Origin of the sequence: Bacteroides clarus YIT 12056 (assembly GCF_900129655.1) — a bacterium.
GTDB classification, from domain to species: domain Bacteria; phylum Bacteroidota; class Bacteroidia; order Bacteroidales; family Bacteroidaceae; genus Bacteroides; species Bacteroides clarus.
In genome coordinates, this window is sequence record NZ_FQWK01000007.1 from 115,344 (window position 1) to 173,014 (window position 57,671).

The 57,671-nt window shown below is 46.7% G+C and carries 33 protein-coding genes and 1 tRNA gene (2 of these 34 cut by a window edge); 27 read left to right on the forward strand and 7 right to left on the reverse strand.

Features of this window, described 5'->3' with window-relative positions; all coding sequences use genetic code 11:
- From BUB52_RS13700 to BUB52_RS13710, 3 genes are all read right to left on the reverse strand, one after another.
- Positions 1 to 1,537: the 5' portion of a SusD/RagB family nutrient-binding outer membrane lipoprotein gene (locus BUB52_RS13700; protein ID WP_009121814.1), read on the reverse strand. The gene continues 116 nt to the left of window position 1, outside the view; the window shows 1,537 of its 1,653 coding nt (coding positions 1-1,537); its start codon is at positions 1,535 to 1,537; its stop codon lies beyond the left edge, outside the window.
- A 19-nt stretch (positions 1,538 to 1,556) separates the two neighbouring features.
- On the reverse strand, positions 1,557 to 4,763 hold the full coding sequence (locus BUB52_RS13705; RefSeq protein WP_009121813.1) for a SusC/RagA family TonB-linked outer membrane protein: 3,207 nt from the start codon (positions 4,761 to 4,763) through the stop codon (positions 1,557 to 1,559).
- A 420-nt stretch (positions 4,764 to 5,183) separates the two neighbouring features.
- Positions 5,184 to 6,032 carry a hypothetical protein gene (locus tag BUB52_RS13710; protein ID WP_009121812.1) on the reverse strand — a complete coding sequence of 283 codons (849 nt, stop codon included), beginning with the start codon at positions 6,030 to 6,032 and terminating at the stop codon, positions 5,184 to 5,186.
- A 578-nt stretch (positions 6,033 to 6,610) separates the two neighbouring features.
- Here BUB52_RS13710 and BUB52_RS13715 point away from each other — a divergent pair.
- Positions 6,611 to 10,099, forward strand: a complete 3,489-nt coding sequence (locus tag BUB52_RS13715) for a SusC/RagA family TonB-linked outer membrane protein (RefSeq protein WP_009121811.1) — start codon at positions 6,611 to 6,613, stop codon at positions 10,097 to 10,099.
- Positions 10,100 to 10,112: 13 nt separating this feature from the next.
- Positions 10,113 to 11,981 carry a RagB/SusD family nutrient uptake outer membrane protein gene (locus tag BUB52_RS13720; protein ID WP_009121810.1) on the forward strand — a complete coding sequence of 623 codons (1,869 nt, stop codon included), beginning with the start codon at positions 10,113 to 10,115 and terminating at the stop codon, positions 11,979 to 11,981.
- 93 nt (positions 11,982 to 12,074) lie between these two features.
- On the opposite strand, the gene BUB52_RS13725 is transcribed toward BUB52_RS13720, so the two are convergent.
- Positions 12,075 to 13,181, reverse strand: coding sequence for a putative glycoside hydrolase (locus BUB52_RS13725; protein WP_009121809.1), 1,107 nt, complete (start codon positions 13,179 to 13,181; stop codon positions 12,075 to 12,077).
- Between the two features lie 199 nt (positions 13,182 to 13,380).
- Between BUB52_RS13725 and BUB52_RS13730 the strand changes: the two genes are divergently transcribed.
- The 14 genes from BUB52_RS13730 to BUB52_RS13795 are packed head-to-tail and all read left to right on the forward strand — an operon-like array spanning position 13,381 to position 35,237.
- Positions 13,381 to 14,547 (forward strand): exo-beta-N-acetylmuramidase NamZ family protein, encoded by a 1,167-nt coding sequence (locus BUB52_RS13730; protein ID WP_009121808.1) that lies wholly within the window; start codon positions 13,381 to 13,383, stop codon positions 14,545 to 14,547.
- Between the two features lie 57 nt (positions 14,548 to 14,604).
- Complete coding sequence (locus BUB52_RS13735) at positions 14,605 to 16,050, forward strand: sodium:solute symporter (RefSeq protein WP_009121807.1); 1,446 nt, start codon at positions 14,605 to 14,607, stop codon at positions 16,048 to 16,050.
- A 23-nt stretch (positions 16,051 to 16,073) separates the two neighbouring features.
- Entirely contained in the window at positions 16,074 to 19,163 is a 3,090-nt protein-coding gene (locus BUB52_RS13740) for a golvesin C-terminal-like domain-containing protein (protein WP_039950696.1), read from the forward strand.
- A gap of 29 nt (positions 19,164 to 19,192) precedes the next feature.
- Positions 19,193 to 21,067 (forward strand): outer membrane protein assembly factor BamB family protein, encoded by a 1,875-nt coding sequence (locus BUB52_RS13745; RefSeq protein WP_009121805.1) that lies wholly within the window; start codon positions 19,193 to 19,195, stop codon positions 21,065 to 21,067.
- A gap of 33 nt (positions 21,068 to 21,100) precedes the next feature.
- Positions 21,101 to 22,567, forward strand: coding sequence for a glycosyltransferase family 2 protein (locus tag BUB52_RS13750; protein ID WP_009121804.1), 1,467 nt, complete (start codon positions 21,101 to 21,103; stop codon positions 22,565 to 22,567).
- Between the two features lie 3 nt (positions 22,568 to 22,570).
- Positions 22,571 to 23,503 (forward strand): DUF4922 domain-containing protein, encoded by a 933-nt coding sequence (locus BUB52_RS13755; protein WP_009121803.1) that lies wholly within the window; start codon positions 22,571 to 22,573, stop codon positions 23,501 to 23,503.
- 27 nt (positions 23,504 to 23,530) lie between these two features.
- Positions 23,531 to 24,853: a SpoIID/LytB domain-containing protein gene (locus BUB52_RS13760; RefSeq protein WP_039950714.1), complete on the forward strand. Its 1,323-nt coding sequence runs from the start codon at positions 23,531 to 23,533 to the stop codon at positions 24,851 to 24,853.
- A 27-nt stretch (positions 24,854 to 24,880) separates the two neighbouring features.
- Positions 24,881 to 26,203 (forward strand): MFS transporter, encoded by a 1,323-nt coding sequence (locus BUB52_RS13765; RefSeq protein WP_009121801.1) that lies wholly within the window; start codon positions 24,881 to 24,883, stop codon positions 26,201 to 26,203.
- Positions 26,204 to 26,230: 27 nt separating this feature from the next.
- Positions 26,231 to 27,472, forward strand: coding sequence for an exo-beta-N-acetylmuramidase NamZ family protein (locus tag BUB52_RS13770; protein WP_039950713.1), 1,242 nt, complete (start codon positions 26,231 to 26,233; stop codon positions 27,470 to 27,472).
- Position 27,473: 1 nt separating this feature from the next.
- Entirely contained in the window at positions 27,474 to 30,395 is a 2,922-nt protein-coding gene (locus BUB52_RS13775) for an FAD-binding and (Fe-S)-binding domain-containing protein (protein ID WP_009121799.1), read from the forward strand.
- Positions 30,396 to 30,408: 13 nt separating this feature from the next.
- Entirely contained in the window at positions 30,409 to 31,599 is a 1,191-nt protein-coding gene (locus BUB52_RS13780; RefSeq protein WP_009121798.1) for an acyltransferase family protein, read from the forward strand.
- A gap of 25 nt (positions 31,600 to 31,624) precedes the next feature.
- A complete protein-coding gene (locus BUB52_RS13785; RefSeq protein ID WP_009121797.1) occupies positions 31,625 to 32,464 on the forward strand; it encodes a BadF/BadG/BcrA/BcrD ATPase family protein in 840 nt (279 codons plus the stop codon).
- Positions 32,465 to 32,516: 52 nt separating this feature from the next.
- Positions 32,517 to 33,332, forward strand: a complete 816-nt coding sequence (gene murQ, locus BUB52_RS13790) for an N-acetylmuramic acid 6-phosphate etherase (protein WP_009121796.1) — start codon at positions 32,517 to 32,519, stop codon at positions 33,330 to 33,332.
- A gap of 48 nt (positions 33,333 to 33,380) precedes the next feature.
- Positions 33,381 to 35,237 carry a serine hydrolase gene (locus BUB52_RS13795; RefSeq protein ID WP_009121795.1) on the forward strand — a complete coding sequence of 619 codons (1,857 nt, stop codon included), beginning with the start codon at positions 33,381 to 33,383 and terminating at the stop codon, positions 35,235 to 35,237.
- 88 nt (positions 35,238 to 35,325) lie between these two features.
- Here the strand turns inward: BUB52_RS13795 and BUB52_RS13800 are convergent, their stop codons facing one another.
- Complete coding sequence (locus BUB52_RS13800) at positions 35,326 to 35,973, reverse strand: BamJ family beta-barrel-assembly machinery protein (protein WP_009121794.1); 648 nt, start codon at positions 35,971 to 35,973, stop codon at positions 35,326 to 35,328.
- Between the two features lie 137 nt (positions 35,974 to 36,110).
- A complete protein-coding gene (locus BUB52_RS13805; protein ID WP_009121793.1) occupies positions 36,111 to 37,652 on the reverse strand; it encodes a glycine--tRNA ligase in 1,542 nt (513 codons plus the stop codon).
- A gap of 404 nt (positions 37,653 to 38,056) precedes the next feature.
- On the opposite strand from BUB52_RS13805, the gene BUB52_RS13810 reads away from it, so the two are divergent.
- The 11 genes from BUB52_RS13810 (at position 38,057) to BUB52_RS13860 (ending at position 56,768) form a co-directional block, all read left to right on the forward strand.
- On the forward strand, positions 38,057 to 39,130 hold the full coding sequence (locus tag BUB52_RS13810; protein ID WP_009121792.1) for an SMP-30/gluconolactonase/LRE family protein: 1,074 nt from the start codon (positions 38,057 to 38,059) through the stop codon (positions 39,128 to 39,130).
- A gap of 61 nt (positions 39,131 to 39,191) precedes the next feature.
- A complete protein-coding gene (locus BUB52_RS13815; RefSeq protein WP_009121791.1) occupies positions 39,192 to 40,586 on the forward strand; it encodes a polysaccharide lyase 6 family protein in 1,395 nt (464 codons plus the stop codon).
- 221 nt (positions 40,587 to 40,807) lie between these two features.
- Positions 40,808 to 43,522: a DNA gyrase/topoisomerase IV subunit A gene (locus BUB52_RS13820; protein ID WP_009121790.1), complete on the forward strand. Its 2,715-nt coding sequence runs from the start codon at positions 40,808 to 40,810 to the stop codon at positions 43,520 to 43,522.
- Positions 43,509 to 44,354, forward strand: coding sequence for a DUF3316 domain-containing protein (locus tag BUB52_RS13825; protein WP_009121789.1), 846 nt, complete (start codon positions 43,509 to 43,511; stop codon positions 44,352 to 44,354). Before BUB52_RS13820 ends, BUB52_RS13825 begins: the two co-directional genes overlap by 14 nt.
- A 58-nt stretch (positions 44,355 to 44,412) precedes the next feature.
- On the forward strand, positions 44,413 to 45,444 hold the full coding sequence (locus tag BUB52_RS13830) for a S41 family peptidase (protein ID WP_009121788.1): 1,032 nt from the start codon (positions 44,413 to 44,415) through the stop codon (positions 45,442 to 45,444).
- Between the two features lie 80 nt (positions 45,445 to 45,524).
- Positions 45,525 to 45,606 (forward strand) — tRNA-Leu (locus BUB52_RS13835).
- Between the two features lie 187 nt (positions 45,607 to 45,793).
- A complete protein-coding gene (locus BUB52_RS13840) occupies positions 45,794 to 48,832 on the forward strand; it encodes a SusC/RagA family TonB-linked outer membrane protein (protein WP_009121786.1) in 3,039 nt (1,012 codons plus the stop codon).
- A gap of 70 nt (positions 48,833 to 48,902) precedes the next feature.
- Complete coding sequence (locus BUB52_RS13845; RefSeq protein WP_009121785.1) at positions 48,903 to 50,426, forward strand: RagB/SusD family nutrient uptake outer membrane protein; 1,524 nt, start codon at positions 48,903 to 48,905, stop codon at positions 50,424 to 50,426.
- Between the two features lie 509 nt (positions 50,427 to 50,935).
- On the forward strand, positions 50,936 to 53,269 hold the full coding sequence (bglX, locus tag BUB52_RS13850) for a beta-glucosidase BglX (protein ID WP_009121783.1): 2,334 nt from the start codon (positions 50,936 to 50,938) through the stop codon (positions 53,267 to 53,269).
- 174 nt (positions 53,270 to 53,443) lie between these two features.
- Positions 53,444 to 54,799 carry a glucoamylase family protein gene (locus tag BUB52_RS13855; protein ID WP_009121782.1) on the forward strand — a complete coding sequence of 452 codons (1,356 nt, stop codon included), beginning with the start codon at positions 53,444 to 53,446 and terminating at the stop codon, positions 54,797 to 54,799.
- A gap of 136 nt (positions 54,800 to 54,935) precedes the next feature.
- The gene (locus BUB52_RS13860; RefSeq protein WP_009121781.1) at positions 54,936 to 56,768 is read left to right on the forward strand and encodes an outer membrane protein assembly factor BamB family protein; all 1,833 of its coding nucleotides are present in this window, start codon (positions 54,936 to 54,938) and stop codon (positions 56,766 to 56,768) included.
- A 5-nt stretch (positions 56,769 to 56,773) separates the two neighbouring features.
- Here BUB52_RS13860 and BUB52_RS13865 read toward each other — a convergent pair whose 3' ends face one another.
- Positions 56,774 to 57,671: the 3' end of a TonB-dependent receptor domain-containing protein gene (locus tag BUB52_RS13865; protein ID WP_009121780.1), read on the reverse strand. It continues 1,631 nt past the right edge of the window; only the last 898 of its 2,529 coding nucleotides appear in the window; its start codon lies beyond the right edge, outside the window — the gene reads right to left on this strand; the stop codon is at positions 56,774 to 56,776.

Genomic DNA, 57,671 nt, shown 5'->3' on the forward strand with positions numbered 1-57,671 from the left:
GCTTAACATACGCGTTCGGAGTATTGTTGGCCTGGTCGGCAGGATTCATAGTGAACACACTTGAACTTACACTTGCAAACGGCATGAGCGTAGGCTTATGGAACTGGCGATGATCGGCCCAAGTTTCAAAAGAACATTCCTGGAATTGAGCAATATATTTTTGGGTAAGAATCTTATCCATATGCGTATTGCAATCGCCTGTTGTATCATCATATTTGGCGGTAGTCCCATAATAATTAGGAGCGGTAGAGGCCAGATAGTCCGTAATCACCGCTTCCGGAATATCAAACTCAGCCATATTTGAGCGTACGCCTGCTTCATAGGCATCCTTGGCATTACCGGCGATAAGGCCGCGCTCAATGGCAATCGCTTTCAGGAAGCACAATTCACTATATTTGAATAATTGATATTTTCTGTCGATCGTACCATAGTACCAAGGACCGATTTTTGCAAAGTTGCTGACGAACTGTCCGTTATCCATCGCAGCACCCACTGCGGATGTTACGTGTCCCGGGTCTGTTCCGTCCCAATTGCCTTTCATTGCCGGGTCCTGAGGATCGTCAATCATACCGGCAGGCTCAAACTGAATCGGAGCGCGGGGGTCAACCGTAGCAGGAGCATTTTTGGCAGCGATAATCGCTTCGGTTATATTTGCATTGCTGACACGGTCGGCAGCCGTAGGCCACGCTTGTCCGCCGATACCCGTTACAAGACGCTTGTAGGCAGTCGACATGTGCATTACGGCAGAGCCCTTATGATAGTAAATAGGATTCTGCGAGAACTTATCTTCGCCTTGTTTCATATAAGCGGCATCATCTTCACCGGCAAATACTCCGGCCGTAATGGCGGCTTCCGCTTCCGTTTTCGCCTTAGCGGCATCCACATCGGAGATACGGACGGCCATACGCAAACGGATAGAATTGGCAAACTTTTTCCATTTTGCGGCATCACCGCCATAAATAAGGTCATAAGAACCTACATTGTTAGCGGCCGATTCGTCCAGTTTACTTACCGCATCTTTCAATTCATCGAATATCGTGTAGTAGATATCTTTTTGCGTATCATATTTAGGCTGGTCTATATCATCGGCAGCTTCCGAATAAGGAACATCACCGATACAATTGGTCAGACGCAACATTACATAAGCCTTCCAGATGCGTGCCATCTGAACCACATTATTATAAATAGGTTTGTCCTCATTGGCGCTAATCAGAGAGTTGGCGTTCGTGAGTACCGTATAGCTCAAATTCCACAAATCGTCAATGTATCGGGAGTCAATGTTATAGTCGGAGGCCGACAGACCGTCGTTTGCCGAATATTCGCAGAGCGTACTGATCATCAGCTGGTCTATCTGCTGCCACTGATTGGCATACGGAATACCGCGTCCCTGGATAAATATCAACTGGAACTTAGGATCGACCGAACCCGGAGTAGGATTGTTAGGGTCGGTATTCATGTTGTCGAAATCGCCGGTACAACCCGCGAAGGCCATTGAGATACCAACGATGCTTATAATTGTTTTAAATAACTTATTCATATTATTATCCTTTTATGGGTTAGAATGTAACATTAAGATTGAAACCAAATGAACGGGTAGAAGGCAGAGATGCCGTTTCTATACCCTGTCCGTTGCCAGTAGAGTATGTACATTCAGGGTCAAATCCCGGAAGATTATTGTACAGGAAGCATACATTGTTAGCCACGGCACTGAGCTTGAGACCTCTGATAATGGTTTTTGCAAACCATTTGTCGGGTAATGTCCAAGTCAGATTCAGCTCGCGCAAACGTACGTTCGTTGTATCATAGATATAATTCCCGATATTGCCGTAGAACTGTCCCCAATAAGTAGTAGGGTCAAGTTCAACCGTATTCGGCAGTCCGGTATTTACATTCACGCCTTGGGAAATAAGTCCCTTACCGGTAGTATAGTATTCCTCACGTCCGGCAACCGTTTCTTTGGTCTGACCGTTGGATTGCAAACGCATCATGGATTGCAGATATACATCGCCGCCGTAACGCACATCAATCAAGAAACCGAATGACAAGTTTTTCCAGCGTAATGTAGAACCGATACCGGCCGTCCAATCCGGATTCATATTACCCGATACGCGTAATGTGTTATCAACGATATACTTACCGTCGTCACCTACCAAACGGTTTCCGTTATCGTCATACTTAAATCCGTTCGTATAAATCTGTCCGTAAGGTTCGCCAACCGTAGCTCTTACATAACAGTTCTGTCCCATAGGTTGAGCCAAAGTGATAGACTCTACCCCTTCGGTAAGCTCAACAATCTTGGAAGAGTTCTTTGCGAAATTCACCCATACGTTCCAATCCCAGTCCTTCGTACGGACAGGTACGGCATTCACCTGAAGTTCCCAGCCCCAGTTGTCTACGCGTCCGGCATTGATATACTTAGCGCTGTATCCGGATGTAATGGACGAAGGCATGGAGATGATTTGATTGTATGCGCGTTTGTCATAATAAGTAACGTCAAAGCCCAAACGGTTATCAAAGAAACGGACATCGGCACCGAATTCCATGGATTTGATAATCTCCGGTTTCAAATTAGCATTGGTCTTTGTCGAAGGTTCCGCTACACCCATCTGCCCGCCTGCCATGTTGGAAACGGTAGACAGTACAGACAATAACTGATAAGGATCCGTATCATTTCCGGCTTCGGCATAAGATGCACGTAACTTACCGAAAGAAATCCATTCGGGAACATTCACCTTGAACTTAGTCAGCATGTCGGTTACAGCCCAACCCAAAGAGAATGACGGATATAAGAACGAGCGGTTATTCTTCGGAAGAGTGGAAGACCAGTCGTTACGTACCGTCACATCGAAGAACAAATAATTATCCCAAGACAACTGTCCCAATGCATACAGGGATTGAACTTCCTTCTGTGAATTATAAGTCGACGTTGTTTGCGATATGCCATTCTGGATAGTATAGAGCTCCGGAATATTCAAGCCTTCGGCCGTAGCGACAAAAGTATTGTATTTACGGTTCATCTTATTACCGCCTACCGAAAGAGAACCGGAGAATTTAGAATCGGCGATATTGTCTTTCTGGGCCGTTACCAGGAAATCCACATTATATTCGGTCATATTATATTGTCCCGTAGAGAAACGGCCATCGCTATAACCGGAACTTGAAATCAATCCGTGACGTATCCATTTTTCTGTTTTCTTGCCATAAGTATCGCCACCGAAACGTACCATAGCCTTTAACCAACTGCTGATATCATACGTCAAGGAAGCAAAACCGTTGACGCGGTTCGTAACATCCTGGTTACCGGTAAGTGAAGTAGCGGCATACGGGTTATTTACGACTGTAAGCGGCTTGGAATACCAATCCAGAATATTGCCCTCTTCATCGAAAATATTTTTCATCTCGTGCAGATTAATGCTGCGGGGAGTATAAATCAATGCAAAAATAGGGTTAAAACCGGATGCGGAGAATTCCGGTCTTCCTTTACCTTTTTGATAAGTATAGTTCACCTTGGCATCAAGAGTAAGGTTCTTGATAATTTCACCGCCGGCACGAACCGAGAAATTATTCTTACTCAAACTGTTATTGGGAATAACCCCTTTACGTGTCGTATTGGAAAGTCCTACGCGATAATTCATCTTGGCCGCCGAACCCGTTACATCTACGGAGTTCGTCCAGGATGTACCCGTATTCATGAAATCCGAGAAATCATTGTTCTTAGCTTCCAAAGGACGGGTCTGTCCTGTCCAGTCGGTAACAACCGTACCCATTTTCGGGCCCCAAGAGTTACGGGAAGTAATATCGAACGCTCCTCCCGTACCCTGACCGTATTCATTCTGGAACTCAGGCTGAATCATCACATTCTCAAAAGTGAAATTGCTATTGTAAGAAACCAGCGTTTTACCGCCTTGTCCCTTCTTGGTAGTAACCAGGATAACACCGTTACCACCGCGTGAACCATACAGAGCGGTAGCCGAAGGGCCTTTCAATACAGAGATGGATTCAACATCATCGGGATTCAGCATTGACAATCCGTCACCGGTATCCGAGAATCCTGTACCCCAAGAGTTGGTAGTGGCATCGTCCACACCCTGAGTATTATCGAACGGCACACCGTCCACTACGACCAAAGGCATGTTATTACCGGAAATAGAGTTGTTACCGCGGATAACGATACGATTGGAACCGCCGGGAATAGAAGTTGCGGAAATATTCATACCGGCAACCTTACCATTCAGTGAAGTAGCGATATTTGCAGTACGGTTCTCGATAAGAGCATCCCCCTTTACATCCTGCACGGAATAACCGAGCGCTTTTTTCTCGCGTTTCATACCCAAAGCAGTAACCACGACTTCATCCAGCGCATAATTTGTTCCGCTCAAGGTTATTTTGTATTGCGAACTGCTTGTAATAGGAACTTCCTGATTATCATATCCTATATAAGACACAACAAGCGTTTTCCCATTGGACGGAACATCCAGTGAGAACTTTCCGTCGACATCCGTTGCAACACCTACACTCGTTCCTTGTACCAGTACTGCCGCTCCGATGATAGGTTCGCCATTGGAATCTATAACAACTCCCGAAATTTTCTTTGCATGCTGTGCATTTGACGAAGTGGCATTCTGCGCATATACACTCATTCCAGAGAAGCAACCGCCGCACATAAGCATTAAACCGGTTACCGATAGAATAAATAATCTTTTTATCAAAGTAGTCTGTGTTACCATTACATCGGCACTACTTCTTTTGTGTTCTCCATTCATAAATGATTGATGATTTTGTTGTTAATTAAAAATAGTATTCTCAAAAAAATGGATAGCGGGTAGATAAATCAGAATAGAGCTATCCTACTCTTTTTAGGACTCTTTTACTGTTCCATAGGCTTTTCTTCCGTTTAAAGGTTCATAACTACTATATTATATCTCTTTTTTCTTTAAAAGTCCAAGTCCACGAGGAACTCGGTATATATTGATTTTGAATTAAATCCGGTTAATTTCTTAACTTTGCCGGTCGTTTTAAGAGATAAATCTTGTTATTAACAAAGGTGATAAAGTATTTTGTGTACTTCACACGTAACAAAGATATATTATTATTCAATATCAAGAACATTTCTTTGCAATTTTTTAACCTTATACTTTTAAATTTGCAAAGATTACTTCTATATACCTTATATATATAAGAGTTTAAGGTTCTTCAATATTTAAAGAATGGAATTCTATCAGTCCGTTCATCGGAGTTTCTTCAATTACATCCAATCCGATTCCAAATTCACCGGCAACTTCTCTCAGTATGGCTGCATAGCTGTTGGCCAACGAACCAACGAATCGAATAGGATAGTTTTTGTAGTCGTATTGGCATACGTTTCGAGTGAAAAAGCTTCTTAAATTACTGGTTATCAGATTGAACACATAATCATCATTAGTGTAATCAGCTAAGAAATAAGAAATCGTAGAAAGAAAACGATTCGGGAAAGGACGGTTGTACACCGATTCCATCACTTCATTGGGACTGATACGGAATTTCTCAAAAAAATCTGTCATCACATACTTAGGCGCCAATCCTTTTAGAACATCAGACAGAAACATTTTACCCAGTACGGCTCCACTGCCTTCATCACCTAAGATATAACCGCCCGCTTTGACATTCTTGACTACGATTTTTCCATCATAAAAGCATGAATTAGAGCCGGTTCCCAAGATACAAGCAATACCGGCCTCGCATTTGAACAAACCGCGGGCAGCCGCAAGAAGGTCGCTTTCCACTTGGATAGGGGTTTTGAATTGTGCTACTAATGATGCACCCAATATATTCTTTTTCTCATAAGAGGTACATCCGGCTCCATAATAATATACTTGTTCTAATTTCCTTTTGAAAAAAATCTCGGGCAACCCTAAGCGTACACTCCGGCTAATCTCCCTTCGTGTTTGGAAGAAAGGATTAAGTCCCTCGGTGAAAACACGCTGTATCAAGTGGTTATCTTCAACCAGGGCCCATTCAGTTCTTGTAGAACCACTTTCCGCAATCAGTTTCATAGGTAGTTAGTTTTAGAATTGAATACAAATATATAGTTATTTTTAATATTTCTGCGATAATTCTTCAAAAAGTTTGCTTTATGGTCTGTATCCATCATTGCGGATTACTTTTATAGAATAAAATATTTGCAAGGTGATAATTGTTTGCGCATCTGCTACCAATAAACAGCCGGTTACTTATTTTAATTCGTTAGACATCTGTTATCCTTTCGTTAGACAACTGTCTAACGAAAGGATAACAGATGTCTAACGCAAGGGCAACAACCGTCCGACGAATTATTGTCCGCAGCCGTAGCGATTAATGGATATACAACATACAGAAAAAAACTGTAATCCGATTTTTTAATTTATCCTGATACCATCCATGCGAATAAGAAAATCCGCCCGAGTTCCTCGTGGACTTGGAAAAGAAGAGAAAAAAAGAGAGATAACATATACAATTATGAACCTTTAAATAGAAAAACGCCTATGAAGCAATGAAAGAATCTCAGAGGATATAGTTCATTCTACCCCTCATCCATTCATTTTTTACCTAATTGGAGAAACTATTTTTATTAACAAAAAATCATCAATCACTTATGAATGAAGATCGCAAAAAAAGAGGAATTGCAAATCATAAGATCCTCATGACAGTAGCTATCTGCGCACTGTTTCTTGGCAGCGGTAACACTTTTGCTGCCCGGTCTGCTTCCCATGAAAATCATGGTATAACCGAACAGATGCAATCTGTCGCTGTAAACGTATTAGTAGTAGATGCCCAAGGAGAACCCATTATCGGTGCCAACGTCATAGAAAAAGGTACCACCAATGGTGGAATTACAGACATCAACGGAAAAATCAAAATGAATGTCAAGGCAGGAGCTATCCTGCAAATCTCTTTTGTGGGATATACCACCCAGGAAGTAAAGGCCAGTCCTAACTTGCGAGTAGTATTAAAAGATGACACCGAGTTACTGGATGAAGTAGTGGTTGTAGGATATGGTTCACAAAAGAAAGAAAATCTGACAGGAGCAGTTTCTTCTGTTAATGTAAATCAGACATTAGAAGGACGTCCCATTGCCGATATCGGCCGTGGCTTACAAGGTACCACTCCGGGTTTGTCTATCCAAGTGCCAAGCGGTGAAGTCGGTTCCGACCCGATTATCAAAATACGTGGACAGGTCGGTTCTATCGAAGGTGAGGCAACACCCTTGATTTTGCTGGATAATGTGGAAATCCCCTCTATACAGATGGTCAACCCTGATGATATAGAAAGCATTTCCGTATTGAAAGATGCCGCATCCGCTTCCATCTATGGTGCTAAAGCAGCATTCGGTGTAGTATTGATTACAACCAAAAAAGGAGCGAAAACCGACAAGGTCAATGTTTCCTACCAGGGAAATCTCTCTTTCCAGAATATGGCTAAAGAGATGAAAATGGGACAACTCAATGCTTTGGAATATAGCGTGGAAGCCATGAAGCGTTCAGGAAAGACCGTCACCGGCGGTATATCATTCTACATGACAGAGTCCGGCTTGGAACGCGCTCGCAAATGGCAAAACAAGTATGGCGGCAAATTAGGACCTGACGATCCGTATGTATACGGACGAGACTGGTATGTGGATGCCAATGGACGGAATATTGGTCTAAGGACATTTGACCCATACGATTATATGGTACGCGAATGGGCGCCGACCCACTCGCACAACGTTTCAATCAACGGAAAAAGTGGAAAAACAACTTATAATATCGGTCTGGGTTACCTGCACCAAAACGGTATGATGAAACCCGCCAAGAAAGACGATTTTACCCGTTATAACGCATCCGTACGTTTAAGTACCGAAATTAATAAATACTTGACCGTACGTGCCGGTTCTATCTTCTCTTCACGCGACAAGAGATATCCATACGCAACATCATCTACTACGGCCGACCCCTGGTTGTACTTATACCGTTGGGGACCTAACATGCCGTTAGGAGTCAATGAGGACGGAAACGACCTGCGCAGCCCATGGTCTGAAACCAAACAGGCCAATACGGCTTCACAAGTAGACAACTATCTAAACATAAGCCTGGGAACAACAGTGAATGTCACAAAAGACTGGAAGTTTGATTTCGATTATACTTACGCCAGCGAAACAGGTGTCATCAAAAGACCGGGAACCCGTTACAGCGCAGCCAATGCATGGATGGCAGGTACATTAAAAACAGATGCGGCAGGCAACCAAATCTATGTAAACGATTTAGGCCAGCAGGTAGCAGCAACCGCAGAAGGCGCGATGCCGGCATATGAATTGCCATATCAAGAGTACACGGCTCACGGCGCCAACCCCGACCACATTTATAGAAAATCTTCGGGAGCCCGTCGCCATACTTTCAATGCCACAACAGATTATAACTGGCAATTGAATGATGACAACAATTTCAAATTCTTGCTCGGTATGAACTTGGTGACTTACGATTATGAAGATAACTGGTCACAAATTACGGACTTAACCGATATTACCAATCCCCAGTTTGATCTCGCCGTAGGTACTCAAACAGCAAGCGGTAACCAAAAGTGGGAAGGCCAAATGGGTTATTTCGGTCGTATCAACTACAACTATAAAGAAAAATACCTGTTGGAAGCCAATCTGCGCTATGACGGTACATCCAAGTTCCCGTCCGGAATGAAATGGCGTTGGTTCCCCTCATTCTCTGCCGGCTGGCGTTTGAGCGAAGAGGCTTTCATGGAATGGGCAAAACCGACACTCAACTCTTTCAAAATCCGCGGTTCATGGGGTATTATCGGTGACCAGACCGTAGATAACGGCTTATATGTGTCTTCTCTGGGTACAGGACAAGTTAGCTGGTTAGGCGCCGACGGACAGAAATTATTCTATCGCGGTACCCCGACAGCCGTAGCAACTTCCATTACCTGGCAAGACATCGCTACACTGGACTTAGGCTTCGACGCACGCTTCTTCCACGGTGATTTCGGCGTTACCTTTGACTGGTATCAACGTGATACGCGTAATATGATTGTTCCGGGCGCGGGCGTAGCCTATACTTTCGGCGCCGCAGCTCCTAAAGGAAATTACGGTTCTTTAAGAACACGCGGCTGGGAAGTTTCATTAGACTACAACCATCGCTTTAATAACGGCTTGGGTATCAACGCCATGTTTACATTATCCGACGCCCAAACAGAAATCACAGAATACAGTGACACCCGTTTAATCAGTGATTATTATGTGGGCAAGAAGTATGGCGAAATATGGGGTTACAGAACCGAACGCTTATACCAGAAAGATGATTTCGTATACGATAATAACGGCGAGTTAGTAACCGTATGGGCATTAAATGGAAAAGAAGTGGCGGCAGGAACTGCCGGCGCCAAAGAAATGAACAAATTGAAAGATCCGAACGGAGTATATCAAGACTTCCTGCAATCGGGTGACTTCAAATTCGGTCCGGGTGATGTGAAATACGCCGATTTAAACGGTGACGGTAAATTAGGTAATGGCGCAGGTACGGTAGATGATCCGGGAGATAAAGAAGTAATCGGTAATGAGACACCGAGATTCGAATATGGTATCCGTTTAGGAGCAGACTATAAAGGTTTCGACCTTTCTGTCTTCATGCAAGGAGTAGGCAAGCGTCAGATATGGGGTAACGGATTCTTGGCTATCCCCGGCTACAATACCGCCGATGGCGCTCTTCCCGATGCTATCGCAAGCGACTACTGGACTGAAGATAATCCCGGAGCATTCTATGCGCGCCCGTGGAACCAAGCCGGTTCAAACGATGCTTATAACTATTACAAACAGTCTCGTTATCTATTAAACATGTCTTATTTCCGTATCAAGAATATCACATTAGGTTATTCTCTTCCGGAAAATATCATCAAAAAGGTACGCATGCAAAAAGCACGTATCTATCTGGCATTGGAAAACTTCTTTACATTTGACAAGTTGAACGGACTCCCCATCGATCCGGAAGCCATCTCAGGTTATTCCATGTTCGACACAGAGAACTACAACAGTGGCCGTACAGGTGTGGGAACTCCAACTTTCAAGAGTGTATCAGTAGGTGTACAGTTGAACTTCTAATAAACAGAATTATATGAAAAAATATATATTTGCTTTACTTTCTGCCGCAACCTTTATAATAAGCGGATGCGACTCGGTTCTGGAACGTCCGGTACTGACGAAACCATTGGATGAAACATATGGAAAGACCGATACCGAATATCGGTTGTATGTTAACGAAGCATACCCCGTTTATTTTGTAGGGTATAACAGCAGTTGGGGTAGCGCCTACGCTCCTCTGAGAGGATATAATTTTTCTGACGACAACGCGTCATCGGGAAAACAGACTTCCTTTGAAAATACGATTCCTACCAGTCGCGGCAGCTACAATACCAGCGACCTTGCCAATTCATGGATTACCCAATACGCAGCCGGCAACTGGAACTTTGCCTGGGTACGTAAATGGAATATAATGATTGACAAGTTGGAGCAGTATAAAAGTGTCTTAGAAGAAGAAACTTACAATCATTGGATGGGAGTAGCCCGGTTCTTACGCGGTTTTGAATACTGCCGTTTAGTGGAAACCTTTGGCGATGTGCCTTATTACAGCAAGTCCATCACCGATGCGGATACCGATGAAATGTACAAAGACCGTACTCCGCGTAATGAAGTAATGGGATATGTATACGAAGATTTTGATTTTGCACTAAACAACATCCGCAAAAATGACGGTACCCAATATCTGAACAGATATATCGCTGCCGGTTTCATCAGCCGCCTGATGTTATTTGAAGGAACTTGGCAGAAATATCACAAAAGCGATACCGAACTTGCAAAAAAATACCTGACGCAAGCGAAAGAGGCAGGTGAACTGGTATTGGGCAACAACCAGTGGCAAATCTCCAGTGACTTCAAGAGCCTGTTCGGTTCGATGGATTTGAGCGGAAACAAAGAAGTTTTAATGTACAGACACTATGATGCTGGTGTCAGCGTAACCCACTGTGTGGCCTCTTACTCCAACGGTGCGGAAAGTCAAGGCGGCGCCACTCTGGCATTAGCGAAATCATTCATCTGCAATGACGGTAAAGTGTACCAAAACTCAAGCCTTGCGGATGCGGACAACCTTGATATCGAGAATATGGCTAAAACCCGCGACCCGCGTTTTGAGGCGACATTTTGGGACGAGCCGCGCATTCAAGCCGGTACACTGCTTTACAGTTGGAAATTCATAGACCGTGTCGGCCCCACTTATTTCGGCGGTACCTATCCTGCCCAATATGGCAGTATGACTAATACAAACGACTATCCGGTCATGCGTCTGGCAGAGGTAATGTTGAACTGGCTGGAAGCTAAAGCAGAATTGGCGTTAATGGGTGGTGAGCTTGTTACACAAGACGATATCGATAATACAATCAATAAGATTCGCGACCGTCCTCTTGACGAAACCGCTATCAGCAAAGGTTTACAGAAAACACGACACATGCAACTGGCTGAGATAACAGACAATTTCGACCCCGCACGAGATAAGGGAGATTTAGTAGCCGGTGACTATGCCGTAGATCCGTTAATTTGGGAAATTCGCCGTGAACGCCGAATGGAGTTTGTGTACGAACATTCCCGCCTGCTTGATTTGAAACGCTGGAAGAAGCTGCATTACATGAATAATAAAACATATCCGGACACAATGCTCGGCTTATGGATAGATTTAAAAGCAGAACTTCCCAACTATCTTGAGGAGGACAATATTGATATCACGACTGTGGCAGTGCCTGATGGTAACGGATACAAATACATAACCTATGACGGAACCAATGCCGACGAAATGAAAGGTTTTTATGTCCCGGAAGCTGCCGAAGCAAGAGATGACTTCAGCGATCGTTCATATTTGGCTCCTGTAGGTGAGGCTCAAATCAACGAGTATAATGCTAAAGGATATAAGTTAACGCAAACAACTCTCTGGTAACAGAAGAGCATTGCCGATAAGAGGTATATTAAGGAGGGGAGCGGCTTCCATTCTTAATATACCTCTTTTTTATAATACTCTGTCTATGAATTATTATAAATTGAACTCCTGATTAATTCTTCTCGCCGCTTCCAGCTTTCCGTCTTTCAATAAAGCCCGGGCATTAAAGAAATTGACCCCATCGGCTCCTGCCTCAATGGATAATTTAGCCGCCTGATACAACTCTTCCGCTGTAATATCGGGTACAAACAAACCGGAAACATATTTATTTTTATGGAAAGTCTCGCGTAAGCCGTTCTCAACACTAAACGGTATCCAGTCAAGGCTTTCCGAATAGAAAGACTGATAGTTCATCGGGCATACGATATCCAGCTTCCATGTAGGCCAGTCCTGATATACCGTCATACGCGCACGGGTGGGATACGGAAATACCGCAGCCGAAAGTAACTTGCCCTTAGCGTGGGTTTCGCCGGCAATTTCGTTGACCAGAGAGGAAACTTCATTCAAACGGAATTGCAACCATTCCGGACTCATCCAGGGAGCCTGCAAATCCAACGGAGAATAACCGAACTGTTTTTTGAACTTTTCAATCGCTGCCGGATGATAGCCGAAATCATATTCCGCACGATAGGTATCCTGCTGAATTTTAAATTTATACTGTTGCAACCGTCTTCCCAATACGGCATCATTATAACGGATAAAATCCAGATGCACAGAAGTCAATCCTTCTAAAGCCGCATACGAAGCCGCCTTATCTTTCATATACCGGCGAGCTTCCGGAACAGACGGGCTCAACCACTTATAATGTTTTACATAAGGATCGTACTCATGGCTATTATAGCCTACACGATTGACATCAAACCATTCCGGATGCGCCAATGCCGCAGAATCCCGGGGAGCATTCACCGTAAACATCCAAGCATGTACCTTCGCCCCCGGATAGAACTTGGCAGCCTCGATATAACGTGCCACTTCCTCAGGAGAGCCGCACATGTAATAGTTTTTAATTCCCGCCTCATCAAAAGGCTTCATCCAGCGGATAATAGAATCTACCGAAGCCGTTTTATCCACATCGTCCCATACGCCTAAAGCAATTTTCTGTTCTGTTACGGGTGTTTTCTTCTTGCTTTTTGCAGAAACCGGCAATACACTGTAACAAAAAAAACAAACAAGTGCTACAAATAAATAAGTAGTTTTCATGATGATGATTTTAAGAGTTATACAACATAAATTAAATTCGCATGGTGGCAAAGATAGTATTTTCTTGAATATCAGCTAATGCCTGCGTCAATTAATTGCAAATTAATAATTATAATACTAAATATTCGCAAATAATTGTTTTTGATATTAAAATAAAAAGTATCTTTGTTCCATACAAATTCCCCTTAATAATACTATTATGAAGAAGCTGCTACTATTGACCATTCTGCTATGTAGTTCATTATTGTGTCAAGCGCAAAAAGAGCGCATTATCTTAGGCGATGAACAAACTTCAGAGTATTTTCCAATCCTGAAAGGAAAACGAATTGCGATTTTCTCCAATCACACCGGAATGGTGGGAGACAAGCACTTACTGGATGTTCTGCTGGAAAACAAATTCAACGTAGTAGCAATCTTTTCACCCGAGCACGGTTTCCGCGGAGATGCGGATGCGGGAGAGCATGTATCCAATTCCGTTGATAAAAAAACAGGGGTTCCCATCCTTTCCCTTTATGACGGAAAAGACAAAAAGCCGAGTGAAGCATCCATGAGAAAATTTGATATACTGGTTATCGATATACAAGACGTCGGCTTGCGATTCTATACCTATTATATCACAATGTGCCGATTGATGGACGCCTGTGCGGAATACAACCGCAAGGTTTTATTGTTGGACCGTCCCAATCCGAACGGACATTATGTAGACGGCCCGATACTGGATATGAAATATAAATCCGGAGTAGGCTGGTTGCCTATCCCCATCGTACACGGAATGACGCTGGGCGAGCTGGCGTTAATGGTAAACGGCGAACGCTGGTTGCCGGCTTCACGCGTATGCGACCTTACCGTTATACCTTGTAAGAACTATACACATCAGACCAAATACGTCTTGCCGATTCCACCTTCTCCCAACTTGCCCGACATGAAGTCCATTTATCTATATCCGGCTACCTGCTATTTTGAGGCTACGCCCGTCAGTCTGGGCAGAGGGACCTCACTCCCCTTTCAGGTATACGGCCATCCCAACATGACAGGCTATAATTACAGCTTTACACCTAAAAGCATTCCCGGAGCCAAAAATCCTCCGCAACTGAACAAACTGTGCCATGGTGTAAACCTCAGTAATATGAGCGACGAGGAAATCTGGGAGCGCGGAGTAGACCTGAGCTACATAATCGATGCGTATAAGAATCTGAATATGGGTGATCATTTTTTCCGCCCTTTCTTCGAACTGTTAGTTGGAACCGACTATGTTCGTAAAATGATAGAAGACGGAAAAAGCGCCGGAGAAATAAAAAGCCGTTGGAAAGGCGATGTGGAAAAGTTCAAGGAACAACGGAAACCTTATTTGTTGTACCAAGAATAATCATTCATAAAAAACAATTACTAATCAACCTGTAAATACTAATACCCGATCACAACAATGAGTCCACTATCCGTTATCATCACTATCGCCGTCTATTTTATAATACTATTTACAGTATCTTACATTGCCGGCAGAAAAGCAGACAATGCAGGTTTCTTTGTAGGTAACCGCAAATCATCCTGGTATGTGGTAGCCTTTGCAATGATTGGCTCCAGCATATCCGGAGTAACGTATGTCTCCGTACCCGGCATGGTCGCCGCAAGTAACTTCGGCTATCTGCAAATGGTATTGGGATTTATTGCCGGACAGTTAATTATTGCTTTTGTCCTGACGCCCCTATTCTATCGGATGAACCTGGTTTCTATTTACGAATACCTGGAGAACCGTTTCGGCATGTCCTCATACCGGACCGGAGCCTGGTTTTTCTTTATCTCCAAAATGCTCGGGGCGGCAGTACGCTTATTCCTTGTCTGCCTGACATTGCAGTTGTTAGTATTTGAACCTTTCGGATTACCGTTTATTCTGAATGTGGCTATCACCGTAGCATTGGTATGGTTGTATACGTTCCGCGGCGGAGTAAAGTCACTCATTTGGACAGACTCTTTGAAAACTTTCTGCCTCGTGGTATCGGTCGTACTATGTATCTGTTACATCGCTTCCGACCTTAATCTGTCTTTTACCGGCATGATAAGTACAATTGCCGACAGTGATATGTCCCGTATATTCTTCTTCGACGATGTCAACGGCAAACAATATTTCTTCAAGCAATTCTTTGCCGGAGCGTTTACCATGATAGCCATGACCGGATTAGACCAGGATATGATGCAGCGTAATCTCAGTTGTAAGAATTTTAAAGATTCACAAAAGAATATGATTACCAGTGTCATTTCACAGTTCTTCGTGATTCTGCTGTTCCTGATGCTGGGCGTATTGCTTTACATATTCGCCAACAGCCAGGGAATACAGGTAGACAAAAGCGACGAGCTTTTCCCCGTAATCGCTACCGGAAACTACTTCCCTGCCATTGTAGGTATCCTGTTTATTATCGGCTTGATTTCTTCCGCTTATTCGGCGGCCGGTTCCGCCTTGACGGCTCTTACAACATCTTTCACCGTAGATATTCTCGGCACCAAAGGAAAAACGGAAGAAGAGATTGTTAAGATACGGAAACGGGTACACGTAGGAATGGCCGTAATAATGGGTATCACTATTTTTATATTTAACCTGCTGAACAATACCAGTGTAATTGATGCCGTATATATTCTGGCAAGCTACACGTACGGTCCTATCTTAGGCTTATTTGCCTTCGGTATCTTTATGAAGCAACAGGTACGGGATAAATACATACCGCTGGTAGCGATCGTCTCCCCGTTCCTCTGCTTTATCCTGCAAAAGAATTCGGAAGCATGGTTCAACGGTTATCAGTTCAGCTACGAACTGCTTATATTCAATGCACTGTTCACATTCATCGGACTCTGCATATTGATAAAGAAAGACAAATAGAACATTTAACTTAATACATCATCATGAGTGTAAGACTTCACTTTTTATTCAGCATGCTCGCCGCCGCCCTCATCCCCCAGTTGGGCGGCGCGCAAGAGCTTCCGGCAGAAACCCGCCGGAAGATAGGGAAATTTCTGGATGCCACTGCGCGGAAAGAAATATCCATAGGACGCATCACGATTGATTCCGTTGCCATAGAGGGCAGCACCCTGCAGCTCTTCGCGAATATGAACTGCTCCTATATTCCTTTTCGGGAAGCTAATGTGGCGGAAATTTATCAAGGAATCAACGCTTTGTTACCGAGCGGATTTACAAAATACAAGCTACAGTTACGTACCAATAAACACAGTATTGAAGAATTGATACCGCAAGCATTGCGCTCAAAGAAAGATAAAAAATCCCTGACATTCTGTCAAAATGTAGAAAAGCCTTTAGTAAGCAAAGTCTCCAGGCCTTATACTCCTGCCAACGGACTGCAAAACCGGCATATAGCTTTATGGCAGAGTCACGGTTTCTACTACGAACCGAAGCTCAACCGCTGGGAATGGCAGCGTGCCCGTTGTCTGCAAACAGTGGAAGACCTGTACACCCAAAGTTTCGTGTTACCCTATCTCATCCCGATGCTGGAGAATGCCGGAGCCAATGTGCTGATTCCGCGCGAACGTGACTGCCAGACGGCCGAAATCATTATAGACAATGACGGTTGTCTTAATACACGCTCCGCATATGTGGAAAATACCGCAGACAAGGCATGGATGCAAGGCAACGGAAAAGGTTTTGCGCATCTTCGTTCGCAATACACAGACTTTGAAAACCCTTTCAAAGAGGGGACTTTCCGTACCATAGAAACTATCAAGAAAGGAAAAGAAAGTATTGCCGAATGGATTCCTGAGATACCTCAAAACGGACAATACGCAGTTTACGTGTCTTATCAAACCGTCCCGAACAGTAGCGATGACGCCCTTTATACCGTTTATCATAAAGGCGGGATATCTCAATTCAAAGTGAACCAAAAGATGGGAGGAGGTACCTGGATTTATTTAGGAACCTTCGGTTTCGATGCGGGAAAAAACAATACCTGTAAAGTAACCCTGAGCAACCGTTCCGACAAAGCCGGACAAATCGTGACAGCCGATGCCGTAAAGATTGGCGGCGGTATGGGAAACATTGCCCGTCGCATCTCGGAAGAAGGAGCGACTGATAATTTGAAGAGTTCCGACAAAACCGTCAATTCATCCAACGCAACAGGAAATACAACGGCGACACATCAATCGGCTTATGTCACCGAATACCAAAAGAGCGGTTACCCCCGTTTCTGCGAAGCCGCCCGCTATTGGATGCAATGGGCAGGAATTCCGGACAGTGTGTATTCCGAAAGTCATGGTAAGAACGACTACACGGATGATTATAAAAGCCGCGGCATATGGGTGAACTACCTTGCCGGCGGTTCTGCCGCCAATCCCACAGAGAAAGGGCTGAACATTCCGATAGATATGGCATTCGCTTTTCACTCGGACGCCGGAACCACACTCAACGACTCTGTCATCGGAACACTCGGCATCTATCAGACAGACGCTTACAACGGCGTATTCGCCAATGGCGCCTCACGTTATCTGTCTCATGACCTGACAGACCTTATCCAATCCAATATCGTGCGTGATATTCGGACACTGTACGAGCCTCGATGGACCCGTCGCGGCAAATGGAACCAATCGTACTATGAGGCTCGTGTGCCACGAGTACCGACAATGTTGCTCGAATTGCTCTCTCATCAGAACTTTGCCGATATGCGTTACGGTATCGACCCCCGTTTCCGATTTACCGTCAGCCGCGCCATTTACAAAGGCATGTTACAATTTCTCTGTTCGCAATACCACATGGATTATGTAGTACAACCGCTACCGGTTGACCACATGGCTTTGCGTATGATTGGCGAGAATGAAATTGAGCTGACCTGGCAACCGGTGACCGACTCTTTGGAACCGACCGCCACTGCCGAAAAATATATTGTCTATACCCGAATCGGCAACGGAGATTTTGATAATGGCATAGTGGTAGATAAGAACAGTTACCGTACCGCCCTCCCTGCCGGCGTTGTATGCAGCTATAAAGTAACCGCCCTCAACAAAGGCGGTGAGAGTTTCCCCTCTGAGATTCTTTCAGCCGGAAAAGCTTTCAACAGCAAGGGTACCGTATTAGTGGTTAACGGATTCGACCGCATCAGCGCTCCGGCAGATTTTGTAGCCCCGGCTCCGGCGGATACATTGCTGGCCGGTTTTCTGGACGAATCAGACCACGGAGTACCTTACATCAAAGATATCAGCTATATAGGAAAAATGAAAGAATACCGTCGTTCCGTTCCCTGGATGGATGATGACGCATCCGGCTTTGGCGACAGTTACAGCAACTATGAAACACAGGTTATCGCCGGAAACACATTTGACTATCCTGCCCTGCATGGAGCTGCCATATTAAAATCCGGTTACTCTTTCGTTTCCAGCAGCGACGAAGCCGTTGAAAACGGAAAAGTCACCTTGAACGATTATAAATACGCCGACCTTATCCTCGGTAAAGAATGTCAGACCAAGATAGGCAGGGGCGGAGTGAAACCGCTGGAGTTCAAAACATTCAGTAAGCCGATGCAAGACTGTATTACATCTTACTGTAACCAAGGCGGCAATATCTTTATATCAGGCGCCTATGTAGGAACCGACTTATGGGATAATCGCCTGATTCCCGCCAATGAAGAAGACAAGAAATTTGCCACGGAAGTTCTGAAATATAAGTGGCGTACAGGACAAGCCACAACGATGGGCAAAGTAAAGTGCGTAGCTTCTCCGTTCCCGTCTCTTTCTGGAAACTATACTTATTATAATGAGTTGAATACGGATTCTTACGTTGTGGAATCTCCTGACGCCATCGAGCCCGCTACGAAAGAAGCATATACCGTAATGCGCTATTCGGAGAATAATCTGAGTGCCGGAGTGGCTTATCAAGGAAGCTATAAGACTTGTGTTTTAGGATTCCCCTTCGAGTCACTGCGCACAGCGGAAGAAAGAGATTGCCTGATGAGCGCCATTCTGACGTTCTTCAGCAGTAATAGTAAGAAGTAAAAACAAATTTATAAAACCAATCATCATCTATGAATCGAAGACTATTCATCAGCGTCCTGTTTGTTTGCCTGCTGTCGTTTACGGTCCGGGCACAACAGGGAACGTTCCGTTTCGCACAGTTGACGGATATTCACTTAAGCCCGAACAATCCCAATCCGACAGAGGATTTGTTACGGTCTATCGCCCAAATCAACGCAACCGACAGCCTTGATTTCGTATTGGTAACAGGCGACCTTACCGAAGAAGGTGACCGTGCGACCATGGAGAAAGTAAAATCATGCCTTGACCTGCTGAAAGTAAAATACTATGTAGCGTTGGGTAATCACGAAACCAAATGGAGCGATTCCGGCTGTACCGCTTTCGGAGAAATATTCGGCGGCGAGCGATTTGATTTCGAACACAAAGGATTCCTGTTTTTAGGTTTTAATTCCGGTCCGCTGATGCGTATGGCATACGGACACGTCGTTCCTCAAGATATACGCTGGATGACGGAAAGAATGAGCCGGTACAATACCGGTAATCCCAGAAAGAACAACCCGGTAATCCTTGTTACACACTATCCGATGACAGAAGGAGATGTGGACAACTGGTATGAGGTAACAGATGCCGTACGCCCGTATAATATACGTTTATTTATCGGCGGCCATTATCACCGCAACCGTGACTTACGCTATGACGGCATTCCGGGCATTCTGATGCGCAGCAATCTGCGTGACAAGGATGAGAAACCCGGTTATGGTATCTATGAAATAACGAAAGATTCCATTCTGGTCTATACCCAACGTATTGGAGAGCCCAAAAAGAAATGGGCTGCTTTCTCTCTGACAGAATCATACTACGACCGTAACGGGAAAGCCGATAAATATCCGGACTTCTCCGTAAACAAGGAGTATGCACAGGTGAAAGAGCAATGGTTGGTACAAACCGGAGCAGGCATTTATTGTTCGCCGGCTGTGGAAAAGGATAAAGTATTCGTTGGTGACGACATGGGATATCTGACAGCCTACGCCCTTAAAAACGGTAAGAAGTTATGGAGCTTCCAATCCGGAAAAAGAATAGTCGGAACACCTGCCGTAAGTGAGGGGATTGTCGTTTTCGGCTCTGCAGATTGTAAGATATATGGCTTGAACGCTCAAAACGGAAACTTATTATGGACGGTAAAAGCCGCCGCTCCCGTATTAGGCGCGGTAACCATAGACAACGGCATTGCCTATATCGGCGCCAGCGACCATACATTCCGTGCCGTAAACATCCACACGGGAGACGTAAAGTGGAACTTCGCAGGCGTAAAAGGCTATATTGAAACCAAACCTCTGGTAACAGACAATAAAGTGATTTTCGGCGCATGGGACAACACCCTATATGCATTGGATAAGGCAGACGGCAAGGAACTATGGAAATGGACGGGCGGGCTGACCCGTATGCATTTTTCTCCGGCGGCCGTATGGCCGGTAGCCTCGGACGGAAAGGTGTTTATTACCGATCCGCAACGTGCCATGACTGCCATTGACCTGAAAACAGGTAATACCGTGTGGCGCACTTTCCAGTCTATGGTACGGGAAACGATAGGATTGTCCGAAGACGGAGAACGTATTTACAGCAAAACAATGAACGACAGTATCGTCTGTTATTCCGCCAAAGGTGACCAACCGCACGAATTATGGGCATCCAACGTCGGTTTCGGCTACGAACATGCCCCTTCCATGCAGGTAGAGAAAGAAGGCATCGTATTTGGAAGTACCAAAGAAGGGCTTATCTTCGCATTGGAAGCCAAAACAGGCAAAGTATTGTGGAAACACAAAATCGGTAACTCGCTTATAAGTACCGTGGTTCCGCTTGGTAACAACCGGGTATTGTTTACCGCCACCGGTGGAGAAACCGGACTGCTGAAATTTAAAAAATAAAAATTGAGAATTAAAAAATAACACCTTATAGATATGAAGAAGATTGATTGCTTTATTCCCTACGCAGGAAAAGAACAAGCTGAAAAGACAGTACAAGGATTGCAGGCTACAGGTCTCGTTGGAAACATCCGTTTAGTAACGACCGACTCCACCCTTGAGCCACTGCCCGGTTGTGAACTTTTATCTGTAGATATGCCCTACTGCAGTACTACCATGAGAGCCATAGCCCAAAAAGCAGATGCGGAATATACATTGCTTTACACCAAAGAGACTACTCTTGAACTGGGCATGTTCGCATTGGAACGCATGATGCACATCGCAGAAGATTCGGATGCAGGAATGGTCTATGCCGACCATTACCAGATAGCTGACGGTAAACAAACGAATGCCCCCGTCATAGACTATCAATTCGGTTCGTTGAGAGATGATTTCAACTTCGGTTCGGTGCTCCTTTTCAATACCTCTAAACTGAAAGAAGCCGCCGGCCGTCTCATATCCGATTACGACTTTGCAGGCCTCTACGACTTACGTTTGAAATTAAGCCAAAAAGCCGACCTTGTACATATCAACGAGTATCTGTACAGCGAAGTAGAAAACGATACCCGTAAAAGCGGTGAAAAGATTTTTGATTATGTCGATCCGAAGAACCGTGACCGTCAGATTGAAATGGAAAAAGCATGTACGGAGCATCTGAAAGAAATCGGCGGTTATCTGAAACCGGAATTCAAACAGATTGAATTTTCCGCCGGTAATTTTGAATACGAGGCATCTGTTATCATCCCCGTACGTAACCGTATACGCACCATTCGCGATGCCATCCAATCCGTTTTAAGCCAAAAGACAGATTTCAAGTTCAACCTTATCATCATCGATAATCATTCCACAGACGGTACGACAGAGGCCATTGATGAATTTAAGAACGACGAGCGTCTCATCCATATTATCCCTGAACGTAACGACCTTGGCATCGGCGGTTGTTGGAATATGGGCGTACACCACCCCAAATGCGGCAAATTTGCCGTGCAACTGGACAGTGACGATGTATATGCCAATGAAAACACGCTGACTACAATGGTACGCGCTTTCTATGAACAGAATTGCGCCATGGTGGTGGGTACTTACATGATGACGGATTTCAACATGAATATGATTGCTCCGGGTATCATCGACCATAAAGAATGGACACCGGAGAACGGACGGAACAATGCTCTCCGCATCAATGGTTTGGGCGCACCGCGCGCATTCTATACTCCGGTACTGCGCGAGGTAAAAGTACCTAACACAAGCTATGGTGAAGACTATGCCCTGGGATTGAACTTCTCACGTCAGTACCAGATAGGCCGTGTTTATGATGTTGTCTATAACTGCCGCCGCTGGGACGACAATTCAGACGCCTCATTAGACATCGTTAAGATGAACGGACACAACTTATATAAAGACCGGATCCGCACTTGGGAATTGCAGGCACGCGTGGCAATGAACAAGAAAAACAAGAAATAATATATGAACCAGACAATACACAATCTTCTGACCGAGCAACTTGCTTCTTGGGAAATGGCGCGTAACAACTACGCCGCCCTTTCCGGAGTGCAAGTAAAAGAGCTGAATGTAAACGGCATTCCTTATAAGGTGCAGTTCAATCCGGCACGTATTGTGTCTTCCGGAGCCAAAGTAGATGCCAAATCCATAAAGGAACGCAAATGTTTTCTCTGCCCTGCCAACCTGCCGGCAGAACAAAGAGGCGTTCCGTTTGAAGGGCATTATAATATATTGGTCAATCCGTTTCCTATATTTCCCCGTCACCTGACCATACCGGAAACCGCCCACGTCGACCAACGCATAGCTCTCCGTTTCGGAGATATGCTGGACCTGGCACAGCAACTGACCGATTATACAATCTTTTATAACGGACCTAAATGCGGAGCTTCCGCTCCCGACCATGCACATTTCCAAGCCGGCAACAAAGGCTTCATGCCTATCGAGCAAGACTGGCGCGAACAAGTGGCGGGCAAAGTCGCGGACTACGGTCAGGCCACCCTCTGGTATCTGAACGACTCCCCGCGTACTACCCTTGTCATTGAGTCTGCCGACCGGAAAACAGCGCTCAAACTGTTCGATATCGTCTATCACTCTCTGGATATACAACCTGGTGAAGATGAACCGATGATGAACGTTCTCGCCATGTACGAAGCCGGTAAATGGATTGTTTTCATCTTTCCCCGCGCCAAGCACCGTCCGGCCTGTTACACAGCCGAGGGCGATGCCAATCTGCTGAGCAGTCCCGCATCCGTTGACTTAGGCGGTGTATTCATTACGCCTGTCGAGAAAGATTTTATCAAAATAACGGCAGAGGATATTGCGCAAATATTAAGCGAAGTATGCCTTTCACCGGCAGATTTCCAAAAAATACGTCAACGTATCAAAGAACAAATATAATATCCGTTATTCCTTAAACAAATGAGTATGAAAGAGCCCAAAGTAGAAGTTGGTATATTATTCGAACCACAGATAGAGTTTGTCCTGTTAGCTCCTTACCGCATATCCGGCAAGGAAGTCAGCGGCAAGCAAGTTGTCACCTATGACGAAGGCAAAATCCTTTGGAACGGCCGTCAATATGACGAGTTGCTATTTGAACCCCTGCAGGAATCTGCCGCGGCATTCGAATTGCTGGATGTAACTATCGGCATAAATTTCCATTGGGAACGGAAAGAAGACCAACGCTTTCAGGGCTCCTTAAAGATTATTGTGGAAAACGGCAAACTGACGGGTATCAATGTCATCCATGTCGAAGACTATCTGACCAGTGTCATTTCCAGTGAAATGAGCGCAACGGCTTCTTTGGAGCTACTGAAAGCCCATGCAGTCATTTCGCGTAGCTGGCTGTTGGCACAGATACGGAAAAACAAAGAAATCGCAGAAGCGCAAACCGATTATTCCGCTTTCACCCAAACAGACGAAGAACTCATCCGCTGGTACGACCGTGAAGACCATACTCATTTCGACGTATGCGCAGACGACCATTGCCAACGCTATCAGGGAATAACCCGCGCCTCTACCGATATAGTCAAACAGGCGATAGCCGCCACCCGGGGACAGGTACTTACCTCGGAAGGAAAAATCTGCGATGCCCGTTTCTCCAAATGTTGCGGCGGCGCTTTCGAAGAGTTTCAATATTGCTGGGAAGATATTAAATACCCTTATCTTGCCAAGCAACGCGACTATAAAGTTGATAGTGGAAAGTTACCCGACTTGACGCAGGAAACCGAGGCCGACCGATGGATACGTACTTCTCCCGAAGCGTTTTGCAACACCACGGATAAGAAAATCCTGTCGCAGGTACTCAACAATTACGACCAAGAGACTACGGATTTCTATCGTTGGAAAGTAGAATACACCCAAGACGAGCTCTCCGCCCTCATCCTGAAACGTTCCGGCATAGACTACGGGCAGATTATTGACCTTGTTCCTATTGCCCGCGGCACTTCCGGACGCTTGTGGAAACTGAAGATTGTCGGTACAAAGAAAACACTGACCATCGGAAAAGAATTGGAAATCCGCCGGACGCTCTCTCCTTCGCACCTTTACAGTTCCGCATTTGTCGTAGACCGCACAGAGTTGTCGGAAGCAGGTATACCCGGACGCTTTATCCTCACCGGAGCAGGCTGGGGACACGGCGTAGGACTCTGCCAGATAGGCGCTGCCGTAATGGGCGAACAAGGATATGGATATGACGCTATACTGTTGCACTACTATATCGGCGCGAACATTGACAAACTATATGACTAATCTAATAACAGAAAAACAATTAATAGAATGAACAATATCAAGAAAATATCACCTTGGGTATGGGTTCCTACTTTGTATTTCGCACAAGGTATTCCCTACTTTATCGTGAACAACATCTCCGTACTGATGTTTGCCAAAATGGGCGTTCCCAATGGAGATATGGCGTTATTTACCAGTCTGTTGTATTTACCTTGGACCATCAAACCTTTCTGGAGCCCGTTTGTCGATATCATCAAAACCAAAAGATGGTGGGTTGTCTCCATGCAGATTCTGATGTCGATAGCTTTTATCTTGCTGACGTTGACCATACCGCGGCCGGATGAAGCGACCATGGCGGCCGGAACCACTCCTATCAGTATGTTTACCCTCACGCTGATATTATTTATCATCACGGCATTTGCCTCCGCTACACACGACATTGCAGCGGACGGTTTCTATATGCTGGCGCTAAAATCGGGCGAGCAGGCAGAGTTTGTCGGCATCCGAAGCACTTTCTACCGCCTTGCATCCATTTTCGGACAAGGAGTACTCGTAGCTATCGCCGGAGCCATCGAACTGAAATACGACAACATTCCGTTATCATGGACGATCACGATGCTGGTTACAGCCGTCATGTTCAGTGCGGTAAGTCTCTACCATCTCTTTGCGATACCCAAACCCGCTTCCGACAAGTCTGTCCTGGCACCGGGAACAGCCGGTGCAAAAGCCATTTTCAAGGAGTTCGGGCGTACATTCGCTACCTATTTCACTAAACCCGGCGTATTGCTTGCCATTATATTCATGCTTCTCTACCGTCTGCCCGAGGCATTCCTCATCAAAATGTGCATGCCGTTTCTCGTTGCCGGCAAAGAAGCGGGCGGCTTAGAGCTATCCACAGCAGAAGTAGGTATCGTATATGGTACTATCGGAGTGATATTCCTCACGTTGGGGGGTATTCTCGGCGGACTATTCGCATCACGTATAGGATTAAAGAAATCCATTTGGTGGATGGCGGCTTGTATGACGCTGCCTTGTCTGACCTTCGTTTATCTGGCTATCTGCCAACCCGAAAACCTGTTTGCCATATCCACGGCCATTGCCATCGAACAATTCGGTTACGGATTCGGTTTCACAGCCTATATGCTCTATATGATGTACTTTTCCGAAGGAGAGTTCAAAACATCCCACTATGCCATCTGTACCGCATTCATGGCATTGAGTATGATGATTCCGGGTATGTTTGCGGGCTACATCCAAGAAGCTATCGGCTATACCAACTTCTTCTGGATGGTAATCATTTGTTGTATCGCCACTGTGATAGTTACCGTTTTCGCCGACAGAAGAATAGACCCGGAATATGGAAAAAAGTAAGTAGTGATTAATGATTAGTAAATGATTATGAAGAAGATAATGACAATCTGCCTGATTTGTATCCTCTGCGGAAGCATGGTGCAGGCACAGAAAATCAGAATAAAAACCGGCATTGAAGTATTGAAAGAACAAAACTTCAAATGCCTGGAAGGTAAGCGTGTAGGATTAATCACCAATCCCACCGGAGTAGACAACCATATGAAATCCACGATTGATATTCTGCACGAGGCACCGAACGTAAATCTTGTGGCTCTCTATGGCCCGGAGCATGGCGTACGCGGCGACGTGCATGCCGGCGACCATGTAACGGACATGAAAGACGCTTCTACCGGACTGCCCGTTTATTCCCTGTACGGAAGTACACGCAAAGCAACACCGGAAATGCTGAAAGACATCGATGTACTGGTATATGACATCCAGGACATCGGTTGCCGCTCGTTCACATATATCAGTACCATGGGACTGGCCATGGAAGCCGCTGCCGAGAATGGGAAAGAACTTATCGTATTGGACCGTCCCAATCCCGTAGGCGGACTGAAGATTGAAGGTAATCTGACGGAAGATGACTGTGTTTCTTTTGTCAGCCAATTTAAAATTCCGTATCTTTACGGTCTCACTTGCGGTGAGTTGGCTTTAATGTTGAATGGAGAAAAGATGTTGAAAGAGGGTAAGCAATGTAAACTGCAGGTTGTAAAGATGAAAGGCTGGAAGCGCAAAATGGACTATACACAGACCGGATTGCAATGGGTGCCTTCTTCCCCGCACATTCCACATCCGCATTCCGCGTTTTTCTATCCCGTCAGCGGTATTCTAGGCGAACTGGGCTACATGTCCATCGGAGTAGGTTACACGATTCCGTTCCAAATGTTTGCCGCTCCATGGGTAGAGGCTGAAAAACTCGCCGGGAACCTGAATAATCTGAACGTACCGGGTGTTATTTTCCGACCGATGTACCTGAAACCCTTCTACTCCGTAGGCAAAGGAGAATTACTGCAAGGCGTGCAAGTACATATCATGGATTTCGGCAAAGCTCCGCTCAGTGAAATACAGTTTCTCGTTATGCAGGAAGTAGCCGCACTCTATCCCGACCGCGCCGTATTCGACCATGCAGACAAAGGTCGTTTCTCCATGTTCGATAAAGTAAGCGGTTCGAAGCAGATACGTGAACGTTTCAGTAAACGGAACCGTTGGGAAGATGTCCGGGACTATTGGTATAAGGATGTCGAAAATTTCCGCAAACTATCGAAACAATATTATTTGTATAAGTGATATGAAAAAGAGTAACTATATGGCTTTCCTGCAGGAAGCGAGACAATTCATCCCGCAGGAAAGAATTTATACCGACGAACTCCGCCGGCTGGCCTGGGGAACAGACGCAGGATTTTACCGCCTCATCCCGCAAATCGTAATCCGTTCGGAAGGAGAAGAGGAAATCTCCCGATTGCTGAAACTGGCTGATTTGTACAATCTGCCCGTAACTTTCCGGGCGGCAGGAACCAGCCTGTCCGGACAAGCCATTAGTGACTCCATACTCATTGTAGCCGGCAAGCATTGGGAAAAATACAGTATATCTCCCGACCACAAGGAAATTACCCTGCAACCCGGTATTATCGGACAACGGGTAAATGAGCTGTTAGCGCCCTTCGGACGAAAATTCGCTCCGGACCCGGCTTCCGTTAAAAGCGCCATGGTAGGCGGTATCGTCATGAACAATGCTTCCGGCATGAACTGCGGTACCCACGCCAATAGCGACAAGGTACTTCTCTCCGCCCGTATCATCCTGCCGGACGGAACGCTGCTCGATACCGGAGACAGTGTCAGCCGTGCCGCATTCGAAGTGACACACCGCGATTTCATACGCCGGATTTGCACCCTTCGCGATGAAGTACGTGCCGACGAGAAGTTGGCGGAACGCATTCGCTACAAATATTCCATTAAGAATGTAACAGGTCTTAATTTGCTTCCCTTCGTCCGTTTTGACGATCCGTTCGATATTATAACCCACCTTATGGTTGGTTCGGAAGGGACATTGGCATTCCTTTCCCAAGTAACCATGCAAACAGAGTACGACTATCCTTTCAAAGCAAGCGCCATGCTCTACTTCAAGACCATCAAAGACGCTTGCCGTGCCGTAGTAGCCATGAAAAAACTCACCGACAGCAACGGCGAGTGGATTGTAAAAGGGGCGGAACTACTGGATTGGAAGTCTTTGGCATCAGTCAGCGATCCTATATTCCTGAAATATAAGGGAGAAGTATGTTCGTCTCCCCTACCCGGTGTAGAACCGGGAGACGAAACCGGACTGACCGCCGTGCTGACCGAGACCAAAGCCCGCAGCGCGGAAGAACTGAAACGGAATATCAGCGGCATAGAATGTTGTCTTTCTGATTTCCAAACTTATACACCCGTCCGTTTCACCGACAAACCGGAAGAATACTCACAATATTGGGCGATTCGTTCCGGCATTTTCCCTTCCGTAGGAGGAACTCGAAAACCGGGCACAACGTGCCTCATCGAAGACGTGGCTTTCCACATCGAGGATTTGCCCGAGGCAACCGCCGAATTACAGCAACTCATTGCCCGCCACGGTTACGAAGATGCCTGCATATACGGGCACGCACTGGAGGGAAACTATCATTTCATCCTCAATCAGTCCTTTAGCAGCGATACCGAGGTGAAACGTTACGAAGACCTGATGAATGATGTCAAGACACTGGTTGTAGACAGATATGACGGTTCTCTAAAGGCAGAGCACGGTACAGGTCGTAATATGGCTCCTTTTGTCCGTTATGAATGGGGAGACGCTGCTTACGAGGTAATGAAAGCCGTTAAAAAGCTGTTCGATCCGAAAGGTCTATTAAATCCCGGAGTTATCTTCAATGACGATCCGAAATGCCACATCAAAAACTTCAAACCGCTGCCACTGATACCTTTGGATACGGAAAGCCCGGCTGCCAAAGTAAACCGTTGCATTGAATGCGGATTCTGCGAAGTAAACTGCCTTTCCTGCGGTTTCACCCTTTCCTCACGCCAACGCATTGTACTGCAAAGAGAAATCGCCCGCCTTCGGCAGAATGGTGAAGACCCCGAACGTCTCTCCCTGCTGGAAAAGCAATACCGTTACCCCGGCAACCAAACCTGTGCCGGTGACGGGCTGTGCTCCATGTCCTGCCCTATGGGAATCAATACAGGCGACCTGACACATGTTATTCGCCAAGAGGAAATACCGCAAGGCAGCTTTGGATATAAAGTCGGCAATTTCGCCGCCAATCATTTTGCCGGTATCAAGAGTACCCTGCGCCCTATATTGGGCTTGGCTGATTTCGGTCACTCCGTATTAGGCACCAAAGCCATGAGCAGTATCACCAAAGGAATGCACAACGCTTTCGGTATCCCCTTATGGACTCCGGCAATGCCCGAAGCTTTTAAAATCAACTCTCAACTCTCAACTCCCGCCCCCCGGCAAAACAAGGTTGTTTACTTTCCGAGTTGCATCAACCAAACTATGGGGTTACCAAAAAAATCTCCCGTAGAGCAGGCATTGGTAAGTAAAATGATTGCTTTACTGCAAAAAGGCGGTTACGAAGTCATTTTTCCTAAAAACATGGAAAAACTTTGTTGCGGTACAATCTGGGAAAGCAAAGGCATGCTCGACATTGCCGACCGCAAAACAGCCGAGTTGGAAGCAGCGCTTTGGGAAGCCAGCGAGCAAGGCAGATACCCTGTTCTATGCGATCAAAGCCCATGCCTGCATCGCATGCGTGAAACCATTCGTAGAATGAAGCTTTATGAACCGGCTGAGTTTATCTATACTTTCTTGCGTGACAAGCTGGTATTCACTCCCATTGACCGCCCCGTAGCAGTTCACATCACCTGCTCCATGCGCAAAATGGGACTGGCGGATACGATTATAGCACTGGCGCGCCTCTGTTCCACAAAGGTCATTGTACCGGAGGAAGTCGGTTGTTGCGGTTTTGCCGGTGACCGGGGTTTTACCTATCCCGAACTGAATGCATACGCCCTGCGCAAGCTTCGTCCCCAAATAGAAGCTGCCGGTGTCAGTATCGGCTATTCAAACAGCCGTACTTGCGAAATCGGACTGACAACCAACTCCGGCATTCCATATGTGTCCATCGCCTACCTTGTAGACCAATGTACCGAACCTGTAACCGTTAACCCGGAACTAACTTAACACACATACAATCATGAGTAATCCAGTAAAAACAAACAAACGCATTCTTGCCCTTGACATCCTTCGCGGCGTCACGATTGCAGGAATGATTATGGTCAACAATCCCGGTACATGGGCACACATCTATGCTCCCTTACGTCATGCGGAATGGAACGGTCTTACCCCCACCGACCTTGTATTTCCGTTTTTCATGTTCATAATGGGAATTTCCACGTACATATCTTTGAAAAAGTATAATTTCGAGTTCAGCCGTGCCGTCGGCATGAAGATTCTAAAGCGTACCATACTCATCTTCCTCATAGGTATGGCCATCGGCTGGTTCTCAAAATTCTGTTATTACTGGACTTCTCCCACCGAGGGCATCAGCTTCGGCGCGCAACTATGGGAATCCGTATGGACATTCGACCGCATCCGCATTTTGGGTGTCATGCAACGTCTGGCGCTCTGTTATGGCGCCACCGCTATCATTGCGCTGACCGTGAAACACCGCAACATCCCCTATCTCATCGCTACCCTCCTGACAGGCTATTTCATCCTGTTGGTTTGCGGCAACGGATTTGCCTATAACGATACAAATATCCTTTCCGTTATAGACCGTACCATCCTTACCCCCGCGCATATGTACAAGGATAACGGCATCGACCCGGAAGGTTTACTGAGCACTATCCCTTCCATAGCTCACGTACTGTTGGGCTTCTGTGTAGGCCGTATGATGCTCGAAAACGGTAAAGCAAATGAAGACCGTGAAAGTATGCTCAACTCGCATCTCATCAAACTGTTTTTAGCAGGAACCATCCTTACCTTCTCAGGTTTCCTGCTAAGCTACGGATGTCCTATCAACAAAAAAATATGGTCACCCACCTTTGTACTCACCACCTGCGGACTGGCTTCCAGTTTCCTGGCACTCCTCATTTGGATTATCGATGTGAAAGGATATAAAAAATGGAGCCTGTTCTTTGAGTCATTCGGTGTCAACCCCTTATTCATGTATGTATTGGGCGGTGTACTTAGTATCCTCTTCGGCAGCATCAGCTTTCCGTGGGGCGCAAGCAGTATAAGCATACACGGATTCTTATATAAGATACTATTGATGCCGGTGTTCGGTGAAACCGGCGGCTCATTAGCCTATGCGCTGTTATTCGTCGGTATCAACTGGTGCATCGGCTACCAACTTTACAAACGAAAGATTTATATCAAGCTATAATCGAAAAACCCTAAAAACTAACAATATGATTCTAATAGCAGACAGTGGCTCTACAAAGACCGATTGGTGCGTTGTAGAGGATGGACAGCTCATCCAGCAGATATTTACGAAAGGGACCAACCCTTTCTTTCAGTCGGAAGAGGAAATCAGTAATGAGATTGCAACGGCACTGTTGCCCCAGTTAAAAACGAATGCATTGGATGCTGTATATTTCTACGGTGCGGGATGCGGATTTCCCGACAAAATAGCCATGGTTCACCGTGCCATTACCAAGCATCTCCAAGTAAAAGGAGAAGTGGAAGTAAATACAGATATGCTTGCTGCAGCCCGCGGACTTTGCCAACATCAAGCAGGTATCGCCTGCATCATGGGCACAGGTTCCAATTCGTGCTATTATGACGGAAAGCAGATTGTAACCAATGTATCCCCGTTAGGTTTCATTCTCGGAGACGAAGGTAGCGGCGCCGTATTGGGAAAGTTATTGGTGGGCGATATTCTGAAAAATCAGATGACTCCCGAATTAAAGGAGAAGTTCCTTGCACAGTTCAACCTGACTCCTGCCGACATCATCGACCGCGTTTACCGCAAGCCATTCCCTAATCGTTTTTTGGCGAGCCTTTCCCCGTTCCTTGCACAGAATTTGGATGAGCCTTGCATACGCGCATTGGTGTTAGGAAGCTTCAAGGCATTTCTCAAACGTAATGTCATGCAATATGAAAATTACCACAAAAGTAAAGTACATTTTATCGGTTCCGTAGCTTTCTACTATAAAACAATATTGGCAGAAGCCGCCCAAGAAATGGATATCCAACTGGGTACTATCATCAAAAGTCCGATGGAAGGACTGATAGAATATCATAAATAAAGTGGTATGGTGAGAATAGTAAATTGTAAATCACAAAATAATAAATAGCTTTATGTTTGTAAAAATCTCAGAGCAACCCTCGCTCTATAACGACTTGGAGAAGAAGTCTGTCCGTGAAATACTGGAAGACATCAACAGAGAAGACCAGAAAGTGGCTCTTGCCATACAAAAGGCAATACCTCAAATAGAAAAACTGGTGACACAGATTGTTCCCCGCATGAAACAGGGAGGACGTATCTTCTATATGGGTGCCGGCACAAGCGGACGTCTTGGCGTACTTGACGCTTCTGAAATACCGCCGACATTCGGCATGCCTCCAACATTGGTTATCGGTTTGATAGCCGGTGGTGATACCGCTCTGCGCAATCCGGTAGAAAATGCTGAGGACGATGCACAACGTGGCTGGGAAGAATTGGTAGAACGAAACATTACGGATAAAGACACTGTTATCGGTATAGCGGCATCCGGTACGACTCCCTATGTAATCGGCGCATTGCATGAAGCACGCGAACATGGTATTCTGACAGCTTGTATTACCAGCAACCCCGACTCTCCCATGGCAGCAGAATCCGATGTGCCTATCGAGATGATTGTAGGTCCGGAATATGTTACGGGAAGTTCCCGGATGAAATCGGGTACAGGGCAAAAAATGGTTCTGAATATGATTACCACTTCCGTAATGATACAATTAGGCCGTGTAAAAGGTAACAAAATGGTAAATATGCAGCTCAGCAACAAGAAGCTGGTAGACCGCGGAACACGTATGCTCGTCGAAGAATTAGGGCTTGACTATGGAAAGGCTAAAGCCCTCCTGCTAATGCACGGCTCTGTAAAGAAAGCAGCGGATGCGTATCGGAATAAAGAATAATCGCGAAACGAAGTTTCTATTTTCCAAATTAACTTTCAATCCCTCCATATGAAGACACTTACCAGTATCATTTTATTTCTGTTCAGCCTGCAGGCCATTACTATGGCGCAGTCTTTACAGCGTGTGGCTCCCGAACAAGTAGGAATGGATTCCCGTAAACTGATGTATGCCGACGAAGCTATCGAAGAAGCCATTGCCAATAAAGAAATTCCCGGTGCCGTACTTGCGGTAGTGCGTAACGGTAAGATGGCCTATCTGAAGGCCTATGGCAACAAACGGATCTATCCGAATACGGAACCGATGACTGCAAATACCATCTTCGACATGGCGTCTTGCAGCAAATCCATGTCTACTGCCATATGTACCATGATTTTAGCAGAACGCGGAAAGATACGCCTTCTTGATCCCGTCAGCCGATATATACCCGGCTTCAAAGACTGGGAAAGTGAGGACGGAAAAGACAAAAAAGTCATTCGTATAACCGACCTGCTGACACATAGCTCCGGTCTGCCACCTTACGCTCCGGCAGCCGAACTGGAAAAAAAATACGGCTCTCCCAACCCTACGGGACTAATGGAATACATCGCCGGCTGTAAACGCGACTTTAAACCCCAAACGGACTTCCAATACAGTTGTCTTAATTTCATCACCCTGCAACACATTATCGAAGCCGTCAGCGGCCAATCCTTGCGTGACTTTGCCCGTGAAAACATCTTCAATGTATTGGGTATGAACCATACCGATTATCTCCCTTGCCAACGTGATAAGAACGGTCAATGGGTCAACACCGCCAACTCCCGACTTTCAACCCTCGACTTTCAACTAACCCGGGTGGCCCCTACGGAAAAACAACCCAACGGCCAGGTGCTTTGCGGTCAGGTACACGACCCCCTCGCACGTATTCTCAATGGCGGCATCAGCGGTAATGCAGGCGTATTCTCCTGTGCCGAAGATATTGCCATACTGTGCGCTGCTTTACAAAATGGCGGTGAATGGAACGGGCGGCGTATCCTCAGTCCGCAAGGAGTGAAAGCTATGCGTACAGTTCCTCGTTCAACAGCTGCTTTGGGGCGTTCTTTAGGCTGGGATGTCTTCACTGCCTATGCATCCAATTCCGGAGACTTTTTCAGTCCGAATACTTACGGACATACGGGTTATACCGGCACATCCATAGTGATTGACCCCGACAATGACACTTCAGTAATCCTGCTGATTAATGCCGTACATCCCGAAGACGGACACAGTGTAGTACGCTTACGTTCATTGGTAGCCAATGTAGTAGCATCTTCTCTGTACTCCTCCCCACGTATTTATACAGACCATTACTACGAACGTTTCCTCCAGTTCATGGATGAACCCGCCATCGGTAACAAGGACATTGTAATGCTGGGTAACAGTCTGACGGAGAATGGTGGCGACTGGGCTGCCCGCCTTGGCAATAAAAACGTACGTAATCGCGGCATTATCGGTGATGAAGTAATGGGTGTATACGACCGTCTCCATCAAATATTGCCGGGACATCCTGCCAAATTATTCCTTCTTATCGGCGTGAACGATGTTTCACACGACCTAACGACCGACACCATCGTCGGTATGATTCGTGTAACAGTAGAGCGCATCCGAAAAGAATCTCCCGATACCAAGCTCTACCTGCAAAGCCTGCTTCCCATTAACGAAAGTTTCGGTCGCTATAAAAGGCTGGCAGGCAAGACGAACATGATACCGGAAATCAACAAACAGTTAGAAGAGCTCGCCAAAGAAAAGGGTCTGACATACATAAACCTCTTTCCCCTATTCACTGAAAAAGGAAGCAATGTATTACGTGCGGAGCTGACGACAGACGGATTACACCTCAAAGAAGAGGGTTATAAAATCTGGGTCAAAGCTATTAGAAAAAAGATTTAGCAAGAGAGTTTATAAAACAATCTTTATAAAAAAGGAAAAGGTGATAAAGTCTGCTCTTTACCACCTTTTCCTTTTATATCAATTTTAGTTATTCTACAAATCCTTCCAAATACACATCAAATGTCAATGATGTATAACCCGGAATAGTACCGGATGAATTACCGCTTGAACCATATGCACTTTGCCAAGGAATATACAACATCCAACGTTCACCGACCCGCATATACTGCAAAGCCCATGTCCATCCCGGAATTACTTCCGATACAGTGAACTCAGAAGAAGAATTAAACTCGGTAGGCCATTTGGAGTCACTCGATAAAGGTAATGGTATGTCACGGTCAGTAGCCCCGTAACCATCAAAGTTTCCGTCAAACTCATCACCTGTAATAAGAGTTCCGTAATAGAAAGCCTTAACAGTAGAGTTATACCCGTCAAAATTAGGACGCTCTCCCGTTTCTTTCTTCACAAGTTTCTTGCAATATGCGTACTGAGGTATCATATTGGTACTGGTTGTCGGCACCTGTATTGCAAATAATTCACCCTCTTCCATTTCATCAGCATCCTTTGCGGTAAGTACAAGTCTATCACCGGCTTTCCCCTTGATTGAGTCAACAAAAGCTTCGTTACGCGGTCGCCAATTATCATATTTTCCAGCTTCTTCCACTTCTTCGCAAGCTACAAACGTACCTGCCACGAAAAGCAAGAAAGGTAAAAACAAAAGAAACAGTCTCTTCATCTAATTATAAATTACGGAATTACTATTATTTACATTTGCCACCTGTCATTCAGGACGTAGCGAAAAATCTCCTTTGCGCTTCATAATAAAGAGAGTATATTCGCTACGCTCTGAATGGCAGATAAACAAAATATTTCTTATTGCAACGTTTTCAACAAAGATGTAATGCTTACGCGATCTGCAATGATATTGTTCAGTTCGGAGATAGCCACACGTTCCTGCTGCATTGTATCACGATTACGCAGCGTCACACAGTTGTCTTCCAGCGTCTGATGGTCTACGGTTACACAGTACGGAGTACCGATAGCGTCCTGACGGCGATAACGCTTGCCGATACTGTCTTTCTCATCATACTGGCAGTGGAAGTGGAATTTTAAGTTATCGATAATCTCACGAGCCTTTTCAGGCAGTCCGTCTTTCTTTACCAGCGGCATAACGGCCAGTTTCACCGGAGCCAATGCTGCAGGCAGTTTCAAGACAACTCGGGTTTCACCGTTCTCCAACTGCTCCTCACAATAAGAAGCCGACATGATGCTAAGGAACATACGGTCTACGCCGATAGAGGTTTCGATAACGTACGGAGTGTAGCTTTCATTGGTTTCCGGATCAAAATACTTGATGTTCTTGCCGGAGAATTTCTCATGCTGAGACAAGTCGAAATTCGTACGGCTGTGGATACCTTCCACTTCTTTGAAACCGAAAGGCATCAAGAATTCAATGTCGGTAGCTGCATTGGCATAGTGCGCCAACTTGTCATGGTCGTGATAACGATAATGGTCATCGCCGAATCCCAGCGCCTTATGCCATTTCAGTCGGGTTGCTTTCCAAGTCTTGAACCAGTCGAGTTCAGTACCCGGTTTTACGAAGAACTGCATTTCCATCTGCTCGAACTCACGCATACGGAAAATGAACTGACGCGCAACGATCTCGTTACGGAAAGCCTTACCGATTTGTGCGATACCGAAAGGAATCTTCATGCGGCCGGTCTTCTGTACATTCAGATAGTTCACAAAGATACCCTGGGCGGTTTCCGGACGAAGATAAATCTTCATTGCACCTTCCGAGGTCGAACCCATTTCGGTGGTAAACATCAGGTTGAACTGACGAACTTCCGTCCAGTTCTTTGTACCGCTGATAGGGCAAACTATTTCTTCATCCAAAATAATCTGGCGAAGTTCATCAAGGTTATTGTCGTTCAATGCTTTTGCAAAACGTTCGTGCAAAGCGTCACGCTTAGCCTGATGCTCCAGTACACGAGTATTCGTGCTACGGAACTGGGCTTCGTCAAAAGCCTCACCGAAACGTTTGGCTGCTTTGGCTACTTCTTTGTTTATCTTGTCGTCATATTTGGCGAGTTGGTCTTCAATCAATACATCGGCACGATAACGTTTTTTTGAATCACGGTTATCAATCAAAGGGTCGTTGAACGCATCTACGTGTCCGCTTGCCTTCCAGATTGTGGGGTGCATAAAAATAGCCGAGTCAATGCCTACTATGTTTTCATGCAGCAGCACCATGCTCTGCCACCAGTATTGTTTGATGTTGTTTTTCAGTTCCACACCCATCTGACCGTAATCGTATACGGCTCCCAAACCGTCGTAGATGTCGCTTGAAGGGAACACGAATCCGTATTCCTTACAGTGTGATACGAGTTTCTTAAAAACGTCTTCTTGTGCCATTTTTTGTTGTATCTTAATTAATTTGAAATCTTTATTTAACTAAAAACGCCACAAAGATAGGGATTTATCTTATATGTAGGGCAACGGGGGTATTAATTTATCTTATTCTTCCTCTGTCTTTCGGTTCTCGTTTGCCCGTTGCATCGCAAGGGCCGTATGAACTGAAAGAATAACAGACAGAAGAAACCAAAGGAAATCCAACCATAACAGGAAACCTGCGAAATGGATAAAAGATATAATACCTCTATATTCTGAACGGCAATCAGACGTAATCAGCTAACTTTTACTTTTTTAGAATAACTTCGAAATAAAAGTCCAAATAATTGAGATAATTCTGAAACTGAAAACCAAGAATCTTCCGTAATTTTGTTTTAAAAGAAATATCTATTTTTAAGCATATAAATATGAAGACAACATTTCTAGTGACCGAATTATGCCTATTCTTGTTGACAAGTTGTTTTTCTTCTAATAGTCAAGCAAATAAAGATCTGCAAGTTAGTAAATTATTTATGGAACTTCCATATAATTGCCCTACTCCCGATGGTATGGCAATAGCTCCTGACGGAAGTTTGATATTAGCCTGTCCCAATTTTGCCAACCCGGCCATGCCTGCTTGCTTAATGAAAATCACTTCCGAGAAACAGATTTCCAAATGGATAGATGTACCGGTACTGCCCGAAACAGGTATCGCTTGCCCCATGGGAATTGCATTTAACGAAAAAGGAGATTCATATATCTGTGACAATCAAGGCTGGTCGGGAAGTGAGCGGGGATACAGGAAAGGTCGTTTGTTAAAATTAATATTTGATAAGCAAGGAATACTGCAAGAAACGATAACAGTGGCATATAATATGGAACATCCCAATGGGATACGCATACATAATGGAAAAGTATATATCACTCAAAGTTCCCTATCCGCCATTCCATCAGAAAAATTGGTAAGCGGTGTATATTGCTTCAAGGAAGACGATTGCAATATAGAAATAACCAATACGCTGGAAGATAAAAATCTATTAACAACAGTAATTACCCGAAATCCACAAGTGCAATATGGTTTAGATGGTATCGTGTTCGATAAGAAAGGTAATTTATATGTGGGTAACTTTGGTGATGGCTCCATTCACAAAATCACTCTGGATAAAAATGGAAAAGTATTATCCAATACTATATGGGCACAAGACAGTACACAGTTAGTTACGACAGACGGTATTTGCATGGACGAGAAAGATAATATGTATGTAGCGGACTTTTCCGCTAACGCTATTGCGCGCATCACTCCTGATAGAAAGATTGTTCGAATAGCGCAGAGCCCTGATTGTGACGGTAGTAATGGTGGACTTGACCAACCGGGAGAGCCAATCGTATGGAATGGGAAACTGATAATTTCATGCTTCGACATAGTTACAGGACCCGACAAAATAAATACCAAGCATGACAAACCTTACACACTGGCGCAATTGGACTTGGAGAATAACTAAAAATTATTCTTGACAATACTGATTATAAAAAGTTTAAGATAAAAGTTTAAGATATTAGAATATGAAAAAGATTTGGATTTTATTTTTATGTTTCAGCAGTCTAACCATTCAGGCAAAAGACTACTACGTAACACCTGCTGACATTAGTAAGTTAAAAGAGATTTTAGGCAATAACACTTTGCGACCCGGCGATGAAGTAATTTTACGTGACGGGATATATGCCGGATTGGGAGAAGTAGACTTTTCCGCCCGAGGAACAAATACCGACTCTATCAAATTAAGAGCTGAACATGCAGGAAAAGCCGTTATTTCAGGTGCTCTGAAGATGAGAGTATACGGGCAATATCTGCAAATGGAAGGATTGTTTTTCCATAAAGCATGGGCAAAAGATTTATGTATGATTGAATTCCAAAAAGAAGATGGTGTGTATGCTTCCCATTGCCGATTTACTAATTGTGTAATGGACGATTGTAACGGTCCGGATAAAAGTGAAAAACCGGTAAAAGGGGTAGACCCTATTACAGTCAGTGAATATTGGTTAGGGTTGCATGGAAAGAATATCCGTATAGACCACTGCTATTTTGCGAATAAACGCATTGGCGGATTGATACTTCAGATATGGTTAAATGAATATGACCATCTAAATAATCATCAAATTGATCATAATATATTTGGAGCACGCCAGCCTTACGGCGGAAACGGCGCTGAAATTATCCGTATAGGCAACTCTTGGTCGTCACAGTTAGAATCCCACACATTGGTGGAAGACAATGTTTTTCTGCATTGCGATGGAGAGAATGAAATCATATCGGTTAAATCCTGTCATAATATTCTGCGCCGTAATCTATTCTTTGAATCACGTGGCGGTTTAGTTTGCCGGCATGGCCATGATAATATATTAGAATCTAATACTTTTGTCGGTAATAATATTGAGGGAACCTGTGGCATCCGTCTTATCAATCAAGGACACACCGTATACGATAATTTGCTTTGCCGCTTAGGTGGTTTTGGATTACTGGTACGCATGGGCATATACGAACGTCCGAATGCCAGTACCGATATTCAAAAGGAACCACTAACCTCTTATCATAGGGCTGAAAACATTGATATATCCCATAATGCTTTTATAGACTGTAAAACGATCGATTTAGGTTCCGGAAGCGGCGATAAAGAGCCTCGGAATGTACGTTTAGCTTACAATTATTTTAGCAACAAAACCAATAACATTCGAATATCCTATCCGGAAAAAACATTATCAGGTTTCTATTTTATGGAAAATCGATACGTTTGGGCAGATGGGCTCATTATTAAATCTCCCGGATTCAAACGCTTATTACAAGCAGAGAATCATGATGCAAAAGAGCAAACAAGAGTTCGGGAATGCTTGGAAAAAGCAGGAGCGGTTTGGTATCCAAGTACGGCAAAAGACATACGTTACATTTTAAGTAAATATTAAAATACAATAATCCTGCTTTTTATTTTAGGGAACTATAGCTTGCCTTAAAGTAGACTATGGCAACTATGGTGAGATTTTACGCTTAAAACTTTATACTGTTACAAATCATTGGTTTCCAGAAATACAAATAAAAACATTTTCATTTATTGATTAAAGTTCGTATTTTTGCCTGCAACTGTCAAAGCAACAGTTATTCATGAATAGACAATTCCCGAACAAATATGAGCGAAGACTTTGAAGGAGCAAAAGACGATTTGGATAAAGAACTCCCGGCAGGGAGCGAAGGACATTCAGATTATAAACCTGCGGATACCAATGATGTAAGCATCAAGCATCAGCTGAGCGGTATGTATCAGAACTGGTTCTTGGATTACGCCTCGTACGTAATCCTGGAACGTGCCGTACCTCACATCATGGACGGATTGAAACCTGTTCAACGGCGTATTCTGCACTCCATGCGGCGTATGGAAGACGGGCGCTACAACAAGGTGGCCAATATCGTGGGACATACCATGCAGTTTCACCCGCACGGTGACGCCAGCATCGGTGATGCACTGGTACAACTCGGCCAAAAAGATTTGCTTATCGACTGTCAGGGAAACTGGGGTAATATTCTTACGGGAGACAGCGCAGCCGCCCCCCGTTACATCGAAGCGCGCCTTTCCAAGTTCGCGCTCGATGTAGTATTCAATCCTAAGACAACAGAGTGGAAACTGTCATACGACGGACGTAACAAGGAACCGGTAACCTTACCCGTCAAATTCCCTTTGCTGCTGGCACAAGGCGTGGAAGGTATTGCCGTAGGTCTTTCTTCCAAGATATTACCACATAACTTCAACGAACTTTGCGATGCATCCGTAAAATACCTGCATAAGGAAGAATTCAAACTCTATCCCGATTTTCAGACAGGCGGCAATATCGATGTATCGAAATACAATGACGGCGAACGTGGCGGAGCCGTACGGGTACGAGCCAAAATAGAAAAGGTGGATAACAAAACACTCGTTATCCGAGAGATACCTTACGGAAAAACGGTAGCCAGTGTCTGCGATTCTATCGTCAAAGCAAGCGAAAAGGGGAAAATCAAGATAAAGAAAGTAGAAGACCTTACTTCCGGAAGCGTAGAGATATTGGTTCATCTTGCTCCCGGCGTATCATCAGACAAAACGATTGACGCGCTTTACGCCTTTACGGATTGTGAAGTCAGCATCTCACCCAACTGCTGCGTCATCGACGAGCAGAAACCTCACTTCCTCACCGTCAGCGCCGTATTGAAAAAATCGGTGGACAATACACTGGCTTTATTACGCCAGGAACTGGAAATACGTAAAAACGAAATACTGGAAAGCTTACACTTCTCTTCATTGGAGAAGATATTCATCGAAGAGCGTATCTATAAAGATAAGGAATTTGAGCAGGCCAAAAACATGGATGCAGCCTGCGAGCACATCGACGAACGTTTGACACCTTATTATCCCACATTTATCCGTGAGGTGACCAAAGAGGATATCCTCAAACTGATGGAGATAAAAATGGCTCGTATCCTCAAGTTCAACTCCGACAAAGCAGAGGAACTGATTGCCCGCATGAAGGCGGACATCGAGGAGATAGACCGCCATTTGGCCAATATCGTGGAATATACGGTAGACTGGTTCCGCATGCTGAAAGAGAAGTACGGAAAAGGCTTCCCGCGCCGTACCGAATTACGTAATTTCGATACCATCGACTCTACCAAAGTGGTAGAAGCCAATGAAAAATTATACATCAACCGCGAAGAGGGTTTCATCGGTACCGGCCTGAAAAAAGACGAATTCATAGCCAATTGCTCCGACCTCGACGATGTTATCATCTTCTTCCGCGACGGACGTTACATCATCACTCCGGTGGCAGACAAGAAATTCGTAGGCAAGAACATACTCTATGCCAACGTATTCAAGAAGAACGACAAACGCACTATCTACAATGTCGTCTACCGTGACGGAAAAGAAGGTACGCATTATATCAAGCGTTTCGCCGTGACTTCCGTAGTACGCGACCGCGAATATGACGTGACACAAGGCACGCCCGACTCACGTATCGTATATTTCACGGCCAACCCCAACGGTGAGGCCGAAGTCATCAAAGTAACGCTCAAGCCCAATCCGCGTATACGCCGCATCATCTTCGAAGAAGATTTCAGCCAGATAAATATCAAAGGCCGTCAGGCCATGGGCAATATACTCACCCGTAACCCGGTTCACAAGATAGCTCTGAAGCAACGCGGCGGTTCCACATTGGGCGGGCGCAAAGTATGGTTCGACCAAGATGTCCTGCGCCTCAACTATGACGGTCGCGGAGAATACCTCGGCGAGTTCCAAAGTGACGAGCAAATCCTGGTGGTATTGAACAACGGCGAGTTCTACACCAGCAATTTCGATGTGAACAATCACTACGAAGACAACATACGGGTGTTGGAGAAATATGATTCGAGCAAAGTATGGACAGCCGTTCTGTATGATGCCGACCAACAAGGTTATCCGTACATCAAACGTTTTTGTTTCGAGGCAAGTAACCGCAAGCAGAACTATCTAGGTGAGAACAAGGACAATCGTCTCATCCTGTTGACTGACGAATATTATCCGCGACTGGAAGTTATATTCGGCGGTCATGACAACTTCCGTGAGCCGTTGGTAATCGATGCAGACGAGTTTATCGCAGTAAAAGGTTTCAAAGCCAAAGGCAAGCGATTGACTACCTACACGCTGGAAACTATCAACGAATTAGAGCCTACCCGTCAGCCGGAAGTCCCGCAAACCCCTGAGAGCAACGACGAGGAAGAAGTTGAAATACTGGACCCGGATCACGGGAAAAGCGAAAGCGACATATTGGACGAACTGACAGGACAAATGAAATTGTTCTCTGATAATAATGACAGCAAGGAACATGAAACTACCTAAAGCGGTAATGCCGGTTCTCTGTACGGTTCTGCTGCTATGCTGCAACGCCATACGGGCGCAGCTTCCTGTAAAGGCGGAAGGATTGGAACAAAGCCGTCTCGTAACCCGTGCTACCATGTATGGCGTAGGTGTCACGAATGTATTCGACACCTATCTGTCCCCCCAGGAATATACCGGAATAGATTTCCGCGTTTCCCGCGAAAGTATGCGCATGACCAGATGGATGGACGGCAAGCTGTCTTTGCAGAGTTTCTTTCAGGCCGATTTAGGTTATGCCCATAACAAAGTGGATAATAACAACACATTCTCCGCATTAGCGAATTGGAATTATGGTCTGCACTATAACTTCCCTGTCACGAGTAACTTCAAGTTGCTCGCCGGCGGCCTTGCCGACCTGAACGGCGGTTTTGTCTACAACCTGCGTAATACCAACAATCCGGCATCGGCACGCGCTTACATCAATCTGGACGCATCGGGTATGGCCATTTGGGACTTACGCATCAAAAACTATCCGCTTACATTACGTTATCAGGTCAACCTGCCCTTAATGGGAGTGATGTTCTCGCCGCATTACGGCCAGTCCTATTATGAAATCTTCTCATTAGGAAACAGTAGCGGAGTGGTCAAATTCACTTCACTGCACAACCAGCCTTCATTACGGCAGATGCTTACGGCAGACTTCCCGATAGGACGCGCCAAAATGCGCTTTGCCTATATATGGGACGCTCAGCAATCCAAAGTAAACGATATAAAAACACATACCTACTCACACGTATTCATGGTAGGCTTTGTAAAGGAACTGTATTTATTGAATAATAAGAAGAAGAGGTGATAGAGTAACAAGGCGGTAAAGTGATAGAGTGATAAGGTGATAAACGGTGAATGATAAGATGACGGGATTTCTTAAAAAGATAATGGTTCTGATGGTTGTACTTCCTTTGCTGAGCGGTTGCATCCGCGAAGAAGAAGTCACCAATTCTCCACAGGGGAACTTCGAAGCCTTATGGAAGATTATCGACGAACAGTATTGTTTCTTGGAATACAAGCAAATCGACTGGGATGCCATCCATGCCAAATACAGCAAGCTTATTACCAACACTATGAGCAGTGAAGGGTTATTTGAAGTACTGGGAAACATGCTGAATGAGCTGCAAGACGGACACGTAAACTTAGCTTCCGCCCACAATGTATCGTATTATGACGCATGGTATCAGAACTATCCGCGTAACTTCCGCGAAGATATTGTAGAAGACACCTATCTGGGTAAAGCCAGTACCGACTACCGTACCGCCGCAGGCGTCAAGTATAAAATATTCGAAGACAACATCGGCTATATGCGTTACGAAAGCTTCTCCTCGGGAATAGGCAATGGAAATCTGGATGAGATACTCTCCTATCTCGCCGTATGCAACGGACTTATCATTGACGTACGCAGTAATGGCGGTGGCAACGTAACCAACTCCACACGCATTGCCGCCCGTTTCACCAACGAAAAAGTACTAACCGGATACATCCGCCATAAAACCGGCAAGGGACACAATGATTTCTCCGAACCCTACCCCATAGAATTAGAACCCAGTAACAGCATACGCTGGCAAAAGAAAGTAGTAGTCCTCACCAACCGCCGCTCATACAGTGCAACCAACGATTTTGTCAACCAGATGAGCTGCCTGCCCAATGTCACCATCATAGGTGACAAAACCGGTGGCGGTTCCGGTATGCCCTTTACTTCCGAACTTCCTAACGGGTGGACAGTGCGTTTTTCCGCCAGTCCGCATTTCAGTGTCGACATGGAACAGATAGAATGGGGAATAGACCCCGACATTAAAATCGATATGGATGAAACGGATGAAGCAAAGCATATAGACACTATCATCGAAAAAGCCCGGGCTTTCCTCAAAGGCGAATGGACTCCGGAATGAAATGAATAACTTTCTTTACGCTTTTGCTTGTAAAACCGATAAAACTTCTTATCTTTGCACCGCTTAACGGGAAATCCCTTGCGGGTGTGGCGTAATTGGCAGCCGCGCCAGACTTAGGATCTGGTGCCGTGAGGCGTGTAGGTTCGAGTCCTATCACCCGCACAGTTTATTTTTTTAAAAGACAAACAACAGAGAAAGAAGATGTATTACCATACATCTTCTTTTTTCTTTCCCCTTTCCTCACGGATTGTGTTAAAAACCGGAGATATATAAAGGTCTGAAATCTTTTTTGCATCCCGATTGTTTCAGAGGAAACAATCAAGTTAGTTATCCACTAAAAATTTATGCAATGAAGAAAAAACCTAAACTTCCTATGAAGAGAGCCTTTTGGCTGAAAAATCTATTTCTGATAGCATGTCTGCTCCTCGCAGCAACTCCCGGTTTCTCTCAGAACAAGACAGTGACCGGTACGGTGACCGATGCTACAGGAGAACCGCTCATCGGAGCGTCCGTACTGCAACAAGGTACTTCCAACGGTGTCATTACGGACATTGACGGAAAGTATTCCATTCAGGTGCCACCCGAAGCCACTTTGGAATTTTCCTATGTAGGCATGGTGAAGCAGGCCGTCAAAGTGGGCAACCGGAGTATTGTCGACGTGCAGATGCACGATGATTCGCAGATGCTTGCCGAGACAGTCGTCATCGGGTACGGTAGCGCCAAGAAACGCGACCTTACCGGTTCCATCACCAATATCAAAGGGGATGAAATCGCCAACAAGCCCGTGGTCAACCCGGTAGCCGCCCTGCAAGGAAAGATAGCCGGCGTACAGGTCATCAACTCCGGTAAAGCCGGTGCAGACCCGGAAATACGTGTGCGCGGCACAAACTCTATCAACGGCTACAAACCGCTGTATGTAGTAGACGGCCTGTTCAACGACAACATCAACTTCCTCAATCCGCAGGACATCGAGTCCATGGAAATCCTGAAAGACCCGTCATCCCTCGCCATCTTCGGTGTACGAGGCGCCAACGGTGTCATCATCATTACCACCAAGAAGGCCAAAGAAGGGCAGACACGTGTCAACATCAACGGTTCGTTCGGTTTCAAAACCGTAACGAACAAGATTGCGATGGTCGATGCGGCCGGTTTCAAGGAGCTCTATAACGAACAGCTAAGAAACGAAGGCAATCCCGAATTCGATTTCACCCCCTGGACGGGCAATACCAACTGGCAGGATGAAATCTTCCAGACCGGATTCATCACCAACAACAACGTCAGCATCACGGGCGCTTCCGCCAAGCACAGCTTCTATCTCGGAGCCGGTTACGCCTACGAGCAAGGCAATATCAAGCACGAGAAATACAGCAAAGTCACGCTGAATGTAAGCAACGATTATAAAGTTACGGACAACTTCAAAGTCGGCTTCCAGTTTAACGGCGCACGCATACTGCCTGCCGATACCAAGAGTGTGGCAACAGCCCTCCGTGCCGCTCCGGTAGCTCCCGTATACAATGCGGAATACGGCCTGTACACCACCCTGCCCGGTTTTCAGAAAGCGCAGATGAACAACCCGATGGTCGATGTAGGCTTGAAAGCCAATACCACCCGTGCGGAGAACTACCGCGCGTCGGGCAACGTATACGGTCAATGGGACTTCCTGAAAAACTTCCAGTTCAAAGTGATGTACTCCATGGACTACGCTTCCAACAGCAGCCGCACCTACACTCCTATCATCACCGTATTCGACAGCAGCGTAGAAGGTAACGTCGTGACCCTCGGCAACGGAAAGACCGGAGTGAAACAGTCCAAGGAAACCGAAGCCAAAGTACAAAGCGACTACCTGCTGACCTACACCAATACCTGGGGCGAGCATAGCCTGACCGCCACCGCCGGTTTCACCACCTATTATAATAAGCTGGAGATGCTGGGCGGAGAACGTACGCAAGGAGTAGGTCTGGTCATTCCCGACAATCCCGACAAATGGTACGTCAGCATCGGCGATGCGGCAACAGCCACCAACGAAAGCAAGCAATGGGAGCGCAGCACCGTATCCATGCTGGGACGTGTGCTCTATAACTACAAAGGCAGATACCTGTTCAACGGTTCGTTCCGTCGTGACGGTTCTTCCGCATTCTCCTACACCGGCAACCAATGGCAGAATTTCTACTCCGTCGGTGCAGGCTGGCTGATGTCCGAAGAGGAATTTATGAAAGACATCACCTGGCTGGATATGTTGAAACTGAAAGGTTCATGGGGTACGCTCGGCAATCAGAATCTGGATAAGGCCTACCCTGCCGAGCCGTTGCTCACCAATGCCTACTCTGCCGTATTCGGCAAGCCGTCCGCCATCTATCCGGGCTACCAACTGTCCTACCTGCCCAATCCCAATCTCCGTTGGGAGAAAGTGGAAGCCTGGGAAGTAGGCGCAGAAGCCAACTTCTTCCGCAACCGCCTGCACTTCGAGGGTGTATATTACAAGAAAACCACCAAAGACCTGCTGGCAGAAGTGCCGGGCATCTCCGGTACGGTTCCGGGCATCGGTAATCTCGGTTCCATAGAGAACAAAGGTGTGGAGCTCGCCATCAACTGGCGTGACCAAATCGGCGACTGGGGATATAACGTAGGCGCCAACCTCACTACAATCAAGAACAAGGTATTGAGCCTCGTACAGGACGGTTACTCAATCATCGCCGGCGACAAGAGCCAAAGCTATACGATGGCCGGTTATCCTATCGGTTACTTCTACGGTTACAAGGTGGAAGGCGTGTACCAGACAGACGAAGAAATCGCCCGGTCTCCCAAGAACACCCTGGCCACCGTTACACCGGGCGACCTGAAGTTCAAGGATGTGAACGGTGACGGTGAAATCACCACTGCCGACCGTACCATGATAGGCGACCCTACCCCCGATGTCACTTACGGCATCACTCTCGGCGTCAACTATAAAAACTGGGAACTCGGCATCGACATGATGGGACAAGGCGGCAACCAGATATTCCGCACATGGGACAATTACAACTGGAGCCAGTTCAACTTCATGGAACAACGCATGGACCGTTGGCACGGACCGGGTACAAGCAATACCCAGCCCCTGCTGAATACGAAGCATACCATCAACAATATGAATTCCGAGTACTACATCGAAGACGGCAGCTTCTTCCGTATCCGCAACGTACAGTTGGCGTATAACTTCGACAAGACCCTGATATCCAGAATCGGCATGCAGGCCTTGAAACTCTATGTCAACATCCAGAACCTGAAAACCTGGAAGCACAACACCGGCTACACTCCCGAACTGGGTGGCACGGCCATTGCTTTCGGTGTAGACGACGGCAGCTATCCGATGCCGGCCATTTACACATTCGGCTTCAATCTGACATTCTAACCGGCATAGCGCCGGAACAAAGTTCCCCTGCGGAATAACAGTACTTTATTAAATCTATAATAGGAAAATTATGAAACTAAAGAATAAGATATTAACCCTGATAGCAGGCACACTCACCACCTTTGCCCTGACATCCTGTAACGACTTCCTCGACCGTGACCCACTGGGACAGTTCACCGAAGACGATGCCCCCAACGCCCTTATCGGCGGAAAGATGTACAACGTATACTACCTGATGCGCAGCTATAACATCACTGCCGGCATACCCGCTTTCATGATACACATGGTACGCAGCGAGGATTCCGAAAAAGGAAGCGATGCCGGCGACGGCGCCGACCAGGCAGATATGTGGGATGATTTCCAGTACACAGCCTCCAACGGCACGCTGAGCGCCTATTGGGGACAGAATTATAAAATCATCTACCAGTGCAACGAAATCCTCGACGACCTGGAGAACAGCGGAAACAAAGATGATTTGGAGAATATACGTACCAAAGGCGAAGCCCTGTTTTTCCGCGCCTATTGTTACTTCAACCTTGTACGCGCCTGGGGAGAAGTGCCGTTGGTAACCTTCAAAGTGAAAGAGGCATCCGACGCCAACGTGCCCAAAACCACTGCGGACAAGATATACGAGCAAATAGACAAAGACCTCGCCGAGGCCGAGAAATGCCTGCCGCTGACGTGGACTTCCGAGTATACCGGACGTATCACATGGGGAGCCGCGCGTTCGCTGCACGCCCGTACCTATATGATGCGCAACGATTGGGATAATATGTACGACGCTTCTACCGAAGTAGTCAAGTCCGGTATCTACAACCTGAACACTCCTGTGGATAAAGTCTTTACCGTTGAGGGTGAGAATTGCGGCGAAAGCGTGTTCGAATTGCAATGCGAATCGACCGACGCGCTGAAAAACAGTGATGTCATCGGCAGCCAGTTCTGTCAGGTGCAAGGTGTGCGCGGTGCAGGCGATTGGGATCTCGGCTGGGGCTGGCATATGGGAACCACGCTGGTAGGCCAGGCATTCGAGCCCGGCGACCCCCGTAAAGACGCATCCTTACTCTATTTCCGCCGAAGCATCAGTGACCCCATTACCCCGGAAAATACCAATAAGCCTTACGGTGAATCTCCTGTGTCTACCGCTATGGGAGCTTACTTCAACAAAAAGGCATATACCGAACCCGAGCTGCGTAAGAAATATACGAAAGACGGTTTTTGGGTAAACATCCGCATTATCCGCTACCCGGACGTATTGCTGATGGCTGCCGAGGCCGCCAACGAGAAAGGTATTTCGGGCGAGGCCATCGACTATCTGGAACAGGTTCGCGCCCATGCACGCGGTACGGACAGCAGCATACTTCCCAAAGTTACGTCTACCGACCAAAATACACTGCGTGATGCCATTCGTCACGAACGCCGTGTAGAGTTGGCATTGGAACCCGACCGTTTCTATGACCTCGTACGCTGGGGAATTGCCAAAGAAGTGTTGCAAGCCGCCGGAAAGAACTACCAGGATAAGAACGCCTTGCTGCCATTGCCACAAGACGAGATTGACAAATCGAACGGGGTGCTGGTACAGAATCCTAATTATTAAATGTAATTAGTAATTAGTGATTAGAGGTTAGTGATTAGTGATTAGTGATTAATGGTGAATGGTGAATGATTAGTGGTTTATGATTAGTCATTAATCATTAGAGGTTAGTGATTAATGATTAGCACCATACAGCATGATAACGCACCTAAGGCTGAAAGCCTTTTATCTCCAAGCCCGGGGTAACACCCCGGGTATAAAAAGCCCTCTGTGTCTTGCGCCCTGTAAGGGCAAAAGATTCATACACAAGGATTTTGCCCTTACAGGGCGCAATGTTAATCATCTGCAATATCCCGGGGCGTTGCCCCGGGCTTGGAGATAAAAGCCTTTCAGGCTTTAACTTAGAAAGACCTATATTCATTATCCAGCTTAAAAAGCATATATAAAAACATATGCAAAAAGCATATATAAAAGCATATGCAAAAACGTATGTAAAAGCATATTAAAAGACATACGCAAAGAAATATATGTAAAGAACCGTATTAGAAAATACATATTAAAAGAAACATATTATGAAGAAGTTTTTCCAAAGAACCAGCCTGCTACTCGCAACCGCCTTTATAGGCGCTGCCACACTGCAGGCGCAGAAATCCCCCCAAGATATGGATCGCTTTATCGATGCACTGATAAAGCGAATGACCGTAGAGGAGAAAATAGGGCAATTAAACCTGCCCGTCACCGGTGAAATCACTACCGGGCAAGCTAAAAGCAGTGACGTAGCCAAGAAGATTGAGCAAGGGCTCGTCGGCGGTCTTTTCAACCTGAAAGGAGTGGCCAAGATACGCGACGTACAAAAGCTGGCAGTAGAAAACTCACGACTGGGTATTCCCCTGCTCTTCGGCATGGACGTGATACACGGCTACGAAACCATCTTCCCCATCCCTCTGGGATTGTCCTGCACCTGGGATATGGCCGCCATTCAGGAGTCCGCGCGCATCGCTGCCGTCGAAGCCAGCGCCGACGGCATCTCCTGGACATTCAGTCCGATGGTAGACATCAGCCGCGACCCGCGTTGGGGACGTGTCAGCGAAGGTAGCGGTGAAGACCCCTTCCTTGGTGGAGCGATTGCCAAAGCGATGGTCTACGGTTATCAGGGAGCCAACCTCTCCGAGCAACTCAGGCGCAATGACGAAATCCTTGCCTGCGTCAAGCACTTCGCCCTTTATGGAGCGGGCGAGGCAGGCCGTGACTACAATACGGTAGACATGAGCCGCAACCGTATGTTCAACGAATACATGTACCCCTACGAAGCCGCCGTAGAGGCAGGCGTGGGAAGCGTAATGGCATCCTTCAACGAGATAGACGGCGTACCCGCCACAGCCAACAAATGGCTGATGACCGATGTTCTCCGCAAGCAATGGGGCTTCAACGGCTTTGTAGTGACCGACTTTACCGGTATATCCGAGATGATAGAACATGGCATCGGCGACCTGCAAACCGTCTCCGCGCGTGCCCTCAATGCCGGTGTAGACATGGATATGGTAAGCGAAGGCTTCGTCGGCACACTCAAGAAGTCCGTCATGGCGGGCAAGGTAAGCATGAAAACCCTCGATGCGGCCTGCCGCCGTATCCTCGAAGCCAAGTATAAGTTAGGACTTTTCGACAATCCCTATAAATACTGCGATGTGAACCGTCCCGCACGCGACATCTTCACCAAAGAACACCGCGCCGCCGCACGCCGTATTGCCGCCGAGAGCTTTGTATTGCTAAAGAACGGCAGCATCAAGCAACATCCGGGTTCTCTGCCCGAGCCGCTGCTTCCGCTGAAAAAAGAAGGAACCGTAGCCGTCATAGGCCCGTTGGGCAATACACGCAGCAATATGCCCGGAACATGGAGCGTAGCCGCACGCCTCAACGACTACCCCTCTCTGTATGAAGGACTGAAGGAGATGATGTCCGGCAAAGTGAACATCACATACGCCAAAGGCAGCAACCTCATCGGCGATGCCGCCTACGAAGAGCGCGCCACCATGTTCGGACGTTCCCTGAACCGGGACAACCGTACGGACAAGGAACTGCTGGACGAAGCCCTGAAAACAGCCGCCGGCGCGGACGTTATCGTAGCCGCGCTCGGTGAATCTTCCGAAATGAGCGGCGAGAGTTCCAGCCGTACCAACCTCGACCTGCCCGACGTACAGCGTTCACTGCTGGAAGCCTTGCTGAAAACAGGCAAGCCCGTAGTACTCACCCTCTTCACCGGACGCCCGCTGACACTGACCTGGGAACAGGACAACGTGCCCGCCATACTGAACGTATGGTTTGGCGGAAGCGAAGCCGCCTATGCCATAGGCGATGTATTGTTCGGAGATGTCAACCCCGGCGGCAAACTGACGATGACTTTCCCGAAGAATGTAGGACAAATACCGTTGTTCTACAACCACAAGAATACCGGACGTCCGCTGCAGGCAGGCAAATGGTTCGAGAAGTTCCGCAGTAACTACCTGGACGTGGACAACGAGCCGCTTTATCCCTTTGGATACGGCCTGTCTTACACCACCTTCGAGTACAGCGACATCGCCCTGAGCACCCCGTCGATGGGACAGAACGGTTCCATAACCGCCGTAGTCACCGTAACCAACACCGGAAAACGCGACGGTGCGGAAGTCGTACAGCTATACATCCGCGACCTTGTAGGAAGCATCACCCGCCCCGTACGCGAGCTGAAAGGCTTTGAAAAGGTATTCCTTCGTGCAGGCGAAAGCAAGACCGTTTCCTTCAAGATTACTCCGGAGCTGCTGCGCTTCTATGATTACGACCTGAACCATGTAGCCGAGCCCGGAGAGTTCGACCTCTTCATCGGGGGAAGCAGTCAGGCCACCAAGACGGCGCGCATCACCTTGAAGTAAACAATCCGTCTCTCCTGAGGATACCAACCGTTTTATCCGGGGGAATCTCAGTTTCCTACCGGAGAAACCGAAATTCCCCACCGGGGAAACGGGTGTTTCTCCCTGAGGGAACCGCCGTTTCCTTACGGGGAAAAAATTCTCCCGCCAGTATATAAATCATTGCACGTAAACAGTATGAAATCAGTAAACATCTATATCCCGCTTCTCCTGCTATTGTTCCTCGCAGGAGCCTGCGGTACCAAAAAATCCGACGGAACGTCCGGCACGTTGAGCGACGACGCCCTGCTGGACACAGTACAGCGCCGAACCTTCAATTACTTTTGGGACGGGGCCGAACCCAACAGCGGACTCGCGCGCGAGCGCATCCACATGGATGGAGTATACCCCGAAAACGACCAAAACGTAGTGACATCCGGCGGCAGCGGTTTCGGTATCATGGCAGTGCTCGCGGGTATCGACCGGGGCTACGTCACCCGTGAAGAAGGACTGGCGCGCATGGAACGCATCGTTTCTTTCCTTGAGACCGCCGACCGCTTTCATGGAGCTTACCCCCATTGGTGGTATGGCGATACGGGGCGGGTAAAGCCCTTCGGGCAGAAAGACAATGGCGGCGACCTTGTAGAAACCGCTTTCGTAATGCAGGCTCTCCTTGCCGTACACCAGTACTATGCAGGCGGTAGCCCGCAAGAGAAAGCCCTCGCCGCCCGCATCGACAAGCTATGGCGGGAAGTAGACTGGAACTTCTACCGACAGGGCGACCAAAACGTACTCTACTGGCATTGGAGTCCCGAATACGGCTGGGAGATGAACTTCCCCGTACACGGTTACAACGAATGCCTCATCATGTACATCCTTGCCGCCGCCTCGCCTACGCATGGCGTACCTGCCGCCGTATACCACGAAGGTTGGGCGCAGAACGGCGCCATCGTCAGCCCGCATAAGGTAGAGGGTATCGAACTGCATCTGCGGTATCAAGGTACGGAAGCCGGCCCCCTGTTCTGGGCGCAGTACTCTTTCCTGGGACTTGACCCCAACGGACTGAAAGACGAATATTGCCCCGGTTACTTCGGCGAAATGCGTAACCTGACGCTTGTAAACCGCGCCTACTGCATCCGTAACCCCAAGCATTACAAAGGTTTCGGACCGGACTGCTGGGGGCTGACCGCCAGCTACTCCGTAAACGGATATGCCGCCCACTCGCCCAACGAGCGCGACGACCTGGGAGTCATCTCTCCCACCGCCGCCCTGTCATCCATCGTATATACGCCGGAGTACTCATTACAAGTGATGCGCCACCTCTACGGAATGGGCGATAAAGTATTCGGCCCTTACGGATTCTACGACGCTTTCAGCGAAACGGACAACTGGTATCCGCAACGTTATCTTGCCATCGACCAGGGCCCGATAGCCGTAATGATTGAGAACTACCGCAGCGGACTGCTCTGGAAGCTCTTTATGAGCCATCCGGACGTACAGCGAGGATTGCAGAAGTTAGGATTCACCGCCCCGCAAGCCACAGCCGAAGAATAACTTCGTTCTTTCTTGTACCTGTAAAGAGGATACGCCGAAGCTGATTTTGCTATCATAATCAGAGTTTCGCCGTATCCTCTTTTTGTTTTCCGGATAAAACTAAGTATCTTTGGAGCAACACCAATCAATCATCATCATGAAAAAGTTCCTATCAGCCCTCTGCGTGACGGCGCTGTCACTCCTTGTCTACGGACAGGACGGCCATCCCTCTTCCATCTCCGGCAACCGGCGGAATTTCTCCTTTGCCTGGCTCACCGATGTTCATCTCAACTCTTTCGCCTACGCCGAAGACGATTTACGGCAGGCCGTTGAGGATATCAATGCCAACCCCGATGTGGATTTCACCATTCTGAGCGGAGACGTGACGGAATTCGGCGATACAAAAGAGTTTCAATTACTTGAGGAGATATTGAAAGGCTTCCGGAAACCCTACCTGCTGTTGCCCGGCAACCACGACGTGAACTGGAGCGAGAACGGATGTACGATGTTCGATAAGATATTCCGGGCGTCACATTTCTGCTATGACTGGCAGGGGGTGCGCTTCATCGGTTGCGGAGCAGGTCCGAGCCTGCGGATGGGACCGCCCCATATCCCGCGTGAGGAAATCCTCTGGCTCGACTCCGTATACAATGCCACACCTGCGGCGCAACCCGTCATTTTCGTCAATCACTTCCCGCTGAACGCCGATTTAAGCAATTGCCGGGAAGTTCTTCGGATTCTTAAGACACGCAATACGCAGGCCGTACTCGCCGGACACCTGCACGTCAACCGCTCATACGATGCCGACGGCATTCCGGGAGTGATAGGACGCTCTTCCCTCAGACGGAAAGACCCGATAAGCGGATATAACCTGGTAAGCCTGAAGGGGGATACCCTGCTGTTCCGCGAACGCATCATCAAGACGGAAACCCGCCCGGCATGGGACACTATCGTCTTTCATCCCGCCATCCGGGAAGTATGGACTGTCAAGGATGTTACGGATATCGCTTCGCAAGGAAGCATAGACGGCAACCTGTACATCTATACCAATACCGCCGGAGTGGTTCGTGCGCTGGACGCCGACAGCGGAAAAACCTTATGGAAGTACCGCACCGGGAATAAGATATTCTCCGCTCCTTTCATTACTCCGCAACTGGTAATCGTTTCTTCCTGCGACGGCTGTGTCTACGCCCTGAACAGACAGGACGGAAGCATGCGCTGGAAATACGATACCGGCTACCCGATTGTAGCCTGCCCTGCGGTAGCGGATGATACCGTCTATATCGGCAGCAGCAACGGGAAGTTTTATTCCATCAATCCGGCGGACGGTACGGTCAACTGGATTTGCGAGGGATTGAAAGGGTATATCGAATCACGCCCCGCCACAGACCGGGAACGGGTTTATATAGGTACGTGGGGAGCAATGTTCTATGCCATCGACCGGAAAACGGGAAAGAAAGTCTGGGAATTCGACACCCGACGCGGCAGATACTTTTCACCGGGAGCCTGCTGGCCGGTAGTTCTTCCATACACCGCAAACGGCGGAAAGCAACAGGAACAGGTTATCGTACTCAGTTCCGACTATTTCGTACGCGCTTTCCAGCCGTCGACAGGAGAGATTCTCTGGGCTTCGGACGAAGCCAAAGGGCGCGAATCGCTCGGTTTCTCACCGGACGGAAAGACGATGTATATCAAAGGCATCAAGAACAACATCACCGCGGCAGATATTTCAAAAGGCGTTTACACACCGCTTTGGAATACCGCAATGCCTTACGAAAGCAACTTTATCCCTACCCGTATGGAGACGACGGAACAATACGTGTTCATTCCCACGGAGTTCGGGGTTGTCCACGCCGTACGAACCGACGGAAGCGGAATATCCTGGCAGTGGAAAGTGGCTCATTCGGCAGTCACCTCCTTGAAGAACGCAGGAGAAAGGCGACTGATTGTCATGACGATGGACGGAACGGTTACCTGTCTCAAATACTGAGTCTTCTACCTGTCGCCACCACCGCCGCCGTTGCCCTTTACATCATCATTGCTGATGGAACGGGCAGCCTTCTTGACGCTGGCCTTCAGTTCTCCGATACGGTAGCTGACGCTGACGCCGAAACGTTGGCGGCTGTATTTGCTCCAGCTCTCCTGCATGAAACCGGTACCTTCCAGTGTATCGGTGTTGTTCATGTACTTCTTAAAGAAGTTGCTGGCGAAAGCGGAGAGGGTCAGACGCTTGTCGAAGAAAGACTTGTTCACGCTCAGCCCGTAATCGAAGTAACTGCTTCCTTTACCCTGCAACATAACCCAGGGTGTCTGGCCGAACACGTTCAGACTGATGCGCCAGTCATGGGGCAGGGTCTGTTGCGCGCCGCCGTAAGCGAACAGGTTCCAACCGTCATTCTTGAGACCGTTGGCGCCTTCCATATACGAGTAACTGCCGTAAACATTGGCGTAAATACGGGTATTGGATGTAGCATTCCAATTGATATATCCGCTTAAACCGGCGTATTTGGTCTTGCCTATATTCTGATAAGTGGAGTAAAGCACTTCCTTGCCGGTCGTTTCTTTCAGTCCCTCAATGTCTGTATCGGGAACCATCTCGGAGATACGCTCGATGCTGTTGTTGGTGAATGAGTAGCGCAGCGAAAGATTGATATTGAACTTCTGCGTAAAGTTACTGTAACTCAAATTGAACGCATGGCTTTTCTCGCTGTCCAGATTGGGATTACCCTGTGTGATATTGGTGGGATTGCTGTCATTGAGATAAGGATTCAGGTACCAGATGCCCGGACGGTAAATGCGCATGTTATAGCCGAAACGCAAGTTGGACATATCCGTCAGCTTCCAGCCGATGCTGGCGGAAGGGACTACATCGTCAAAGTCTTTCTTGAAGTTC

Excerpts from the sequence above, each read along its gene's own strand:
- BUB52_RS13705 (WP_009121813.1), bottom strand. The coding sequence starts at position 4,763 with ATGAATGGAGAACACAAAAGAAGTAGTGCCGATGTAATGGTAACACAG.
- BUB52_RS13710 (WP_009121812.1), bottom strand. The coding sequence starts at position 6,032 with ATGAAACTGATTGCGGAAAGTGGTTCTACAAGAACTGAATGGGCCCTG.
- BUB52_RS13715 (WP_009121811.1), top strand. The coding sequence starts at position 6,611 with ATGAATGAAGATCGCAAAAAAAGAGGAATTGCAAATCATAAGATCCTC.
- BUB52_RS13720 (WP_009121810.1), top strand. The coding sequence starts at position 10,113 with ATGAAAAAATATATATTTGCTTTACTTTCTGCCGCAACCTTTATAATA.
- BUB52_RS13725 (WP_009121809.1), bottom strand. The coding sequence starts at position 13,181 with ATGAAAACTACTTATTTATTTGTAGCACTTGTTTGTTTTTTTTGTTAC.
- BUB52_RS13730 (WP_009121808.1), top strand. The coding sequence starts at position 13,381 with ATGAAGAAGCTGCTACTATTGACCATTCTGCTATGTAGTTCATTATTG.
- BUB52_RS13735 (WP_009121807.1), top strand. The coding sequence starts at position 14,605 with ATGAGTCCACTATCCGTTATCATCACTATCGCCGTCTATTTTATAATA.
- BUB52_RS13740 (WP_039950696.1), top strand. The coding sequence starts at position 16,074 with ATGAGTGTAAGACTTCACTTTTTATTCAGCATGCTCGCCGCCGCCCTC.
- BUB52_RS13745 (WP_009121805.1), top strand. The coding sequence starts at position 19,193 with ATGAATCGAAGACTATTCATCAGCGTCCTGTTTGTTTGCCTGCTGTCG.
- BUB52_RS13750 (WP_009121804.1), top strand. The coding sequence starts at position 21,101 with ATGAAGAAGATTGATTGCTTTATTCCCTACGCAGGAAAAGAACAAGCT.
- BUB52_RS13755 (WP_009121803.1), top strand. The coding sequence starts at position 22,571 with ATGAACCAGACAATACACAATCTTCTGACCGAGCAACTTGCTTCTTGG.
- BUB52_RS13760 (WP_039950714.1), top strand. The coding sequence starts at position 23,531 with ATGAAAGAGCCCAAAGTAGAAGTTGGTATATTATTCGAACCACAGATA.
- BUB52_RS13765 (WP_009121801.1), top strand. The coding sequence starts at position 24,881 with ATGAACAATATCAAGAAAATATCACCTTGGGTATGGGTTCCTACTTTG.
- BUB52_RS13770 (WP_039950713.1), top strand. The coding sequence starts at position 26,231 with ATGAAGAAGATAATGACAATCTGCCTGATTTGTATCCTCTGCGGAAGC.
- BUB52_RS13775 (WP_009121799.1), top strand. The coding sequence starts at position 27,474 with ATGAAAAAGAGTAACTATATGGCTTTCCTGCAGGAAGCGAGACAATTC.
- BUB52_RS13780 (WP_009121798.1), top strand. The coding sequence starts at position 30,409 with ATGAGTAATCCAGTAAAAACAAACAAACGCATTCTTGCCCTTGACATC.
- BUB52_RS13785 (WP_009121797.1), top strand. The coding sequence starts at position 31,625 with ATGATTCTAATAGCAGACAGTGGCTCTACAAAGACCGATTGGTGCGTT.
- murQ (WP_009121796.1), top strand. The coding sequence starts at position 32,517 with ATGTTTGTAAAAATCTCAGAGCAACCCTCGCTCTATAACGACTTGGAG.
- BUB52_RS13795 (WP_009121795.1), top strand. The coding sequence starts at position 33,381 with ATGAAGACACTTACCAGTATCATTTTATTTCTGTTCAGCCTGCAGGCC.
- BUB52_RS13800 (WP_009121794.1), bottom strand. The coding sequence starts at position 35,973 with ATGAAGAGACTGTTTCTTTTGTTTTTACCTTTCTTGCTTTTCGTGGCA.
- BUB52_RS13805 (WP_009121793.1), bottom strand. The coding sequence starts at position 37,652 with ATGGCACAAGAAGACGTTTTTAAGAAACTCGTATCACACTGTAAGGAA.
- BUB52_RS13810 (WP_009121792.1), top strand. The coding sequence starts at position 38,057 with ATGAAGACAACATTTCTAGTGACCGAATTATGCCTATTCTTGTTGACA.
- BUB52_RS13815 (WP_009121791.1), top strand. The coding sequence starts at position 39,192 with ATGAAAAAGATTTGGATTTTATTTTTATGTTTCAGCAGTCTAACCATT.
- BUB52_RS13820 (WP_009121790.1), top strand. The coding sequence starts at position 40,808 with ATGAGCGAAGACTTTGAAGGAGCAAAAGACGATTTGGATAAAGAACTC.
- BUB52_RS13825 (WP_009121789.1), top strand. The coding sequence starts at position 43,509 with ATGAAACTACCTAAAGCGGTAATGCCGGTTCTCTGTACGGTTCTGCTG.
- BUB52_RS13830 (WP_009121788.1), top strand. The coding sequence starts at position 44,413 with ATGACGGGATTTCTTAAAAAGATAATGGTTCTGATGGTTGTACTTCCT.
- BUB52_RS13840 (WP_009121786.1), top strand. The coding sequence starts at position 45,794 with ATGAAGAAAAAACCTAAACTTCCTATGAAGAGAGCCTTTTGGCTGAAA.
- BUB52_RS13845 (WP_009121785.1), top strand. The coding sequence starts at position 48,903 with ATGAAACTAAAGAATAAGATATTAACCCTGATAGCAGGCACACTCACC.
- bglX (WP_009121783.1), top strand. The coding sequence starts at position 50,936 with ATGAAGAAGTTTTTCCAAAGAACCAGCCTGCTACTCGCAACCGCCTTT.
- BUB52_RS13855 (WP_009121782.1), top strand. The coding sequence starts at position 53,444 with ATGAAATCAGTAAACATCTATATCCCGCTTCTCCTGCTATTGTTCCTC.
- BUB52_RS13860 (WP_009121781.1), top strand. The coding sequence starts at position 54,936 with ATGAAAAAGTTCCTATCAGCCCTCTGCGTGACGGCGCTGTCACTCCTT.